This is a genomic window from Candidatus Omnitrophota bacterium (assembly GCA_025453395.1).
Lineage (GTDB): Bacteria > Omnitrophota > Gorgyraeia > Gygaellales > Profunditerraquicolaceae > JAlOQK01.
In genome coordinates this window covers 1-57,671 of sequence record JALOQK010000004.1, presented here as the reverse complement: position 1 = coordinate 57,671, position 57,671 = coordinate 1, and the positions used below count along the sequence as shown (strand labels likewise).

Sequence of the window (57,671 nt, the reverse complement as noted above, 5' to 3'; positions counted from 1 at the left end):
CGTTTGGGAATAAGCCGCCAGGCCCTCTGGAAACATATACAACAGCTTAAAGACGCCGGATATGATATACAAGCTGTGCCGCATTTGGGTTATACGCTTATATCTTGTCCGGACCGGCTTTTCCCTCAAGAAGTCAAGCACGGCCTGAATACCAAGACCATCGGCAGGAAAATATATTATTATGATTCGCTTTCTTCTACTATGGATGTGGCCATTAAGCTTGGTATGGATAACCATCCGGAGGGCGGGGTTGTTTTGGCGGAAGCGCAAAACAAGGGCCGCGGCCGCTTAGGAAGATCTTGGGCTTCCCCAAAATATAAAGGTATATGCGCCTCTGTTATTTTAAGGCCGAAGATCTTGCCTTCCAAGACTTCAATCTTGACCCTTCTTATTGGAGTAAGTATTTGTCAGGCTGTAGAAGAATTAACCGGGATTAGCGCTCAAATCAAATGGCCCAACGATATCTTTATAAAAAATAAGAAGTTGGCCGGGATATTAACAGAGTTAAGCGCGGAGGCAGACCTGGTGCATTTTTTGGTTGTAGGTTTTGGCATTAATGTTAATGATACTCCGGCTAATGTTGCGGATGCTATTTGCCTTAAAAGCTGCACAAATACTGCTGTTGAGCGCGTGCTTCTTTTACAGGAATGTCTGCGCAAGATCGAGTGCAATTATCTTTTGTTCCAAAAAGGCGATTTTAAGAGTATTATTGACAAATGGCGCGATATTAATATTACCTTAGGCAAGAGGGTCAAGGTCTGTTTAAAAGGAAAACAGATCCAGGGCCAGGCCTTGGACATTGACGATGATGGGGGGCTATTGGTCAGAAGAGACTCCGGCATAACAGAAAAGATCATGGCCGGGGATATTATCCATTGCCGATAATGTAAACTCTAATCTATAATTTGGTTGACAATCCTGCGCGAGAGGTTTTATAATGCTTTTGCGGAGGATTTTTTTATGCGCAAGTTTGTGTTTTTTGTATTATCCTGCTTATTTTTATCTAGCATTGAAGCCTTGGCCTGGGATAAAATAACAGTAGTTAAGAAAACTTATCCCTCTGTAAGCTTTGAAGATAAGGTTAATCCAGGAAATAGCGGTTTATATTTTCCTGTTTCTTTGGAATCTTCATTAAGAAGCCAAGAGGCAGTGGATTTACGCACCCGTTCAGGATTTGGCATTCAACAGGATCTTTGTTTAGATGGGGCCAGTTATCAACAGACAGCGGTTTTGTTAGATGGAGTAAAGATCAATGACCCGCAGACCGCGCATTATAATTTGGATATTCCGCTTACTATATTTGATCTGGAGAAAACCGGAATTTATAAACAGGGAGGCGCTTCTTTATACGGGGCCGGCTCATTAGCGGGTGCAGTTGATTTTAGGCTTAAAAAACCAACTGGCAATAATTTTGAGACGGAAAATGCCTTTGGAGAACACGCCCTATTTATTAACGCTTTATCCGCATCGTTCTTGAATAAAGACGGCCTTGGGGTTAGAAGTTCTTTTGAGCAGAAGATCTCCAAGTCAGATCCTGCCAATACGGATTTTGAATCCCATATCGCATCTTTTTATTTGTCAAAAGAAGAAGGGGATTTTTCTTTTAACCAATTTCTTGGGTTTCAGGAGAAAAATTTTGGGGCAAGCACATTTTATTCTAATCTTTTTCCGGAAGAGGAAGAACATACCCGGACTTTGCTTTTAAAGAGTTCTTTAAATAAAAAGGCTCAACCGGGAGAATGGGCTTTCAATTTCTATTGGCGCAGGCACGATGATAAGTTTATTCTTTCGCGCCATGAAAGCGGCAACACCAATTGGCATACAACTTATTTATATGGCCTGGATTCTTCATGCCGCTATAAGCTTGGGTTTATAGATTCAACTTCAGCGGTTTATTTTTCCCGTGAACAGATCGACTCCACCAATTTAGGCATACACAACCGCAACAGCCAGGCTTTTTCTCAAAAAGCCAATTTAAGCCTTGGGACATTTTTTTTAAGTCTGGCGGCAAGAGCGGATTATTATCAAACAAGCGCTTTTAAGAATTCTTATAATCTTAGTATCTGGTACCCTTTGATTGAGGAGAGGCTTAAAATTAATTATGTTTTTGACCGTTCTGTGCGCATGCCCAGTTTCACTGAACTTTATTATAATGATTCTGCTAACAAGGGGAATTCTTCTTTAAAAGAGGAAAAGGCAGATAACTTTTCTTTTAACCTTGATTATTCGGGGCAGAATTTTTCTTCCCGCTTCGGTATTTTCTTAAGAAAGGTGCACAGCCTCATAGATTGGGTTAGACAAAACTCTTCGCTACCCTGGCAGGCGGATAATTTAGGAAGAGTGGATTTCCGGGGGGCGAATTTTTTATTTTTAAAGGGGCCTTTTGAGTTATCTTATAATTATATATTGCCGGACAAGAAACAAAACGGCTACCTGTCCAAGTATGCCTTGGATGTTTTACGGCATCAGGCGATATTAAAATTCACCCAGAATATTTTTTCCTGCGATTGGGCTTTTGAGTTAAGTTACAATAGAAGGTATTATTCTGAAGGCTATTTCTTAGGCAATTTCACGTTATCTAAGACTTTTCGTTTAGAGCAAAAAGAAGTCGTTCCCTTCTTGAAAGTGGATAATTTCAGCGATACCCAGTATACGCAAATATCCGATGTCAAACAGCCCGGCAGGTGGATTTGGGCCGGGATAAAGCTTAAGTGGTAGTAAAAATATGGTATAATAACTTCTATGCGTAAGAAAATATTTTATTTAATTATTCTGATGATGTTGTGCTGTGGTTTGTTTGCTTTTATTAATGACGCCTATTCGGGAGAGGAAATAACCTATAAAGTGGAAATGGGGATAATGTCTTTAGGCCGTTGTGTATTAAAGCATCTTAGAGCAGAAGAAGTAAACGGCATAAAGGCAAATGTCCTTTTGTTCCAGACGGATTTAGTGAATTTCCATGACACAGAGCGCATTTATCTGGACCAAGAAAGCTCTCTTCCGGTACGGGTGACAAGAAAGATCAGCGGTTTTAGCGATGAACAGATAACCGAAGACTACAATCAAAAAGATTTTACGGTAACTATTTCCAAGAAAACCAAGGATCAGGTTACTACTTCTGTTTTAAAAAGAACCGCTCCTGTGCATAACCCTATAGCGCTGCCGTTTTATTTAAGGAGCATAAAAGAATTAAGCCCTGCTTGGCAGTTCACCGCCTGCTTGCCTTTGATGGATTTTACCTTGAAGCTTACCGGGATTGAAAAGATAAGAGTCCCTGCTGGGACTTTCCAGGCATACCGCTTTGAAAGTGTTCCCCGCAAGATTAAGATTTGGATTACTACTGATAAGCTTCGTATCCCGGTTAAAATTGTAGGTTCCGGGGTATTCGGGTACACTATGCTTATGCTATCCTATAAAGATAGCCGCGAGAAATAAAAAGAAGATTTGCTTTGAAGCGTGATTTGCGTTATAATCGCCGGAAAATATAGAAAGGTATGAAGTGTCCACGAAAATGAAGAATAAATTTGATAGTTTCGCTCAGGAAATAAAACAATTAAAGAAGAAAAGAAACGCGGTTATCCTGGCACACAATTATCAGTTGCCTGAGGTGCAGGATATAGCAGATTTTCATGGAGATTCGCTGGAGCTGGCGCGCAAGGCCAGTAAAACCCAGGCCGATGTGATTGTTTTTTGCGGCGTGTATTTTATGGCAGAAACTGCCTCAATACTATGCCCGAAGAAAACTATCCTTATGCCGGATACACAGGCTGCCTGCCCTATGGCCAATATGATTACCGCCCAAGACATAAGAGGCTTGCGCGCTAAATACCCGGAGGCGGTTGTTGTAGGATATGTGAATACCCCGGCTCAAGTAAAAGCAGAATTGGATATTTGTTGTACTTCTACCAACGCCGCGGCAGTGGTAAATCACTTTAAGGATAAGAAAATAATCTTTGTCCCGGATAAATATTTGGCAGAGCACACATCTAAGGTTTCCGGGAAGAAGCTTATTTCCTGGAATGGTTTTTGCCCCACCCATGTGCGAATCCGTCCGGAGGATATTAAAAGGGAAAAGAAATTTCATCCCTTTGCCAAGGTGATCGCTCATCCTGAATGCCTGCCGGAAGTATTGGCTTTGTCAGATGCGGTTTTATCTACCAGCAAAATGTGCTCTTTTGCCAAGGAAACAGAGGCCAAAGAAATCATCGTGGCCACGGAAGTGGGGATGGTTTACCGGCTTAAAAAAGATAACCCCGATAAAGAATTTTATCCGGCAACCGAAGCAGCAGTTTGCCCGAATATGAAACGCACTACCCAGGAAAAAGTTATTTGGGCGCTTAAAGAAATGAGAGAAGAAGTGCGTGTTCCTGAAGACATCCGCGCGCGTTCATTAAAGGCGATTAATTTAATGCTTCAAATCGTCTGATGAATATTCCGGTTATTTACCATGATAAATGGTTTCTTGTGGTAGATAAGCCAAGCGGGCTTTTGACCGTACCTACTGCCAAGAAAGAATCCCGTACCCTAAGTGGCATCCTGAATCAGGAATTCCCCGATCCTAATTCCCATCTTTATCCATGTCATCGCCTTGACCGTGATACATCAGGGCTTATTATTTACGCCCACGGGAAACTGGCTAGAGAGAAAATGGAAGAATTATTCCGCGCGCGTAAGTTAAAGAAAACTTATATTGCCTTTGCCCAGGGAGATTTCAAGACTGCCCAAGGCGTTATAGATAGGCCGATAGAAGGCTTAAGAAGCATTACTGAATATAAAGTCCTGGAGAAAAGCGGAATTTTTAACCTGGTGCAAGTTTATCCAGCTACCGGCAGGACTAACCAAATCCGTATTCATTTTAAGGCAATCGGATGCCCGATATTAGGGGATACTAAATTTTATTTTCGCCGTGATTTCAAAATAAAAGCCAAACGTTTATGCCTGCACGCTTATAGCATAGAGTTTATTCATCCGTTTAATAATGAAAAAATATCTTTAACTTGCGATTTGCCGGATCCAATGCAAAAGATGCTGGATAAGTTATGTTAAACTACATTATTTTAGGCATTATTCAGGGGTTGACCGAATTCTTGCCGGTGAGTAGTTCCGCGCACCTTGTTATTTTCGGAAAAATCCTGGGGTTAAAAGATTCCGGGCTTCTGCTGTCGGTTGTTTTGCATATGGGAACTTTGCTTTCGCTTCTTGTGTTTTTATTTAAAGATATTTTAGGGGTATTCAAGGATAAGAAATTAATCATTTTTATATTTATCGTTACTTTAGTTACTGGAGTTATTGGGATAGGGCTGAAAGATTTTATAGAGAAACTTTTCTCCTGCGTCTGGGCTTCCAGCTTATCTTTATTAGTTACAGGATTAATCTTATTATCTACTAAGGCAATAAAACATTCTTTTAGCAAGGGGATTAATTTTAAAGATGGGATTATTTTGGGTTTAACCCAGGGTATCGCGGTTATCCCGGGGATCTCGCGTTCCGGCATAACAATTTCCACGCTTTTATTCCGGGGTTTTTCTCCGGTTGACGCCTTTAAAGTTTCATTTCTGGCATCCCTGCCGGCTATTTTCGGGGCAGGGCTTCTGGAATTTAAAGATATAAATGCCAGATTTCAAGATCAGGCGCTGCCGTTATTCATTGGTTTTATTTTCAGTTTTATCTTTGGCTTAAGCGCTCTTTACATTGTGAAGAAGCTTTTACGTGTTTGCCGGTTTTATTATTTCGGGTATTATTGTATAATAATGGGGATGTTTGCGTTACTATTTGTGAGGTAAAAACATGAGCATAGTGGTTTTAGGCACAGTAGCTTTAGATACAGTGGAAACTCCTTTTGGCAAAAGATTAGAGATGTTAGGCGGCTCGGCAACGCACTTTTCCATGTCCGCGCGCCTTTTTACCAAAGTCAACCTTGTCGCGGTTGTGGGAGAGGATTTTCCCCAAAAGCACATCGGTTTCTTAAAACAAAAAGGCCTTATTTTAGATTCTCTGCTTAAGCAAAAAGGCAAGACCTTCCGTTGGGACGGAGAATACAAGGGAGATCTTAATTCTGCTATTACCAAAGACACAAAACTGGGGGTATTAGCTGCTTTTTCGCCGCGCCTAAGCCAGAAGCAAAGGAATATAAAATATTTATTCCTTGCCAATGTTGACCCGGATATACAAAACAGCCTTCTTGAGAGTATGCCAAATTTACGCCTGGTCGGCCTGGATAGCATGAATTACTGGATCCATACTAAAAGAGATTCTCTTCTAAAGGTTTTGAAGAAAGTAGATATCTATGTGGCTAATGACCAGGAGGCAAAAGACCTTTCCGGAGAAAGCAACCTTATTAGAGCAGCTAAATCCTTGCGCCGGATGGGCCCGAAGTTTATTTTAATTAAAAAAGGCGAGCATGGCGTGTTTTTCTACAGTGATAATTTTATTTTCGCGCTTCCGGCTTTTCCAATAGATAAAGTTATAGACCCCACTGGAGCCGGGGATACCTTTGCCGGAGGTTTTATGGGGTATTTAGCAAAGTTCGGCAATATGTCGCCTGTCAACATTAGGAAAGCCTTGGCTTATGCTACGGTAGCGGCATCTTTTAATGTGGAAGATTTTGGGCCTGGCCGGACAAGTAAGTTGTCCATTAAGGATTTAAATAAGAGGCTTGCGGAATTTAAGAAGTTTTGTAGATTGTAATTAAAAAATAAAAATTAAAAATTTAAAATTAAAGATTATAAACCAAGAAACAGAAAACAAAATAATAGAAAAAAGGAATAAGGTTAAAATAAACCATGCTTTAAAGTTAAGGGACATCCTATAGGTTTCAAAATTATGAATTTCTGTATTGTATTTAGTATTTATGCTTTTAGTTTTTTAAAGTTTTTTGTTTTTATTATCTAATTTTGCATTTTTAATTTTTAATTCTAAATTTAAGAGTATCTAAAGGAGGAACCATGTTAGAAGATAAAATACTGAAAGATTACCAGCAGGCAATGAAAGACAGGGATTCTTTGAAGACATCTGTTTTAAGTTTCTTGCGCGCGGAAATGATCAACGCTGCTTTGAACAAAAAGAAAGACAAACTTGATGATAACGATGCTATAGCGGTGATCCGCAAGCAGATCAAGGCGCGTCAGGAATCTATTGAGCAGTTCACAAAAGGTAACCGCGCGGACTTAGCAGGCAAAGAAGAAAAAGAGTTAGTTCTTTTAAAGGCTTATCTCCCGGCAGAGTTATCCGAAGAACAGATCAAGAAGATCATCTCGGAGGTTATTTCTTCGGTTGGCGCCCAAGGAATAAGGGATATGGGTAAGGTAATCAAAGAAGTTGGTGTAATTATCGCCGGCAAGGCAGATCCTAAAGTGGTAAGCGATTTGGTGAAACAGCGTTTAACTTAAAAGCAATTAAAGCCATGAGTTTCAAGCGGTTTATTTTCTTAAGTATCTTTGCTTTTGCGGTAATTCATACGGCAAAAGCTGAAGCTGAATTATCCGCCGCTAGTATCTATAAGAATTCTCTGGATTCTGTGGTTTTGATCGGGACACTGACCAGCAAAAGTACTACCTTTGGAAGTGGTTTCTTGGCAACAAGAGACGGAATATTGATTACGAATCTGCATGTAGTAAATAACGCGAAAAAGGTAGTAGTGAAATTAAAAGGTAAAGAATACGCCAATGTTAAACTTTTGGCTTATGATGAAATAAAAGATATCGCGATCTTAAAGATCAGGGGCAATAATTTTAAGGCCTTGCCATTGGCAGACAGTAGTAGTGTTAAAATCGGGGACAGGGTTTTTGCCTTAGGTAACCCTTTGGGCCTTGAGGATACTTTTTCCGACGGCATGGTAAGTTCGGTGCGCAAAGTCAATGAAGGTTTTAAGGTCTTTCAAATAACAACCCCTGTTTCAAATGGAAGCAGCGGTGGCCCACTTTTTAACACTAAGGGACAGGTTATCGGCATTACTACTGCTTCGCGCTTAGACGGGCAGAACATAAATTTTGCCTTGCCGATCAATTACGCCAGGAAACTTTTTAAGCAAGATGCTAGGGCGCTCACCCAGCCCGAGAGATATTTTTCTTACACCGTTAAATCAAAAGACACGCTTTATAAGATCGCGAAAGATTTTGCTGTATCAGTTGCGCGTATTAAGGAAGAGAATAATTTAGATAGCGATGTAATTATATTGGGACAAGTGTTGAAGATACCGAAAACCCATTACCCATTACTTATGTCTGATTAAAAATAATGGAGGATTTGATGAACAAGTGGATTTTGTGTTTAGGTGTTTTGTTTATAAGCGGATGCGTAACAGCCGATAAATATGCTGAATTAGAAACTACAAGCCAGCAAAAAAATCAGCAAGTAGAGGCGTTAAAGAATGAAAACGCCAGCCTCAAAGACCAGATTGTCCAGTTGAACCAGATTTTATCACAGTCGCGGCAGGAAAAAGTGCGCATGCCGACAGCCGGCGAGATTCAAACTGCGCTGATCAAGGCAGGCTTTTATAAAGGGCCAGTTGACAACCAAATCGGTTCAAAGACTAAAGATGCGCTTCGTAAATTCCAGCAGGCCAATGGCATCGCTCCTGACGGGGTCTGCGGCTCGCGCACTTGGGAAAAGTTGATCAAATATCTGGATAAAAAGCCATAAATCTTTAGAAAATTAGCTTGACAGTAAAAAGCTATACCTATATAATGTCATTCACTTTAATAGGGGGAAGGGGTTCCTCTTTTTTAAAGGTCTACTTCGTGATAAATTTCACAGAGTGGCAATAACAGGAGAAAAGATGGATAGAGCAGAAGTCAACAGTGAAATTGCCAGCTTGGTAAGTAAATGGAAAGACAAGCCGGGCAATTTAATCATGATTTTGCATGAATTACAGAATCACTACGAGTATGTCCCGCGTGAAGCCGCTTTACAGCTTTCTAAGATATTAGATGTTCCTTTAGCTAGAATTTATGAGGTGATAACCTTTTATAATTTCTTTAAGCTTAAGCCTCCGGGTAAGCATAAAATTGCCGTATGCCTGGGAACTGCCTGTTATTTAAAAGGCGCCCCCCAGATCGTTGATGAAATAAAAAGTATTCTTGATATAGTTGAAGGCGGCACTACCAAGGATGGAATGTTCCAGCTTGATATTGTGCGTTGTTTAGGCTGCTGCGGGCTTTCACCGGTTATGACCATAGATGGGAAAGTCTACGGTAAATTAAAGAAAAACGAGATCATGGATATTTTATCCAAATATGGGAAGCAGGTGTAGGAATATGGCGAACAAATTAACCAAAGATGCTTTTGAAGAAATGGCCAAAGGATTAAAGGCTAAGAAAAAGCCATCTAAGTGGATTAAAATCGGCACTAGCACCTGTGGGTTGGCTGCCGGAGCCGAAGAAGTTTATAATGCTATGGTTGAAGAGATCAAGAAAAAAGGCCTGGATGTAGAAGTGAAAAAATGCGGATGCTTGGGGATGTGCTGCGTTGAGCCATTGGTTGAGGTGCACGTAGATGGGCTTCCGGATGTGGTTTATGGGAAAGTGGATAAGGAAGGCGCGGCAAAGATCGTGGAGAAGCATATCTGCGGAGGGCTTTTAGTCAAAGACCATATTTACGAGTTAAATTTAAAAAGGTAACTTTAATGGAAAAGAAAATAGTGTTCTTAAAAGATACAAATTCTGGCGCAGCCGATCGCACGCGCGATTTCTACACTTCTTTCGTGAATCAGGCGCGCGAAGCCGGTATTGAGAATGATGTGCAGATAGTCAGGGTAGCGGACATCGGGGTGTATGGCAAGGGCATAGTGGTAAAGATATTCCCCGGAGAGATTGTTTACGCTAATATTAAGGAAGAGGACATAAAGAAGATCATTGAAAAAACCCTCAAAGACGGCCAGTTGATCCAGGAATTAGACCACCCTGTTAGCTCTAAGCAGTTAAGGATAGTGCTTCGCAACTGCGGTTTGATAGACCCGGAAAGTATTGAAGATTACATTGCTAATGATGGCTATGCCGCCCTTTCTAAGGTTTTGTCATCTATGTCCGCGGAAGCCGTGATCGAAGAAATGAAGAAAAGCGGTTTACGCGGCAGAGGCGGAGCAGGGTATCCTACTTGGATGAAGTGGTTGGCTACAAGAAAGCCTGAAGCGGACCAGAAATATATTATTTGTAACGGGGATGAAGGGGATCCAGGCGCGTATATGGACAGAAGTGTGCTTGAGGGGGATCCTCATTCAGTTATAGAAGGCATGATCATTGCCGGTTTTGCTATCGGCGCGACTAAAGGTTATTTTTATGTTCGCGCAGAGTATCCTTTGGCCATAGAGAGGATCCAAAAAGCCATAAAGCAGGCCTGTGATTGGGGATTCCTGGGGGAAAATATCTTAGGAAGTAAATTTTCTTTTAATGTGGATATCCGTTTAGGCGCCGGAGCGTTTGTCTGCGGAGAGGAAACAGCGTTGATTGCCTCTATAGAAGGAAGGCGCGGGACGCCTTGCCCCAGGCCGCCGTATCCATCGGTTAAAGGTTTGTGGGGCAAGCCCACAGCAATAAATAATGTGGAGACTTTAGCTAACATTGCCTATATTATTCTAAACGGCGGGGATAATTTCGCCAAGATCGGCACAGATAAATCTAAAGGGACAAAGGTTTTCGCGATTACCGGAAAAGTTAAGAATTCGGGCCTTGTGGAAGTTCCTATGGGCACGACTTTGAAGGAAATTGTTTTTGATATCTGTGGAGGTTTAGGCGCCCAGTATCCCATAAAGGCAGTGCAGACAGGCGGGCCTTCGGGCGGGGTTATCCCGCAGGAATACCTCGATACCGCGGTAGATTATGAGAATCTGCAGAAATTAGGCTCGATCATGGGTTCAGGCGGCATGATTGTTATGGATAAAAGCGATTGTATGGTAGATATCGCTAAATTTTATTTAGGTTTTTGCGTGGATGAATCCTGTGGCAAATGCGCGCCTTGCCGTATCGGAGGCTTTCAGATGCTTGATATATTAAACCGTATCTGCGAGGGGCATGGGAAACTTGAAGACATAAGCAAGCTTAAGAAGATTTCACAGGCTATGCAAAAAGCTTCGTTGTGTGGGCTGGGGCAAACTGCTTCTAACCCGATTGTTTCCACGATAAAATATTTTGAAACCGAATACAAGGAACATATTATTAATAAGCGCTGCCTGTCGCATAAATGCAAAACCCTTATTACCTATAGTATTATTCAGGATAAATGTAAGCGTTGCCGCGTCTGTGTGGCTAATTGCCCGGTTAACGCGATTGCCGGAGACAGGGAAAAAGGTTTTTATATTGAATTAGATAAATGCATAAAATGCGAGAAGTGTTTTGAGGTATGCAAATTTCAGGCAATTTCCAAGGATTAATAAATGGTAAAAGCAAAGATAAATGGCATAGAAGTTGAAGTAAAAGAAGGCACAAGCATCCTTGATGCCGCAAAGAAGGTATATATAAAAATACCAACTCTTTGTAAGCATCCGGATTTAATCGCTTCGGCTGCCTGCGGTATTTGCATTGTCAGGATCAAAGGATCAGCCAAGATGCTTCGTGCCTGCTGCACGCCCTTAGAAGATAAAATGGATATTATTACTCATGACCCGGAGATAGTATCGATTAGAAGAACGGTATTAGAATTGATCCTCTCTAAGCATCCCAATGATTGTTTAAAATGCGGCAGGAATAATAATTGTGAATTACAAAAATTAGCTGCTGACTTTGGTATTCGCGAAGAGGAATTCGGCAATTATCTGAAGGATTTGCCAGCAGATGATTCTACTGGAACAATAATGCTTGAACCGCAGAAATGCGTTCTTTGCGGCAGATGCGTGCAGGTCTGTCAAGATGTGCAGGATGTTTGGGCCTTGTCTTTTCTTGATAGAGGGTTTAATACAAGAATTTCTCCCGCGGGGGATATAAAACTTGCTGATTCGCCTTGTGTGCGCTGCGGCCAGTGCTCGGCGCATTGCCCGACTGGGGCTATAGTGGAAAAAGATGAAACTGCCAGAGCCTGGGAGGCGCTGCAAAACCCGCAAAAGTATTGCGTGGTGCAAATTGCCCCGGCGGTAAGAGTTGCCATAGGAGAAGCCTTTGGCCTTCCCATAGGGACAAATTTGACCGGTAAATTATACGCGCTTTTACGCCGCTTAGGCTTTAGGGCAGTTTTTGATACTAATTTCAGTGCCGATGTGACGATCATGGAGGAAAGCGCGGAATTTGTGGAGAGATTTACCAATCGCCCGGAGAATCTGCCGCTTATTACCACTTGCTGCCCTTCATGGGTGGATTTTATGGAGAAATTCCATTCGGATATGGTTGATAATTTCTCTTCGGCAAAATCACCTCAAGAAATGTTAGGGGTTTTAGCCAAGACTTATTATGCCGAACAAAACAAGATTCAGCGCAAAGATATGTTTATGGTTTCTATCATGCCTTGTACTGCCAAGAAATATGAGATCCAGCGCTGCGATGAAATGTTTGCTTCCGGATGCCAGGACGTGGATGTAGTTTTAACTACCCGTGAATTAGCCCGTATGATCAAGCAGGCAGGGATAGATTTTGTGAATCTGCCTGATGAGGCGCCGGATCATATCTTAGGTGATTACACTGGAGCAGGAGTAATTTTCGGGGCAACTGGCGGAGTTATGGAGGCGGCGTTACGCACCGCTTATAATTTAATTACCGGGTCTAATTTAGGGAAAGTGGACCTAGAAGAAACTCGCGGCTTAAAAGGGGTAAAAGAGGCGCAAATAAAAATAAAAGATATTACTGTGCGTATTGCCGTAGCCCATGGCTTAAGCAACGTGGAGTATGTTTTAAATAAAGTAAGAGAAGCCAAGAAAAACAAACAAGAGCTGCCGTATCACTTTATTGAAGTTATGGCTTGTCCCGGTGGGTGCGTGGGCGGCGGCGGGCAGCCTTATGGAGTTACCGATGAGTTAAGAATTAAGAGGGCCGCTGGCTTGTATCAAGATGACCGCGATAGACAGTTTCGTTGTTCTCACGATAATCCTTATGTAAAGAAATTATACGCGCAATTCCTGGAGAAGCCATTAAGCCAGAAGGCGCATCAACTTTTACACACACATTATCGTGCGCGGCCGATTTACATAAAATAATCGTTTCCGATTTGTTCTAACTCTTAAACTTATTATTATTCTTGCCCCCGCCCTAAACTCATTACCCAGCCCCATTGCTGATCCTTACCAATTATGTTCGCTAGTTTATAAAATTCCGTAGTAAAATATTATATTTTAAGGTATAATCTTACTACTTGGTTTACTCTATATAAAAAATCAATATAATATGACTGTTTCTTATTCCGGCTTTGATAAGCGCAAACATAAAAGATTTAGAATACAGCTTGTCGTTACTTATCGTAGAGAGGCGGTCCTTGATGTTGTCATCCGGCATGGCGATAAAAACGAAAAGGGGTTACTTTTAGATATAAGCGAAGGCGGGATATCGTTGCTTAGCCACATGGATATTTCTGTGGGGTCAATACTCTATGTGCAATTTTCATTCGCCCAAGTAAAAGATTTTGGCCTTGATTTAACAGGCGATATAAAATTAAGGGGCCAGGTGCGTTATTGCACTGTGGAAAAAGATAATATGTATAAATTGGGAGTGTGTTTTGTGGATGTAAAGGATAAGGCGCGCAAAGATATTGAATCTTTCTTGTTTTTTGCACAAGGAGGCAAAAATGGATAAGACCGTATCTGACTATATGCAGAAAAACATTGTTAATATAGACGCTCAATCCAGCCTCTTGGAAGCTATAAATGCTATGCGCCGTCACGCGGTAAGTTCGCTTTTAATCCAAGAAGGCGGCAATACCGTAGGAATATTTACTGAAAGAGATTTGTTGACCCGTGTGGATTTTATCGCAACCGGTGGCGTTTCTTCAATTAAGCTAAAAGACATTATGACCACAGGCCTTAAAACCGCCAATCACGATGAATCATATGTTAGCGTCATGGAGTTGATGCAAAAATATGGCGTACGCCATATGCCGGTAGTTAAAGACGGCTCTATCGTGGGGATAGTATCGCTTAGGGATCTTTTAAACCATTATTATGAGAATATTGAGCATCTTTTAGCTGAAACCGTAGCCGCTTTGTCATCGGCGGTGGAAAAAAGAGACCCTTATACTGCCGGGCATCAGCAGAGAGTGGCACAATTAGCTTATCAGTTGGCCAAGGAACTGGGTTTGAATGAAAAAGAGGTAAGCGGTGTAAGTATGGCCGCGGTCATCCACGATATCGGGAAAGTCTATGTTCCCTCGGAAATATTAAACAAGCCCGGGACCTTAAGTGAAGCGGAATTCACGCTTATTAAAATCCATCCGCAGGTCGGTTATGATATTTTAAAACCCATAGAATTCCCCTGGCCGATAGCGGATATTGTTTTGCAGCATCATGAGCGCATCAATGGTTCTGGTTATCCTTCGGGGTTGACAGCTGATAAAATCCTTTTTGAATCCAAGATTATCGCCGTGGCTGATGTTGTAGAGGCCATGGCATCTCACAGGCCTTACAGGCCGGCGTTAGGCATAGAGAAAGCCCTGGAGGAAATAAATAGCAGAAAAGGCATTTTTTATGATATGGCAGTAGCGGAGGCCTGCATAAAGTTATTTACGGAGAAGAAGTTTGCTTTCAACGTAAAAATATATTAACAGGGGTGAGTCGTGGGTTAATCACTACTCATACTCATTTCTCATTCTATTAATAATGACTCCCTCCGGATTATCCGTTCATTTTCCTTAAGAAAATAAAAATAATATGTTTGACGCGTTTAAGATAAAAGATTTTCGTGTTTATTGGCTGGGCATGCTTGTTTCTTTTACCGGCTCATGGGTGCAGACGGTTGCTCAGAGTTGGCTAGTTTTTGACTTAACCGGTTCTGCCTGGCTTTTAGGGGTAGTAGCTTTCTTGGGGACAGCCCCTATTTTGGTTTTTTCTCTTTTTGCCGGAGTATTTGCCGATAGGCTCAATAAGAAAAATATCCTTATTTTAACCCAGACTATTTTTATGGCCTTAGCGTTTACTTTGGCATTCTTAGTGCAAGAGAAATTGGTTACTGTGCAGGCAATAATGATGATTGCTTTCTTAAATGGCATAGTTATGGCTTTTGATTCTCCCACGCGCCAGTCAATCGTGGTGGAATTAGTCGGGAAGAGGCACTTGCTTAATGCTATAGCGCTAAATTCAGCAGCTTTTAATTCTGCGCGGGTCTTAGGCCCGGCGCTGGGAGGTATTTTTATTGCCAGCCTTGGCATGGCAGGATGTTTTTACATAAATGGTTTTAGTTTCTTAGCGGTGCTTGCCGCTTTAATGGTGATTAAATTAAGCCCGTATAAACGCGCTGGCATGAAAGATTTTCTTGGTGATTTGCGCGAAGGTTTGCGCTTTGTGCGCAATAATCCCGGGATTAAAGTTTTGATGCTGATGGTTGGGACAATAAGCGTGTTCGGGCTTTCATATGTGGTACTTTTGCCGGTTTTAGCAAAGGATTTTTTTGGTTTGGGGCCTTCAGGCTTAGGGATGATGATGTCCGCAAGCGGAGCGGGGGCATTGTTATCTGCGGTAAGCTTAGCCAGTGTAGGTGATTTCAGAAATAAGGAAAAGTTTCTTTTTATAAACGCTTTTATTTTTTCTTTGGGTTTGATACTTTTTTCTTTGTGCAAGGTGTATATTCTTTCGCTTGTTCTTTTATCTTTAATCGGCTATAGTGCGGTAAGCGTTACCAGCATTATTAATACTATTTTGCAGAGTTCTGCCCCGGATGAATTTCGCTCCCGGGTAATCAGCATTTTTATGCTTACCTTTTCCGGAGGAATGCCTTTGGGCAGTTTATTCGCGGGGTGGGTGGCGCAAATTATAGGCGCGTCACAGGCCTTCTTAGCAGCCGGATCTTTGTGTTTAATATTTTTTTATTTGCTTTTCGCAAAAGGTAGTATTACAATAATCAATAACCACCAAAGGAGGTGAAAAGATGCAAAAGGTATTATATTTAATGTTAATAGCGTTTTTGGCAATCGGTTTATCAAGCTGTAGTAAAAAGCCGCAGGATTTGGAAGAATTGCAAGAGCCTTTATCCGTAGAGTCCATGGATTCTTTAAAGACTCAGACTTCCGTAGTAGTGGATAATAAATCTATGCCGCAAACTACCCCGCAAGCCAATGTTTCCGTTGGGCAGCAGGCTGCCCCGGCCGGGATACAGGCGACAAGCCTTCCTCCGGTGGGCCCCTATAAACCCAGCAATCAAGAGATTCAGGCAGCTCTTAAGAATGCCGGTTTCTATACTGGAAATATTGATGGTAAGCTTGGGCCTATGAGCAAGAAGGCGATAGAAGCGTTCCAGAAGGCCAACAATCTTAAGGCAGACGGCAAAGTAGGGCCAAAGACTTGGGAGGTTTTGAGCACGTATTTAAATCCTCCGGAACAGCAGGTTCCGCAGAAAAAAGCGCGTTGATACTCCAGTTTATTTTAAACGGCCGATAAAGGCAAAAGGGTTAGCGATAAACCGTTTGTTTTATTGGCCGTTTTTTTGTTGAGTTTTTAAATCGTTCAATGTTATAATAGGAATACTATGCTTAAATTTCCAGAAGGGTTTCTTTGGGGAGCGTCTTGTTCTTCTTATCAGGTAGAGGGCAATAATAATAATTCTGATTGGCGGGAATGGGAAATTAAATCCGGGAAACAAAGATCCGGGGATGCCTGCAAGCATTACCAGCTTTACGAAAAAGATTTTGAAATTGCCCGGTCCCTAAACCACAACGCCCATCGCCTGTCTCTAGAGTGGGCGCGTATTCAGCCGACTGCTGATGAATTTTCCTCTGAAGAAATCAAGCATTACGCTCAAGTTTTAGATGCGTTAAAAAAGCGCGGTATTAAGCCCGTGGTGACCTTGCATCATTTTACCAACCCGCTATGGTTTGCCGCTATTGGAGGATGGCTGTGCCCCAAGAGCGCAGAATATTTTGCCAAATATGTCCATTATGTCGTAGAGCATCTTGGCGAAAAGGTGTGTTATTGGGTTACCATTAATGAGCCGCTTGTCTATTCCTACCATTCTTTTGCTGTGGGGGCTTGGCCTCCCCAGGAAAAATCTTTTTCCAAGGCAAGGCAAGTCGAAAATAATTTTGCGCTTGCTCATCAAATGGCATACCGGGTAATACACGATTTCTACAAGAAAAATAATCTGCCATCTGCCATGGTAAGCATTGCCCATAATATCCAGGCCTTTGTGCCTTGCCCCGGGAAGATGATTAACGCGGTAGCCAGTTTTATAAGGGATAAATATTATAATTACAGTTTTTTGAATAGACTATTCCGCGCTAAAACACTTGATTATATCGGGATTAATTATTACACCCGGCAATTAGTGGAGATGAAGGGTTGGCTTTTTAGGAATTTAGTGCTTGATGTCTGCACCCAAAATCACAGCCGGTTGCCCAAAAATTATATGGGTTGGGATATTTATCCGCAAGGTTTGCTTAGCCTATTATGCGGGATGAAAAAATATAACCTGCCGATTGTGATACTTGAGAATGGCGTTTGCCTAGAAGATGATACTTTGCGCTGGGAATTTATCCGTTCCCATTTAGAGCAGGTGCTTGAAGCTATAAAACAGGGGGCAAAAGTCAAAGGTTATTTCTATTGGTCTCTTTTGGATAATTTTGAATGGGATAAAGGCTTTGCTCCGCGTTTTGGGCTTGTGAAAGTGGATTATAATACTTTTGAAAGGGAAATAAGGCCCAGCGCTTTAAAATACGCTTTGGTTTGTAAGGAGAATTGTTTATCCCGGCGCCCCGATTGAGCGAAGTAAGCTTCGGAGGTTGGGATTTCGCCGCAGAAGAGTAAAAAGATTGGCTGGCTATATGGATCAAATCGATAAAGATAAAATAATAAAAGACATTCCTTTGTTTTCCGCGCTTAGCCCCGAAGATCTAAAGAGTATTCGGGATTCTTGCCAAATCGTGGAATATAAAAAGGGCCAGGTTATTTATGCCCAACAAGCTCCTGTATCCTGCTTTTATTGTATTATTTTAGGCAGGGTGGTTATTTTTACTTATGACGAGCACGGTGATGAAATACAGCTTGAGCATTTACACAGGGGTAAGTATTTCGGGATTATTTCTTTGTTAACCGGTGAGCCGCATTCTGTAACCGCCAGGGCCCTTAATGATTGTTTGATCTTAGAGATTAAGAAGGATGATTTTGACCAGCTTCTTAAGAAGCTGCCCGGTTTGGCGATAGATTTAAGCCGGACCCTGTCGCGGCGGCTTAAGAATAAAGATTTGCATCCCAAGACTGTATTTGAAAGCACGGTCATCTCGATTTTTAGCTCTTATTCGCAGTCCGGGAAAAGCATTTACGCCCTTAATCTGGCTTTGGGCTTAAGCAAACAGGTGCATAAACCGCTTATTATTTTGGATATTTGTTCAGACCAGCGCAGGCATAGTTTAGCTTCGCGGTTGGATTTAAAAGAACAATATCAGATTTTTGATCTTTGTTCAAGCAGCCAGTATCATAATATAAAAGATGCTATTGTGCGGACCAACTTCGGCATTGATATAGCGTTTTTTCATTACCAGCCGCAGCAGGAGCAATGTGTTGGCAAGTTAGTAGATGTTATGAATTTCTTGGTCAATGATTACAATTATGTAGTGCTTGATTTGCCGTCGATTATGGATGATTTTGTTTTCAGGGTATTGAACCAGTCGGATGCGCTGCACCTTTTAACCAGCCCCGACCCGGTAGATTTAAAAAAGACCCGTAATTTGATCGACCATCTAAGGGAAAAATTTGAATTTCCAGAAGATAAAATAAAAGTAGTGATCAATGAATATAAGCTGGCTAAGATTGCGTACCTTGAGCAGGCTGAACTTTTAGAGCACAATATTTTTGCCACTTTGCCGCGCATAGGTTTTAGCGCTTCAGAGCGCTTAATTTTAGATGCTGCTTCATCTGAATATTCTCAAGCTGTGCGCAGGATCTGCCGTCAGGTGGGAGAAACGCAGGTAGGCTTGGCTTTAGGAGTAGGGGTGGCGTATGGTTTCTGCCATGTCGGGGTCCTGAAGGTGATTGAAGAAGAGAATATACCAATAGACGTTATCTCCGGGGCAAGCATGGGGGCGGTAATCGCCGGGTTATGGGCAATGGGAAAGTCAAGCCAAGAGATCCTTCAGGCAACCGAAGATTTTAAGGATCCGCGTTATATCTGGGAGATAATTGATTTAACTCTTCCGTTAGTTGCTTTTGTCAAAGGGAAAAAGCTTTACGCTTTCCTGAAAAAACATTTTGGCAATAAGACTTTTTATGATCTACGCCTTCCTTTAAAGATAGTAGCCAGCGATGTGAAAAGAAAGCAGCCTAAGGTTATTGAAAAAGGCCTTTTGGCAGACGCGATCATGGCCAGCTGCTCTATGCCCGGGATTTTTCGCCCCTTTCTTTTTAAAGGCGAGGTGCTTTTTGACGGAGGCCTTATCCATCCGGTTCCCACAGAGCCATTGTTTAGCGCGGGGGTAAAAAAGATCATCGCGGTTAATGTTACTCCGTCAAAAGAGGATTTGGCATCTTCCGCAGCAATTGATAAGCCGGTTAAGAGAAGCTGGTTTAATCTGGGTCAGTATTACAAAGACAGAATGAAGATGAATATTTTTAACGCTGTGTTTAGCAGTATAGAGTTTATGCAGTCTGAATTAGCCCAGAGGGAAGGCAAGCTTGCGGATATAATCCTTCATCCGGACACAAAAGGTTTGCATTGGATGGAGCTTTCACGCGCGCAGGATTTTGTGAAAAGGGGAGAAGAGGAGGCACGCAGGAATTTGGATAAAATATTACAATTGGTGAATGAATAACAGGTAAGGATGAGTAATCAGTGGTGAGTAGTGAGTATAGGATGAGGGTGGGGGTGAGGATAAATGTCTCATTCCAATTCCCACCCCAACCCCACTGCTCATGCTCATTACCCATTCTAATTAGAAAGGAGCATAGAAATATGAAAAGCAATAATTTATGCGTATTTGGTTTAGTTATGGCGGTAATTTTATTATCCGGATGCGCGAAGGTAAAAGAAGCGGCAAAGGGATTCGCGGGAATATCCACAGAACAGCTGGAGCAATCAAGAGGCAATGCCATAAAAAATACCGTGGCCTATGATTATGATACTACTTTAAAAGAAGTGCAGTCCGCGCTTAACAAGGCAAAGGCCTATATCTATGCCCAAGATCCCAAAAAGCAGATGATTGCGATTTATTTATCTGAAACTGATACTACGCCTGTGGGGATATTCTTAACCAAAAACGGGCAATCTACCGTAATTGAAGTGGTCTCTCCCAGCACCTTTGCTAAAGAATCCATAGCTTCAGCTTTATCAAAGTCATTTGAAGAAAAGGCGCGCAGTGAACGCGCCATAGAGGTCAGCTTATCGGATATCCAGGCCAAAGCAAATGATAAGGGTATTACTATTGCTTTATCTACCAGCGATATAAGCGGTTTAGGGTTTATTGCCTGCGAGGCAACCATCAAATTTGACCCGGCGGCAATTAAGATTACTTCAGTGAATAATTCCGGAAGCATTGTTTCTGCATGGGGTAATCCAGTTTATAATATTACTGATGGACAAGTAAAAGTAGCCTCTTATGGAGTAAATAGCGCGTCTGGTCAGGGAGTGTTATTTAATCTTGCCGCGGAAATAGCCCCGGATGCCAAGCCAGGGACAAGCACGCTAGAGATAGTATCGTTTAAGTTTAACGACGGTAAAACAAAGACAACGCTTAAAAATGGAACAGTGACAATAATCCAATTAAACTCATCCCAACCCTAATTCTAAACTCACTACCAATGACTCACGGCACATCCTTATCGTGATAACAAGGAGCTATGATGCAGAAAAAAAGTAAGACTACCGTGAAAGATTTTATAAATATTTGCCACAAAGTTGCTAAAGAAAAAGGCTGGTGGGATACGCCCAGAAATGATGGAGAATTGGTGGCCTTGATGCATTCGGAGCTTTCTGAAGCGCTGGAGGCTATGCGCCATCTTTCGCAGGAAGGAAATAATGTTGCCGAGGAGCTGGCGGATTGTTGTATCCGCATTTTTGATTATTGCGGGGCGCGCGATATTAATCTAGAGGAAGCGCTTCTTAAAAAAATAGAATACAATAAAAAGCGCCCTTATCGGCACGGAAAAAAGTTTTAATTTATGCAGCAAAAAAGGCAAAGGGATAGTTGGGGTTCGCGCTTAGGGATCATTATGGCGGTGGCAGGCTCTGCCATCGGCTTAGGTAATTTTTTGCGTTTTCCTGCCAAGGCTGCCTCAAACGGCGGCGGCGCGTTTATGATCCCTTATTTTATTGCGCTGTTTTTGCTGGGTATTCCGCTTATGTGGATTGAATGGACCTTGGGGCGTTATGGCGGAGGGTTCGGCCACGGCACTGCTCCGGGCATCTTTCACAGCGTATGGCAGAAAAACCGCTTTATTAAATATTTCGGGATTATCGGAATTTTCGGCCCCTTGGTTATCTTTATATATTATACCTATATAGAGGCATGGACATTGGGCTATAGCTTCTTCGCTTTTGCCGGTAAATACACGGCTATCCACGATCAATCCCTGATGCAGAGTTTCTTGCGAGGTTTTCAAGGTATAGAACTAAACCAGTTTTTTAGCGGCGTATGGACAGCATACCTGTTTTTTCTTATTACTTTTACTATTAATATCGGAGTTATTTACTACGGGATAAAAGGCGGCATTGAGAAGCTTTGTAAGATCGCCATGCCGCTTTTATTTTTCTTTGGGATCATTTTATTGATCAGGGTTTTTAGTTTAGGCGCTCCTGACCCGTCTTACCCGGATTGGAATGTTTTAAATGGTTTAGGTTTTTTATGGAATCCGGATTTATCCGCGCTTAAAAGTGCTAAGGTTTGGCTTGAGGCCGCGGGGCAGGTGTTTTTTACTTTAAGTGTTGGCATCGGAGTAATCTTGACCTATGCCAGCTATCTTAAGAAAGGCGATGATGTAGTTTTGTCGGGGCTTACTGCCGCAAGTACTAATGAATTAGCCGAAGTTATTTTAGGCGGAAGCATTATTATTCCAGCAGCTTTTGTTTTCTTTGGGCCGCAACAAATAGAGGCTATTGCTAATTCCGGAGTATTCAATCTGGGGTTTGTTACCATGCCCCTTGTGTTAAATAAATTACCCTTGGCGCAAGTCTTAGGGTTTTTGTGGTTTTTCCTCTTATTTTTGGCCGGCATTACTTCTTCGGTATCTCTGGCTCAGCCGGCAGTCGCTTTCTTAGAGGATGAATTTGATATCTCAAGAAAAAAAGCTGTAGCCATATTCGGCGTTGTTTCATTTGTTCTTTGCCAGCCGGCGATTTTCTTCTTAGGCAACGGCGTGGTGGATGAGCTTGATTTCTGGGGCGGGACTTTCTTTTTGGTCTTGTTCGCCGCCATTGAAACTATTCTTTTTGGATGGGTATTTGGCATTGATAAGGCATGGGAAGAAATACACCATGGGGCAGATATGCGCTTGCCTAAGATATATAAATTTATCATAAAGTTTGTTACCCCGGGTTTTCTTCTTTTTATACTGGGGATGTGGATGTACCAACAGTGGTTTGATGTCATATTCATGAAAAATATCCCGCAGGGCAATAAGATGTTTATTCTATTTACCAGATTCGGGTTAATTCTTATCTTTATTATTTTGGGAATTCTGGTAAAATTAGCTTGGGATAAAAAGAAGCGCTTAGCAAGGCATACAGGATGAAGTTTACGGGTTGGGTTTTCTTATTTTTATCTTGGGGCGTAATTATTTTTCTTTCGCTATTTTGCTTCATTCGGGTATTTTCAAGAAAGGAAATCAAATGAGGAGAATATTAGTAACTTTACTTTTAGCTGTAGGTTTGTGCGCTAATCTTATGGGTTGCGCTCCTCTTGTGGTTGGCGCTGGCATCGGCTTGTTGGGTGGTTACGCGGCAAGTAAGGATACAATTTGTGCTGATACAGACAAAGATTTTAGCGCGCTTTGGGATACTGCTTTGCAGATAGCTCGTATCCGCGGCACGATTAAAGATGATAACTACGATAAAGGCACTATTAAGCTTATAACATTTGATTCCAGTATTGTTTGGATTAAAATATCGCGTATTACTAAGGCTGCCAGTAAGATTTGTGTTTCGGCGAGGAAGTTTAAATTGCCCAATTTTAATCTGGCGCAGGATATCTTTGTCAAGATCATGGAACAGGCTGGCCTGCCTGCCGGCAGGCAAGAGTGGCATTAGGGAATAAAAAATATTGACAAGTTGCTTCAGGTTGCTATAATTAAATTGTAGATAACAAGTTTTAGAGAGGTGTAAGGGTATTGGATCGCATGGACCGTAAAGCTTGGAAGACAATAACTTGAAATAAAGCTTTACGGTTTTTTTGTTGTATGCCAGTAGCAATGGTTGCATGCTGGTGAACAAGGAAAGGAGAACGGCAACACATGGTTAAAGGTAAAGTGAAGTGGTTTAGTAATCAAAAGGGGTATGGTTTTGTCACGCGTGAGGATGGAAAAGACGTTTTTCTGCATTATAGCGCCATACAGGGTGACGGCTACAAGACGCTCAATGAGGGCGATGAGGTTGAATTTGAGGTCACTCAAGGGCCCAAAGGTGAACAGGCCACCAACGTAAAAAAGATATAATTTCTTTCTAAAAACAAAACAAACCCTGCTTGCAGGGGCTGCCCCTCAAGCAGGGTTTTTTAATTTTCATACTTGATATTTAGTTTGTTTGTGGTAAAATCCAGAAGCAAAGAAGGTAATAGCGAAAGACGGTTTTTTAACAATTATCCCGCGATAGCGGGATACGATGGTCATTGGTGAGCGGCGCCGATTCTGCTTCGCTCTTAGACTAGAAAATAATATGGTAGAGCTTCGCAGGAATCCGTATACAGAAAGTTTATAGCCGAGATAGCTCAGTGGTAGAGCGCGGCCCTGAAAAGGCCGGCGTGGGGGGTCCGATTCCCTCTCTCGGCATATAAAATTACCCAGGCATACTGCCTGGGTAATTTTTATCCCGAAGCGCATAGCTGCAGGGACATTCTTTTTAGAAAGGCAAATCAGACAAGCGAAAATAATTCTCGAACGTTTAGGGGGGGGTAATATATTCAAATTAAACCTCTGGAAAATATCCAGAGGTTTTTGTTTTAGGGCGTATGAGATGTGGCCTTGGTTTTTCTTTGACTTATCCTCTGTAATTGCTTATAATGTGAAAGATTAATTGCTGGCGTAGCTCAGTTGGTAGAGCAGGACTTTCGTAAAGTCAAGGTCGGAGGTTCAACTCCTCTCGCCAGCTCTTTTTACATGAAAAACTATGGCAGGTTTTACTAAAATACTAAAGAACCGTAATTTCTTCTTGCTTTGGATCGGCCAAATTATTTCTCAATTTGGGGAGAGGTTAGGCCAGATGGCCTTGATCGGCTTTGTCTATTCGCGCGCTCCCGGCTCATCCATGCAGATTGCCAAGGTACTTTCCTTTACGATCATCCCGGTATTTTTAGTCGGGCCCTTGGCAGGAGTGTATGTTGACCGCTGGGATAGAAGAAAGACGATGTACGTATCAGACCTTATCCGGTCGCTACTTGTGTTGACCATTGCTTTATTTTTTCTAGCCGCAGATAAAATCATACCCGTATATATAATTATTTTTCTTATGTTTTCCTTGAGCCGCTTCTTTGTTCCGGCGAAGTTGGCCATTGTCCCGGATTTGGTGCAAGAGAAGGACTTGTTGATCGCTAATTCCTTAATTAATACTACCGGCATGATCGCCGCTATCTTAGGTTTTGGCTTAAGCGGGATTTTGGTAGAGTGGTTTGGCGCTAAAAGCGGTTTTTATCTTAACAGTTTGAGTTTTTTTGCTTCGGCAGCCCTTATTTTCTTTATTATTCCGCGGCACAGCTCTAAATTTGATATCCGGAGAATCGGCAAAGAAATAGTAGAGGTGATCCAGAAATCAGTGGTGCAGGAAATTAAAGAGGGGTTTGGTTATTTCTTTACCCAAAAGGCGATTTTCTTTACCGCGTGGATCAATTTTTTTCTTTGGGCGGCATTGGGCGCGGTTTATGCGGTGATCATCGTTTTTGTGCAGACAACCTTAGGCACTGCCACTAAAGATTTGGGTATTTTAGCGATGTTCTTAGGTATTGGCCTATTCTTGGGAGCGCTTGTCTATGGCAGGTTTGGCCAGAAAATCTCGCATCAGAAGATAATATTTGCATCGCTAGTCACAAGTGGTATAATGCTGGTGCTTTTCGTGGGGATACTTAAAAGGTATCCCTTTTCTTTGGTGGCTGCCGGCCTTGCTTTGTGTTTAGGCATAGTGGTTGCTCCGATTATTATCGCTTCAAATACCATTATCCATAACGCAAGCGAACGGCAAATGCGCGGAAAAGTCTTCAGCTCTCTTGAGATCGTTATGCATTTGGGGTTTCTGTTGGCCATGTTTTTGAGCAGTTTCTTGGCAGAGCGCATGCCCAAAGAAGTAATTCTTACTTCTGTAGGGGTGATAGTCGGTGTTTTAGGGGCCTCAAGTTTTATTTACCATTGCGCACACCATGATCAAGTTAGAAGAATATAAACATCTTACAGAGAATAAAGCAATAGAGAAACTGCAAGCGCCTCTTAAGGCCTACCTGCCCTTAATCCAGCATTTAGGTAAGGTCTGTGTGCCGATTGTGAATATTGGTGATTCTGTGTCTGTGGGGCAGAAGATAGCCGATGCCCAATCTGCTGTATCAAGCCCTATCCATTCTTCTATTTCCGGTAGAGTTTCTGCTATTTTAGACTGGCCGCATCCTGTTTTAGGAAGATGCAAGGCGATTGTGATAGATAGTGATACAGAAGAAGTAAAAAGTGAAAAGTCAAAAGTAAGAAGTCAGGAAGAAATAGAAAAATTAACCCCGGATCAAATACGCGGCATAGTGCAAGAGGCGGGCATTGTGGGCATGGGAGGGGCGGCATTTCCAACTTATATAAAACTAAATCCCTCCAAGCCGGTAGATACTTTAATTATTAACGCCGCTGAATGCGAGCCGTTCTTGACCGGCGACTACCGTTTGATGGTAGAGAAAACCGAAGAAATATTAAAAGGCGTTTTTGTTATCGCAAGATGTTTGGGGGTAAAAGATATATTTATTGCCATAGAAGATAATAAACCGGAGGCGATAGAAAAGCTTAAAGCTAAAAGCGAAAAACTAAAAGTCAAGGTGTTAAAAACATCTTATCCGCAGGGCGGGGAGAAGCAGTTGGTTAAAAGCGTCTTGGGCCGTCAAGTCCCCTCGGGAAAACTGCCGCTTGATATCGGAGTTGTGGTGCAGAATATAAGTACAAGCTTTGCTGTTTATGAAGCGGTTTATCAGAATAAAAGCTTGTATGAGCGGGTGGTCACTGTGTCAGGAAGCTGTTTAGAGAACCCCAAGAATCTTTTAGTGCGTTTAGGCACACCCATAAAAGAATTAATTGATGCCTGCGGGGTTTTAAAAGAGGAACCGGCAAAGATTATTATCGGCGGGCCGATGATGGGCCTTGCTCAATATACAGATCAGGTTCCGGTAATTAAATCTACCACCGGGGTGGTTTTATTCAGCGCTAAAGAAGCAAAATCTATTCTTCCGCAAGTTTGCATTCGTTGCGGCAGTTGTGTGAGGTGTTGCCCTATGGGATTGGTGCCAAGTTTGCTTAACGCGCTATCCGAAAAAGGATTATGGGAGCAGGCTAAGGAAAATAGCGTTATGGATTGTATTGAATGCGGTTGCTGCAGTTATGTTTGTCCGGCAAACCGCAATATAATACAGGCAATAAAGAGGGCTAAGGCGGAAATTTCCCGCAAGTGAGATTATGAAACAGACAATTCGTTATGGTTTGGTGCTTTTTATCGTATGTTCAGTTGCCTCCGGGCTTTTGGCAGGGGTTAATGCTATGACTAAAGATAAAATAGCCCGGCAATTAAAGCTTGAGGAAGAGGCAAGCCTTAAAGAAGTTATGCCTATGGCTGCGCGTTTTCAAGCTGTTGATAAGGCAGGGTATTATCAGGCCTATGATCAAAAAGACAATCTAATCGGAGTGTGTTTCAAGGCTCAGGGGAAAGGCTACTCAAGCGTTATTGAGGTGATGGTGGGGATGTTTAATGACGGAACAATAAACGCTATTAAAGTATTAAGCCTTAATGAGACTCCCGGATTAGGCTCTAAGGTAGCCGAAGATGATTTTATCAGCCGTTTCAGATCTTGTAAGGATTTAAATCAAGTGCAGGCAATTAGCGGCGCGACCATTTCTTCGCGCGCGGTTATCGAAGCGGTTAAAATTAAATCGCAGCAGATCAAGGAGCTTATGAAAAATGGGCGCTAATCTACAAGTCAATACTGCTCCGCATCTATATAAAAAAGAATCTGTTGCCCAGATCATGTGGTTTGTGATTTTAAGCCTTATTCCAGCTGGCGCAGCTGGGGTGTATATTTTTGGTATGCCGGCTTTTTGGGTTATTCTAACTTGTGTAATAACCGCTGTAGTAACTGAAGCCTTGGTGCAGGTTATGATGAAAAAGAAAGTTACCATCTGCGACGGCAGCGCTTTTATGACCGGGTTGTTATTGGCATATAATTTGCCTTCCAGCGCTCCTATGTGGCTTGTTATCGCGGGTTCAGTTTTTTCTATAGCCATCGGCAAGCAGATTTTTGGCGGTTTGGGGCAGAATATTTTTAACCCTGCTTTAGCCGGCAGGGCTTTTTTAATGGCTTCGTGGCCGCAGCACATGACAAGCTTTCCTAATCCCTTTGGGATAGACGCGGTAACTTCTCCCACGCCATTAACACTTCTTAAGGAGGGAAAAGGAATCGGAGCAGTTTCTTATCTTGACCTATTTTTAGGCAATCACGGCGGTTGTATTGGAGAAGTTTGTATTCTGGCTTTGCTTGCAGGCGCGTTATTTCTTCTTATCAGGGGGTACATCGGAATAGAGATACCCTTTACCTATATTGCCACAGTAGCGTTATTTACTTTTATTTTTTCTCCTCAAGGATTCTTTAAGGGGGACTGGTTGTTTCATATTTTATCCGGCGGGTTAATATTGGGCGCGTTTTTTATGGCCACAGATTATGTGACTTCTCCTCTTTCGCGAACTGGGCAGATTGTCTTTGGTATTGGCTGCGGGATTTTAACCGCTGTTATCCGGCTTTGGGGAGGCTATCCAGAGGGCGCATCGTATGCTATTTTAATGATGAATGCGGCAGTGCCGGTTATTGATAGATACACCAAACCTAGAGTTTACGGGAAATAGGTTAGCGAAAAACGTAAAGCGTAAAGCGCAAAACTAAAGCGTAAGACTGAAAGCGAAAAAAAGCAAATAAAATTAAAAATTTTGAATTTTGAATTATGGTTTTTAGCTTTTAGTTTTACACTTTACGCTCACTTCTATTATGAGAAATCTACTTAAAGAGTTCCTAAAAGGTATCATCAAGGAAAATCCGACCTTTGTTTTAGTCTTAGGTTTGTGCCCGACATTGGCAGTGTCAGTATCTATTTCTAATGCCATAGGAATGGGCATTGCCGCGACATTTGTCTTATTGGGGTCAAATATAATCATTTCTTTGGTCAAGAACTCAATTCCCGACGGGATACGCATTCCCTGCTACATTGTGATCATCGCCACCTTTGTTACTATAGCCGAAATGATGATGAAGGCCTATAGCCCGGAATTAGACCGTTCTTTAGGCATATATGTACCTTTGATAGTGGTTAACTGTATTGTCTTGGGCCGTGCCGAAGCCTATGCCTGTAAAAACAATGCTTTATCTTCTTTTTTTGACGCTTTGGGTATGGGTGCTGGTTTTACCTTAGCGCTTGTTTTGATTTCCGCCCTCAGGGAATTCTTAGGCACAGGCAAACTTTTAGGCTATGAATTGATCAATGGTTTTCATCCGGTGGCATTCTTTAGTTTTCCTCCGGGGGCATTATTGGTAATAGGAGTTCTCTTAGGGTTTTTTAATTGGTGGGCAGCGAGGAAAAAATGCACTTAAGCCAGCTTTTGACCATATTTATTTCCGCGGTATTTATCCAGAATGTTATTCTTTCGCGCTTCTTAGGGCTTTGCTCTTTTATCGCTATTTCCAAACAGACCAAGCCTGCTGTGGCGATGAGCGGCGCGGTTATGTTCGTTACGGTTATGTCTTCTATAATCACATGGGCGGTTTACCGGTTTTTATTAATGCCTTTTCACCTGGAATACCTGCGCACGATTTCTTTTATTCTGGTTATTGCTACTTTTGTGCAGTTAGTGGAAATGGCTATCCGTAAGATAAGCCCGGCAATGTACAGGGCTTTCGGGATATATCTGCCGTTAATTACAGTTAACTGCGCGGTGTTGGGGGTGGCGGTATTAAACAGCGATATGTTCTTTAAGAACGGCCAGCCTGTGCCGGGAAGTTTTATCTATGCGCTTTTCCAGGGCATTTGCGTGGGGTTAGGCTATACCTTGGCAATGTTCTTAATGTCAGGCATCAGGGAAAGACTGGAATATTGTGACGTGCCAAAGGCAATGAAGGAATTTCCTCTGGGGTTTATTATCGCCAGTTTAATGAGCTTAAGTTTTATGGGATTTAATGGGTTTAAATTCTGATAAAAAGTCAAAAGTGAAAATAACCAATCACCAAGTTTACAATAACCAAATAATAATCAAACACCAATATCCAAGAACCAAATTTGTTTGGTCAATTGGTTATTGATTATTGGGGCTTGTTTGGTGTTTGTGATTTGGTGTTTGGTTATTTAATGAGGTATTTATTATGGAAATACTAGTGCCTATTTTGATCTTAGGCGGATTGGGGCTTTTGTTTGGCGTGGGTTTGTCATTAGCTTCTAAGAAATTAAAAGTAGAGGTAGACCCGCGTTTAGAAAAAATACAAAGCCTTTTGCCGGGCAGCAACTGTGGCGCCTGCGGCATGGCAGGGTGTTTTGGATTGGCCGAAGCTTTGATAGAGGGTAAGGCATCGGTTAATGCCTGCCGGGTCAGCTCTCCAAATGCCAAAGAACAGATCGCCAAAGTCTTAGGCCAGAAATTAGAGGAGCAAACTCCCAAGGTAGCCTGTTTGCATTGTAATGGCGGCAATAAAGTTAAGAATAAATTTAAATACCAAGGCCTTCAGGATTGTATCGCCGCAAGCAATGTGTTAGGCGGTTATAAAGAATGCGTCTTTGGGTGTTTAGGTTTAGGCACTTGCGTGAGGGTGTGCCCTTTTGATGCCATAAAAATGTCTAGCGATGGGCTTCCTGTAGTGGATAAAGGCAAATGCCGCGCTTGTAATAAATGTGTTTTAGTTTGTCCTAAGAAACTTTTTAGTTTGATCCCCCAAACGCATAGTATTTATGTTGCCTGCAGCTGTACCGACGCTGGTAAAGATACCCGCGCCGCCTGCCCTGTGGGCTGTATCGCCTGCCGCAAGTGCGAACAGGTCTGTCCGGCGCAGGCAATCAAGGTAATTGATAATTTAGCGCGTATTGACTATAATAAATGTATCTCTTGCGGCAAGTGCCTTTTGGCGTGCCCGATGAAGACAATAAGGAAGAGGTAACAGATGAAGAACATCGCGGTATTTGCTTCCGGACGCGGAAGTAATTTTCAGGCGATTATTGATGCGGTTAAGAATAAAAGAATAAAGGCGAATTTGTCTTTATTGGTAAGTGATAACCCCCAAGCAGCTGCTTTAGAAAAAGCAAGAAAATCTTCAATTAAAATATTTTTGGCAAGAAGAGAAGATTTCTTAAGCAGGGAATCTTTTGAAAAAGAAATTATCCGCGCAGTTAAAAGAAATAAAATAGATTTAATCGTTTTAGCCGGTTTTATGCGAGTTTTAAGCCCAGGTTTTGTTAAACAATTTAAGAACCGGATAATTAATATCCACCCGGCGCTTTTGCCTTCTTTTAAAGGCGCGCACGGGATTAAGGATGCCTTTGATTACGGGGTTAAGAAAACTGGGGTTACGGTGCATTTTGTTGACGAGAAAACCGACCACGGCCCGATCATCTTGCAGCAAGAAGTAGGGATTTCTCACCGAGATACACTAAAAAGTCTTGAAGAGAAGATCCATAAGGTTGAACATAAGCTTTATCCTGAGGCAGTAAGATTATACTTGTCCGGCAGGATTAAGGTTTGTGGCAGGAAAACAAGAATTACCTAGCGTTGATCCTATCTGCTATTTCAGAATCCCGCAAAAGTGTTTTTTCGCTGGTGATCAAATTCTCCAGCTCTATCCCGCTTATATTTTGATGTCCGTATATCTCTAAGACAAAAAGCGCGGTATCCATGATTTCTTTATCTATATCTGGGTTATCTGAAAGTGTTTTCTCCTTTTCAAATTTCAGCCGAACACGCTGGTTTATCTGAAGGCGGATGAATTCCTTCATAGTAATGTCCTCGCAATTTAAATGCGTTCCGGATAAGTCATTATTTATTTCCTGCCCAAAGATTATATCGTCGCAGGACCTATGGCGGAATTCTTCGCCGGAGATAATATTGTAGAATGCTTTTTTTAAATCCGGGATGTAGGTGGTAGTTTTTATTTCAAAGCCATTTTTCACATCCGCTATGACCATACAAAGAAACAAGGGCGGTGATTCTTCAGAACGGTCAATGTTAAAAAGGACATCATACGTTCCCATGCGCACGTTTCCGATCTTGTCTTTGGCATCTTCACTGAAATCCGCGCTATTAGCAATTTCCTTGGGCTTGACCTTTTGTATTTTATAGGCTAGTTGCAATAAATCCTGGTCAAACTGGGCGGATATTTGGTCGGCCTTGAATATTTCTTTGTGCACAGATGGCGTTTTAGCTTCTACGACAATATTCTCAAGCGGCAAGTATATCCAGAGGGTTTTTCCTTTTAGTATAGCCTTTAAATTGATTTGGTATTTATTCTTTGCGATATCACAAATGGCTTGGGGGATTTGGCTGGTTTTATAAAAGGAAGTTTTTGGGATATCGCCGCAGGAAGATAAAATAAAGGCCAGGCTAAGAAGAGCGGCTCTTGCCAAATTCTTTGAATATTGCTTCAATTTCGTCATAATTAAGTTCTTCTTTGGCAACTAATTCTTGGGAGAGCCGTTCAAGAAGCGGCTCTTCTTTGCGCAGGAGTTCTTCGGTTTCTTTAAGGCAGGTAGAAAGGATTTCTTGCACATCATTATCTAATTGGTATTTCATTTGTTCTGAAATATAAGAGGTGAATTGAGAGTCAATAACATGAAAATTCCCAATTAACCCTGATTTTCCCATGCCCCAACGCCAAACCATATTATGCGCGATGTAATACGCCTGTTGAAAATCCATATCCACCCCGGCGGTAGTACCACCCATTTTTATTTTTTCTGCGGCATACGCGCCAAGCGCGGTTTTTATCCTGCCCAAAAGCTTATTTCTGTCGTGAATAAAAGTTTCTTCTTTTTCCGGGGTCCAGGTTACCCCTCCTGTATGGCCGCGCGGGGTAATTGTAACTTTAAAAACATCCTGTGTTGGTACAAGTAAGTATGTGACAATGGCGTGTCCAGCCTCATGATAGGCGGTCTGCAGCCTTTCTTTATCCGGCATTTTAATTCTTCTTTTAACTCCTAAGGCGATGCGCTCTCTGGCCTCGTCAATTTCTTTCATGGTAATATAGGATTTTTTATTACGTACCGCGATAAGCGCGGATTCACGCACAATGTTGTATATGTCCGCCGGGCTTTGGCCTACGGTGATGCGCGCCAGGCGGTCAACCTTGACATCGTTTACGTCGTATTTGACTTGCTTTAGGTAATAATTAAAAAGCTTTTCGCGGTCCTCAAGATTGGGTTTATCTACATGGATTTTTCTGTCAAATCTCCCCGGGCGAAGAAGCGCCGGATCAAGAAAATTCTCTGGAGCGTTTGTGGCGCCTATAATAACAATGTTGGTATCTTTTTCTTTCAGGCCATCCATTTCCACAAGAAGCTGATTGACAGTAGTGTTGGCTTCAGTCTGTCCGCCAAAGCCCTTGTCAACAGAGCGCTGGGCGCCTACAGCGTCAATCTCATCAATAAAAATAATGCAGCCGCCTTCAAATTCCGCTAACTGCCGGGCTTGTTTAAAAAGACTCCTGATGCGTCCTGCTCCTACACCTACAAACATCTCCACAAATTCCGAACCTGACATAGAGATAAAGGGAAGTTTAGCTTCTGTGGCAATAGCTTTGGCAAGATAAGTTTTCCCGCAACCGGGCGGGCCCATCATTAGTATTCCGCGAAGTATCTTTCCACCGATGCGCTGTAATTGCACGCGGTCAGTGATCAATTTTACTACTTCTAAAGCTTCTTGCTTGGCTTCGTCCATACCAATAACATCATCCCAAGTTATTCCTATGGTGTTTCCCGCAATTGATTTTTTACGTGTTTGAGAGAAGTTGCTCGCGCCTTTCTTAAAGAACATCCAGTAATACATATAGGTAAAAGTTACTGCCTGGACTAATCCCATGATCAGCCACATATACATCTGTAGCGGCAACACTGCTAATTGCGATTGTTTTAGATAAGATTCGGATTCATTCCAAGCGCCCAGGCCATGGCCAACGATTAAGACAAGTGATATCCCCAGCACGACTATCGCCGCCCAAACAAGCACTTTTACCCAATGTATGCTTATAAAAATTTTAAATTTCTTCATACTCATGCAAGCAAGATATCATAAGGCTTTCTGGTAGTCAATAGAAATCAGTTTTCAGCTTTCAGCTATCAGCCATCAGTCTTCAGCTAAAAACTAAATACTAAACGAAACTAACCTTTAGTCTTATTTTTTGTTTTAGTTTTGGTTTTAGTTTTGCTGAAAGCTGACGGCTGATGACTGACGGCTGGTAGCTGATTTTCCTTGACCGGCGCCACAGGCTGTGTATAATGATTTTCTACATTAGGAGGTAATACGATGGCAAAAATTAAAGAAGTCAAAGCAAGAGAGATCCTTGATTCCCGCGGCAATCCCACAGTAGAAGTAGATATAATCCTTGATAACGGCGTGTTGGGCCGCGCGGCAGTTCCGTCAGGCGCTTCCACAGGCGATAATGAAGCTTTGGAATTGCGCGATGGCGACAAGGCGCGTTATATGGGCAAGGGGACACTGAAGGCCGTGGATAATGTAAATAACATAATTACCTCTAAAATAAAGGGTTTGGAGCCTAATTTTAAAGCAATAGATAAACTTACCATTGCCTTAGACGGCACTTTTAATAAAGGAAAGCTTGGTGCCAACGCTATTTTAGGTGTTTCTATGGCAGTCGCCCGCGCTGCCGCGGCAGAAGCCAAGAAACCATTATATAAATTTATTGGAGGCGATAAAGCTAACATTCTTCCGGTGCCTTTGATGAACATTCTAAATGGCGGGCTGCACGCGGACAATAACCTTGATATCCAGGAATTTATGATCATGCCTATTGGAGCGCCGGTTTTTAAAAAAGCCTTACAGCAGGCAACCGAGGTTTTTCATAGCCTAAAAGCTATCCTTAAATCCAAAAAATTGTCCACTTCCGTCGGTGATGAAGGCGGTTTTGCTCCCAACCTGAAATCCAATGAAGAGGCCCTGGAATTAATTATCGCTGCAATTGAAAAAGCAGGGTACAAGCCGGGGAGAGATATTTGCTTGGCCCTTGATTGCGCGGCCAGTTCTTTTTGTGAAGCCGATCAATATAACTTTGAAGCCGGTAAGAAAACAGCGGCAGATTTAATTGCCATTTATGATAAGTGGCTTGGTAAATATCCCATACTTTCTATCGAGGATGGATTGGGGGAACATGATACTAATGGCTGGATAGAGATGACTAAGCAGTTGGGTAAAAAAATTCAGCTTGTGGGAGATGACAATTTTGTCACTAACCCACAGATTTTCAAAAAAGGTATTGCACAAAACATAGGTAATGCTATATTAGTTAAGGTAAATCAAATCGGTTCTCTTTCTGAAACTCTGGAAGTTGTAGATATTGCCAAGGCCAATAAGTATGGCGCGATCATCTCGCATCGTTCAGGCGAGACAGAAGATGTAACTATCGCGCATCTTGCGGTAGCAACCGGCGTGGGGCAGATCAAGACCGGTTCTTTATCACGCACAGACCGTATTTGTAAATACAACGAACTTTTAAGGATTGAAGAGGAATTGGGCGCGTCTGCGGTATACGCCGGCACTTTACGCCGTTAAAAAATGTTCAAGAACGCCTTTTGGCTGTTTGGTTTGGCGGTTTTGCTTTTTGTGATTTTCTTGCCCGGTTATAGCCGGATGCAGGATTTGCGCCAGAGAAATAGAGATTTGCATTCTAAGATTCGCCGTTTGCAGATAGAGAATACTATTCTGGAAAAAGACGCGCGCAAGGCACAAGATGACCCTTTTTACAAAGAAAAGGTAGCCCGGGAAAGAATGGGGATTGTGCGCAAGGGTGAAGTCCCGGTAAAGGTCGTGCCGCAAGAGCAGTAAAAATATTTCGCGGGGTGGAGCAGCCTGGTAGCTCGCAAGGCTCAATGGACACAAAGCTCAAATCTGATATTGCGGAATCCGCCGTAACAACTGAACTTCTAAAAAGAGGGTTTAGGCTGTTACGGCCAGTAGGAGATCGATTCGCATATGATTTAGGAATCGAAATCCTGGGGCGGCTTATACGTGTTCAAGTCAAAGCAGCTTGGTTTGATGCGAAATCAAAATGTTATGTTGTTGATTCGCGTAGAACTAAGACAAATCGACGCAGAATGCTAAGACACCGTTACAATGCCGATGATTTTGATTTCGCAATTCTATACCTCGCTGATTTACATGTGTTTTACGTAATGCCTGTGTCTGTTTTCTCACGCTATGGCAGTACCATTACCCTAGTAGAAACAGATAAGAGGCAGCGTAAACCGCAATCAGCTAAGTATAAAGAAAGATGGGATTTGTTGTCCGATGGGCTCCTTAGCCAGTAACGGCTAAAGGATAGTCTGTCAAATTCGGTGAAGCCTTTTAAATGGTAATACCGAGCCAAGTCCCCCGCCGTTTTGCTTCGCAAAACGAAGCAGCGGGGGGAAGGTGTAGAGACTATACGGCAGACCCCCATTTGGGGGAAGATATAGTCCAGACTACGAACCCCGACGTAAAAACGTCGGGGGCAGTGAAAACTGTAGTAGTATGCATAACCTTGAGGTCAGAGGTTCAAATCCTCTCCCCGCAATAGTTCGACGCGCAAAAACCCCCTTTCGTTTTGAGATGGGGGTTTTTGCTTGCTCACTACAGGTAAACGGCTAACCACTTCAAAGCTTTTTCTGGGGCGTTTTTCACAAAACGCCCCCTTGTGTTTTATGATATTTTTGATATAATAAAGACTCTCTTTCTTGCCTAAAGGAGGTCGTATGATAGAGCGTTATAGTCTGCCGGAAATCTCTTGTGTATGGTCTGATGAATTTAAATTTAAGACCATGCTAGGTATAGAAATTCTTACCTTGGAAGCTTTGTCAAAACAAGGCAAAGTCCCATCCCAGGCTGTATCCAGAATTAGAAAAAAAGCCAAATTTACCCTCAAAGAAATCCGTAAGATAGAAGAGAAAACCCAACATGATATCGTTGCTTTTGTTGCCTGTGTATCTAAATATATCGGGAACGATGCTAAATATTTTCACTTTGGCCTGACCTCTTCGGATCTCTTAGATACTGTTTTGGGCGTGCAATTAAAGGCTGCTTCGGGAATTATTCTTAAAGACTTAGAAAAACTTTCAGGAATTCTCGCGCAAAAAGCCTTGAAATATAAGGACATGGTTTGTATCGGCCGCACGCATGGAGTGCACGCGGAACCAGTGACCTTGGGCCTGAAATTTGCCCTTTGGTATGATGAAAACAGGCGTAATATTGAAAGATTAAAAAATGCCAAAGAGGAAATTTCCGTTGGTAAAATATCAGGCGCTGTGGGCACTTATGCTAATGTCGGGCCGGAAATTGAAGCGTATATCTGCAAGAAACTAGGTTTAAGGCCAGCGAATATCTCTACCCAGATTATCCAGCGCGATATCTACGCCCAGTATTTAGCGGCCCTGGCGGTTATTGGCGCCAGCCTTGAAAAGTTTGCTTTGGAAATAAGGCATTTGCAAAGGACCGAGGTCAGGGAATTGGAAGAGCCGTTTGGTAAGGGGCAAAAAGGTTCATCGGCTATGCCGCACAAAAGAAATCCGGTTATTTGCGAGAGGATTTGCGGATTAGCTAGGGTTTTGCGCGCGAATGCAATGGTAGGCATGGAAAACGTTGCCCTCTGGCATGAGCGTGATATCAGCCACTCTTCGGCGGAACGCGTGATTATGCCGGATTCTACCATTGCCCTGGATTATATGCTGAATAAATTCATCTATGTTATGGATGGGCTTTTGGTTTATCCGGAAAATATGCTTTTGAACCTTGCCAAGACCAAGGGATTATTGTTTTCCCAGCGGGTGCTTTTGAAGCTTATGGATAAAGGTTTACCCCGGATGCAGGCTTATGATGTTGTGCAGCGCTGTGCCATGCGCGCATGGAAAGAGGCAATAGATTTTAAGAATGCGCTTCTTGAAGATAGACAAGGCAGGAAATACCTCGACAAGAAACAGCTGGACATAATTTTTGAAGTGGATTATTACCTGCGCAATGTGAATAAGATTTTCCGCAAAGTAGGCCTCTCATAAATATATTATTCTGGAGTAATGATGTCTTGGAAAATTATCGTTAAAGACGCTGTTGGCATTTTTGATGCTGTGGGAAACAGCGTCAAAAAAGATATACTTGACCTGGGGATTGAACAAATCCAATCCGTAAGTTTCGCGCAAGGTTACCATATCCATGGTAACTTGAAGCAGGAAGAAGTAAGAAGAATTTGCGAAGAGCTTTTGGTGGACATGGTAGCCCAAGAGTATTCGATCAACCAAAAGTTTACCTTGCAGGGTAAAGTCAAAGAATTAGAAATTGCCTATAATCCGGGCGTGATGGACCCTTGTGAAGAATCCATCCTTAAAGGCATACGCGATTTAGGCATTGATTCCGTGACAAGCGTTACTACTTCTAAAATATATCTTTTAGAGGGCGATATTTCCGACGAGAAGATTAAATTTATTGCCGATAAGCTTCTTTACAATAAGCTTATTCAGCACATTGTCGGCCCGAATACCCGGGATACAAGAAAAGAAACTATTTCCTATCAATTTAAGCTTCATAATATAGATTTGTTATTCCTGGCCGATGATAAACTTCTTCAGATAAGCAAAGATGGGCAGTTATTTCTTAATTTGGAAGAGATGCTCCAGATCAGGAAATATTTTGCAAAAAACAAACGCAATCCTACTGACTGTGAGCTTGAGACTATTGCCCAGACCTGGTCAGAGCATTGCGCGCATAAGACATTCCGGGGAAGAATAGAGTATATAGAAAAAATCCCAAATTCCAAAATAAAAAAATACAAAATAAACAATCTTCTAAAATCCACCATTGCTAAAGTTACCAAGGAGCTAAAAAAACCGTGGTGTGTGTCGGTGTTCCATGATAATGCCGGGGTAATTAAATTTGACGATAAATACAATGTTTGTTTTAAGGTAGAAACGCATAATCACCCTTCGGCATTAGAGCCTTTTGGCGGAGCAAACACCGGTATAGGAGGGGTTATCCGTGACCCCCTAGGCACGGGCCTGGGGGCAAAACCTATTTTAAATACAGATGTTTTTTGTTTCGCGCCTCCTGACTATCCGGCAAGCAGGCTCCCCAAAGGCACGCTTCATCCTAAAAGAGTAATGAAGGGTGTTGTCTCCGGTGTGCGCGATTATGGTAATAAAATGGGGATCCCTACGGTAAACGGCGCGATACATTTTCATGATAAATTCGTGGGCAACCCCCTTGTTTATTGCGGCACAGCCGGGATCATGCCCAAGGAAAAAAGTTTCAAGAAAGTCCACAAGGCAGATTTGATCGTGGTTGTGGGTGGAAAAACCGGCAGGGACGGCATTCACGGAGCGACTTTCTCTTCGGGAGAACTCACCCATGAATCTGAAACTATTTCAAGCTCTGCGGTACAGATAGGAAATCCCATTCAGGAAAAAAAGATGGTGGATACGATTTTGAAGGCGCGCGATCTGAATTTATATAATGCTATCACTGATTGCGGAGCAGGGGGGTTGTCAAGCGCAGTGGGCGAGATGGGAGAGGAATTAGGGGCTAGGGTTTATCTGGAGAAAGTCCCGCTTAAATATACCGGATTATCTTATACTGAAATCTGGATTTCCGAGTCGCAGGAGAGGATGGTTTTAGCGGTTTCTCCCAAGAACGCCAGTAAATTAATGCAGGTATTTTCTGATGAATGCGTTGAGGCTGTGGTAATCGGAGAGTTTCCCGGCACAGGAAGATTAGAGCTTTTTTATAAGGATAATAAAGTTTGCGATCTGGATATGCAATTCCTGCATCATGGTTTGCCGCAGACCGAGAAAAAGGCAGTCTATATACAGGCTAAACACAAAGAGCCGAAATTCGCCTGCCCCAAAGATTTAGGAAACAGCTTGTTGAAGCTTCTTTCCAGTTACGATATTTGTTCCAAAGAATGGGTGATCCGGCAGTATGACCATGAGGTGCAGGGAGGTTCTATTTTAAAACCAATGTCCGGCGTATTAAACGACGGGCCATCAGACGCAAGCGTGGTGCGTCCGTTACTTGATTCCCAAAAGGGCTTAATTGTTTCCTGCGGAATAAATTTCCGTTTTGGGCTTATTGACCCGTATTGGATGGCGGCTTCTTGTATTGATGAGGCGTTGCGCCAGGTAATTTCTTCCGGAGGAAGCCTCAAACAGACCGCGATATTAGATAATTTTTGTTGGGGGAATCCGGATAAGCCGGACAGGCTGGGCGGATTGGTAAGGTCTGCATTCGGCTGTTATGATATTGCCAAAGGTTTTGGAGTTCCTTTTATTTCCGGTAAAGACAGTCTTTATAATGAGTACAGCCAGCATGGTAAATCCATGGCCATACCCGGGACACTTCTAATTTCGGCGATAAGCGTGATGGAGGATGTTTCAAAAACAGTTTCCATGTATGCCAAGAATATCGGGGATCTTATTTATATTGTCGGCGATACTTATGATGAATTAGGCGGTTCGCATTACTACGGGCATAATGGGGCACTGGGAAATAATGTGCCGCGCGTAAATATAAAGAAAGCCCTGAAAATCTTCAATGCCTTAAGCAAAGTTTCATCTTCGGGGATAATAGAGGCAATGCATGATTGTTCGGAAGGCGGTTTGGCAGTGGCTTCTGCGGAGATGGCCTTTGCCGGGGGATTAGGCATGGAGTTGTTTTTAGGCGAGGTCCCTTATCAGGGAAAAGAAAAACGCGATGATTTTATTCTTTTCTCCGAATCAAATTCGCGTTTTATCGTTGAGGTAAAAAGAGAAAATCAACAGGCCTTTGAAAAAGCGATGCATGGTGTTTCTTGCGGGCTTATCGGATGCGTCGCCGCGAGAGATTTCAAGGCCTATTCTATAGATAAAAAAGTCTGCTTACGAGAAAATATCCAAGCCTTAAAAGAGGCCTGGCAAAAACCCTTGAGGTGGTAAAAAAATGGCAAGAATAAAAAACATTAAAGACGATTTTACTAAAGAAGATACGTGGCGCCTTTTCAGGATTATGGCAGAGTTTGTAGATGGGTTTGAGGTATTATCTAAAGTAGAAAACGCGGTTTCTGTTTTTGGGGGAAGCCGTATCCAGCGCGGGAGTAAATACTATGATTTAGCCGAGGAGACATCTTTCCAGCTTGCCAAGGCAGGTTATGCGGTAATTACTGGAAGCGGCCCCGGGATTATGGAGGCAGGCAATAAAGGCGCTCGCCGCGCTAAGGGCCACTCCATCGGATTAAATATCCAGATACCCATGGAGCAGAAGCCCAATCGCTATGTGGATACGCTTTTAAATTTCCATTATTTCTTTGTGAGAAAAGTTATGTTTGTCAAATACGCTAAGGCCTTTGTAATCATGCCCGGAGGTTTTGGCACGCTGGACGAATTATTTGAGTCGCTTAATTTAATCCAAACATCCCGTATAGGGCACTTTCCGGTTATTTTAATGGGTAAAGAGTATTGGAAAGGTATGATAGAATGGCTTCACGCAACCGTTGAGAAACACGGAGCCATTGCCAAGGGGGATATGAATATCTTAAAGATTGAAGACGACCCCAAGAAAGTAGTTGGCATAATCAAGAGTTTTTATCATAACCACAAAGTTGATTAGGATGAAAAAAGTTTTGACCTGTGTTTTACGCACCGCCGGCACTAACTGCGACAAGGAAACTGCTTTTGCTTTTAAAAAGGCAGGCGCCTCTGTGGAATTAGTGCATATAAATCAGTTTGCCTGCGGGAAAGTAAAATTAGGCAAGTATAAAATATTGGCTTTGCCCGGAGGTTTTAGTTACGGCGATGATGTGGCCGCCGGGAAAATCTTAGCTAACGAATTGAAATATAAATTAAGAGACAGCCTGCGGGAATTTGTGCGGCAAAATAAACTTGTTATCGGCATCTGTAATGGATTTCAGGTCTTGGTGAAAGCCGGGCTTTTACCGGGGAACAAAGAATTTAAGCAGGAGGTAAGTCTTATTCTAAACGACTCAGGAAAATTTGAAGATCGCTGGGTGTATTTAAAAAGTAAAAAGGAAAAAGTAAAAAGTCAAAAGTGCGTGTGGACAAAAGACCTCCCAGAAGTGATTTATTTGCCTGTAGCGCACGCAGAGGGGAAGTTTGTGGTAAAAAGTCCTTCGCTGCTGAAGCGTTTAAAAGAAAATGGGCAAATTGTTCTTCGGTATTCCGATTCTTATGGTAATTTAACCGGTTATCCGGATAACCCGAATGGTTCACAGGATCATATCGCAGGTATTTGCGATGAATCCGGGTGCGTGTTTGGTTTGATGCCGCATCCGGAAAGGCATATAGATTTTCTCCAGCATCCTAACCACAAAAAATCCGGCAATAAAAGCAAATTCGCAGAAGGCATGCAGATATTTGTTAACGCTGTAGGTCATGCAAGAAAGGTATAATCACTATGAGCGGAATATTCGGTATTGTCTCCAAGAATAGCTGCCAGGATGATCTTTTTTACGCTACGGATTATCACTCGCATTTAGGCACGCAATTTGCCGGTTTGGCATTTTGGTCGGATGGATTAGTGCGTAAAATTCACGATATCCGCGGCACGCAATTTAAGGCCAAATTCTATGAAGACTACAAAAATATGCCTGGCACAAAGGGAATTGGCGTAATAAGCGCGCACGATGAACAGCCGATATGTATTCATTCTAAATTTGGGCCTTTTGCCATTGTTACCAATGGTTTTATTGAGAATGCTGATAGCTTGGTGGATGAACTTTATAAGGATGGCCGGTCTTTTAGCGAAGTTACCGAAGGAAATGTTAATTCCACTGAATTAGTGGCAAAACTTATTATCCGGGGCAAGGACCTGGTTTCCGGGATAGAGGAGATGTTTTCTAAGATTCAAGGCTCCTGTTCGCTTTTGATTTTAACTGAAAAAGGAATTTATGCCGCGCGCGACCGGCAGGGCTACAGCCCTTTGACCGTAGGAAGCAAGAATGGTTCTTGGGCGATTACTACTGAGACTTCGGCATTTTATAATCTGGGATTTAAAATAGAAAAACCCCTTGCGCCCGGAGAAATAATTTTTATAGATGAAAACGGATTGGGATCTTGTTCCAAAGGCAACAAAAAGTGCCAGATTTGTTCTTTCTTGTGGGTGTATACCGGTTTTCCCGCCTCTTCTTATGACGGGCTTAATGTGGAGATGTCCCGGGAAAGATGCGGCGCGTGTTTAGCTAAAAATGACGATGTCAAAGCAGATATGGTCGCTGGTATCCCGGACTCGGGCACTGCCCACGCGATTGGCTATGCTATGGAATCTGGGCTTGCTTTTCGCCGCCCTCTTGTTAAATATACGCCCGGATTTGACAGAAGCTATACTCCTGCTTTGCAGGAAAGGCGGGATTTAGTTGCCCGGATGAAATTAATCCCTATTCCGGAGATTATTAAGGGAAAAAGCATTGTTTTTTGCGATGATTCTATCGTCCGGGGCACACAGCTGAGAAATTACACTGTCCAGAAATTAATGGATTGCGGAATAAGAGAGGTTCATTTTCGTATAGCCTGCCCGCCGCTGATGTTTCCTTGTAAATTTAATTATTCTACGCGCACACTTAATGAATTGGCCGCCCGCCGGGCAATCAAGGCCATTGAAGGAAAAGACATAGAAGACGTAAGCTTGTATATTGATGAGAAAAGCCCTAAATACAAAAAGATGGTGGATTGGATTGCCAAAGATTTGAAAGTCACAAGCCTTAAATTTCAGAAACTTTCGGATATGGTCAAGGCAATCGGATTGTCAGAAGATAAGCTTTGTATGTATTGCTGGCGCGGGAAATAAAAGGAGTCTGTTATGAATAACTTGAGCCTATCGCAAGATGCCCCCAAAGAGTATTGTGGTTTATTCGGGATTTACGGCCATAAGGACGCCAGCTGGTTGACGTATCTGGGGCTGTATTCTTTGCAGCACAGGGGACAAGAGGCATGCGGCATAGTCTCAAACCATGATGGAGTATTAAGCGTCCATAAAGGCACTGGATTGGTCAACGATGTTTTTAACCAGGATATCTTATCTAAGTTAAAAGGCAATATTTCAGTCGGCCACGTGCGTTATTCTACTACCGGCTCCAGTACGATCAAGAACGCCCAGCCGCTTTTAATTGACTGTTCTAAGGGTTCGGTTTGTATTGCCCATAATGGAAACCTGGTGAATTCGCTATCGCTTCGCAAATTCCTGGAAGACAGCGGCTCTATTTTCCAGACTACGACTGATTCGGAATTAATCGTGCACTTGATGGCAAAGGCAAAAGCGCCGGATTTCAAACAAAGCCTGATTTATGCCTTGCAAAGAATAAAAGGCGCTTACGCCCTGGTGATGATGGATAAGCATAATCTTATTGGGGTGCGCGATCCTTTTGGATTTCGGCCTCTTGTTTTGGGGAAATTAAATAATTCCTGGGTTTTAGCTTCAGAGACTTGCGCTTTTGATTTAGTCGGCGCCAAACTTATCCGGGAAGTAGAACCGGGGGAGATTGTTATTATTAATAAAAGCGGCGTGCACTCCATAAAATTCCACGGGCCTTCCTGTTCAGAAAGAAAATCTTTTTGCAGTTTTGAGCATGTTTATTTTTCTAGGCCCGACTCTATTGTCTTTTCGGATACCGTGCATTTAGTCAGGAAGAAATTAGGCGAACAACTTGCCTTTGAGCATCCTGCAGACGCTGACTTTGTGGTGCCGGTGCCGGATTCTGGTTTCTCCGCGGCAATGGGTTATTCTCAAGGGTCAGGCATTCCGCTTGAGATGGGGATTATCCGCAATCATTATGTGGGTAGGACCTTTATTCAGCCTGCCCAAGACTCTAGGGATTTAGGGGTAAAAGTAAAGTTTAATCTCTTAAGAAGTGTCCTTAGGGGCAAGCGCATCGTTGTGGTGGATGATTCTATTGTGCGCGGGACAACTTCTAAGATCCGTGTGCGTAATTTGCGTCAGGCAGGAGTAAAAGAAGTGCATTTGCGTATTTCTTGTCCGGCGCATAGATTTCCCTGTTTCTATGGCATAGATTTTCATAGCGCCAAAGAGCTTATTGCCAATAAGTATAAAACTACCGAGCGCATCAGAAAATATCTTGAGGTGGACAGCCTTGGCTATTTGAGCCTTGAGGGGATGTTGTCATGTTTTGGCTGCTCCAAGGATAATTATTGCACTGCTTGTTGGGATGGAAGATATCCGATTGCGGCAGAGAAAAGGCACAGCAAATTCTCGCTTGAGAAGCGTTGTTGCGGGCAGGGAGTATAAAATTAAAATTCAAAATGAAAAATGAAAAATTAAGAAAAAACAAAACATTGCGGAGTGTTTATATGAACAGTATGACTTATAAAAAATCAGGCGTGGATATAAAAAGCGCGAGCGTTTTCAAGAACAAAATTAGAACTTTGGTGCGCGGGTCTTTTCGTCCAGAAGTCTTAAAGGATATCGGAGGATTTGGCAGCTTTTTTTCCATGCCCTCTGGTTATAAAGAGCCAGTGTTAGTTGCTTCGACTGACGGAGTAGGAACAAAATTAAAGATTGCTTCTTTAGTTGGTAAGCATGATACTGTGGGTATAGACTTGGTAGCCATGAATGTGAATGATATTCTTTGCGCAGGCGCCCAGCCTTTGTTTTTCCTGGATTATATTGCCTGTGGAAAACTAAATCCAGATGTGCTTTGCGATGTAGTTAAAGGGATAAATGCTGGCTGTGTCCAGTCAGGATGTTCTCTTGTGGGCGGAGAAACCGCAGAGATGCCCGGGATGTATGCAAATGACGAATATGATTTAGCTGGTTTTTGTACTGGAGTTGTAGAAAAGAAGAAGATTGTTGATGGTTCGCGCATTCGCGCTGGGGATGTGGTTATTGGTTTGGAATCTTCTGGGATTCATTCCAATGGCTATTCTTTAGTGCGTAAGGTTTTATCCGCTAAGCAGCTCTTGAGCATGAGTAAAGAATTGCTTATTCCAACCAGAATTTATGTAAAACAAGTGTTAAATTTACTGCGTCATCACGCGGTTAATGGCATAAGCCACATTACAGGTGGCGCGTTTTATGATAAGATCGCGCGTATCTTGCCCAGCGATATATCTGTGCGTATTAATAAGCACTCCTGGAAAGCGCCAGAGTTATTTCGTTTTATCCAGAATAAGGGCGGAATAGATGATAAGGAAATGTACCATACCTTGAATATGGGCATTGGCATGGTTTTGATTGTTGCGCCTGATGCTGTGGATAAGGTGCAGAAATTTATGACTACTGAAGGGGTAAAGAATTTTGTGATCGGTGAAGCTGTGCGCGGGAATAAAACGGTTGAAGTAATTTAAAGTACCCGGTGTTTATCGTACCTTGGCAAAAATGATTGCCAAGTATGCCCCTTTGTGGGGCAATTTGCGCCGGTGTTCATTAACTGTTAACACCCGGCGCTTATTGGATTTGCGCCGGTGTTCATTAACTATGAAGGAGGAAAGAATGGGTGGATTAATGGGTTTGATTATCGGGGCGGTAATTTTTATTTTTCTTATTGGGATTCGCATTGTGCGTCCCACGCACAGAGGATTGATTGAGAGATTTGGAAAATACAATAGGTTTGCGAATATGGGATTTAACTGGATTATTCCGGGTGTTGAGAATATCTATCAGGTAAATATTACCGAGCAGATGGTAGATGCCGAGCCGCAGGAAATTATTACCAATGATAATTTAAATGCCAAGGTGGACGCGCAGGTTTATTTTAAGGTTAAGCCATCTGAACAGGATGTGAAAAGCGCAATTTATAATGTTTTCAACTATCAATATCAGATTGTGAATTTAGCGCGCACTACTTTAAGAAATATTATTGGTACTCTTACCTTGAAATCTGCCAACAGCGAACGCGGCAAGATTAATGCCGAGCTTCATAAGACGCTTATGGAAGAAACTGGAAATTGGGGTATTGAGATTGTCAGGACCGAGCTAAAAGAAATTGACCCGCCTAAGGATGTTCAGGAAACCATGAACAAGGTAGTCAAAGCCGAGAATGAAAAAATCGCGGCTATTGACTTTGCCACTGCTACGGAAACTGCGGCCGACGGGCAAAAGAGGGCTGAGATCAAAAAAGCTGAAGGCGTAAGACAGGCAAGGATATTGCAGGCGGAAGGCGAAGCCGAAGCTATAAAGTTGGTGAATGAGGCGGCAGAGAGATATTTTGTGGGCAATGCCCAGGTTTTGCGCAAATTAGAGGCAGTGGAACATTCCCTGCAAAACAATGCCAAGATTATTGTTCCCGCGGGTTCGGAACTTGTGAATGTTGTGGGTGACTTAGCCGGTGTTCTTCCGATTAAGAAAGAGACGAAGGAAGAGAATAAGAAATAAATTGCTCTTTTGAATTTAGCTTTCTGGCTTTTGCTTCCGGCGCTCAAAAATTTTTGCCGTGCGCTACGGTTTACTTCGTCGCTCCGGCTCCGACTTATCCTTTCGGGCAATCCTGCGCTCCTCGTAAATCCTTGCGCACTTTTGCCAAAAATTTTCTAATGCGCCTTCAGCAAAAGCCATCAAGCTTATGATTTGGGGTTGGGTTTAGTTGAGGTTGCGTTGCGCGCTCCCAAATCCCTCAGCAAAGAATAAAGGGGACGCCTGCCTGCCGTAGGCAGGTTCTATTTAATTTTAGCGCAGTGGATTGGCTGGGATTTCTACAAGTTGTTTTAAAATTGTGACTTGTGACCTTTGTGTGTTAGTTTTGTCTGAGATTTGGTGTTGACAGTGTTACCCATTAGTATTACAATTGTAATATAGGAGTATTACAAGTATGGATGTCACCAATATCTTTAAGTCTAAAACCCGCCAAGACTTGTTTAGGCTCTTCTTTACTAACCCGGATAATCGGTATTATTTAAGAGAGCTTGAGCGTATTCTTGATATTCCCGTGAGTATGATCCGTAAGGAGCTCTTGCGCTTGGAAAAAGACGGTGTTTTTGCGTCAAATAGAAAAGGTAATCTTGTTTATTACTACCCGGATAGAAAATACCCTTTATTTGAGGAAATAAAAAGCATAGTTTTTAAGACGGTAGGTGTCAAAGGGCTTTTGGAAAGCGCGATTAAAAAGATTAAAGGCGTTGAAACCGCTTTTATTTACGGTTCATTTGCCAAAAACGAAGAAAATGCCAATAGCGATATAGATTTACTTGTCGTAGGCGAAACAAACGAAGATGAATTAATCACGCAAATAAGAAAAATAGAGAAGATTACAAAAAGAGAAATTAACTATACTATTTATTCTAAGCAGGAGTTTTCCCGCGAGAGTAGGAAAAGTGGCAGCTTTCTTAATGAGGTGTTAAAGGCCAAGCTTATTTATTTGAAAGGCAATATTGATGCCTGAGTTGCTATTGAGAAATCTTTTGGAACAAGGTAAAGGGGAAAATAGGGGATGGTTCTATTTATTTTTAGCGGGGATTTTATATAGCGTAAAGTGTAAAGCAAAAAGCTCCTGCCTGCCGGCAGGCAGGTAAAACCATAATTCAAAATTTAAAATTTTTAATTTTACGCTATAGTTTTACATTTTCCGCTTTTAGTTTTACGTTTTCAGATAACGAGATAATTAATTATGCGTATTTTAGTTGTAGGTTCAGGTGGCAGGGAGCACGCATTAGTTTGGAAGATTAAACAGTCCAAATTAGTGGATAAGATATTTTGCGCGCCCGGTAACGCCGGGATCGCCCAAGATGCCCAGTGTGTGGATATCAAGCCCGAGAATATATCTTCTCTTTTGGAATTTGCCAGAAAAGAAAGAATAGATTTAACTGTTGTCGGGCCAGAAGTCCCTTTAGCCTTTGGCATTGTGGATGAATTTGATAAGTATCATATAAAGATCTTTGGGCCCAATAGGCTTGCCGCGCAGATGGAAGCAAGTAAGATATTTTCCAAAGAGTTGATGAAGAAATATAAAGTCCCGACCGCGGATTTTAGAGTTTTTGATAATGCCGGCGAAGCCAAGAAATATATCGCAAAAAAAGGCGCTCCTTGTGTAATAAAAGCTGATGGCTTGGCCGCGGGAAAAGGTGTTGTAGTTGCAAAGTCAGTTGATGAAGCAAACAATGCTGTGGATTTAATGTTGCGAGATTTGGCCTTTGGTGAAGCAGGAAGCAAGATTATTATTGAAGATTGTTTAGAGGGGCAAGAGGCGTCTATATTAGTTTTGACTGATTCTAAGGAAGTAATTGCCTTAGATAGCGCCCAGGATCATAAAAGAATTTTTGACGATGATAAAGGCCCTAACACTGGCGGCATGGGCGCGTATTCTCCGGCGCCAGTTGTGACCAAGGAATTATTCAAAGAGATTTTAGAAAAAATAGTTTACCGCACCATTGATGGTTTAGTAAAAGAAGGGATAATTTATAAAGGCGTTCTTTACGCAGGGGTTATGATTACTAAAGACGGGCCTAAGGCCTTGGAATTTAACGCGCGTTTTGGTGATCCGGAAACTCAAGTAATATTGCCGCGTTTAAAATCAGATCTAGTAGAGGTGATGCTTGCTGTTTGCGAGGGAAAACTTTCGCGTGTACACAATTTAGAATGGGATGATAGAGCTTGCGTTACTGTGGTTTTGGCTTCTGGAGGCTATCCGGGAGATTATAAAAAGGGAAATGAAATTTTTGGCTTGGAAGAAACTTCCAAGAAGGATGATGTTATCATTTTTCACTCTGGTACGAATAGCTCGCAGAAAAAATACATCACCAGCGGCGGGCGCGTCCTAGGAGTTACTGCATTGGGCAAGACGATTAAAGAGGCCATTGCCACTTCTTATCAAGCAGTGGGTAAAATAAGTTTTGATGGCATGCATTATAGAAAAGATATAGGAAGAAGAGCTTTATAGTTAGCGTAAAACTATAGCGTAAAATTAAAAATTTTAAGTTTTGAATTATAGTTTTTCGTTTTTAGCTTTACACTTTACACTAAGGGAGGTGCTTATGATTAGTATTATTATGGGCAGTCAATCGGATTTAGAAACCGTGCAGGAAGCAATCAATGTTTTAAAGGATTTCAAAATAAAATTTGAAGTTAAGGTTTTATCCGCGCACAGAACGCCCAAGGAATTAGCTTCTTACGTAGAGAAAGCTCCTTATCGGGGAACGCAGGTTTTTATTGCTGCTGCAGGAGGCGCTGCCGCTTTAGCCGGAGTAATTGCCGCGCATACGGTATTGCCGGTTATCGGTATTCCTATGGAAAGCCAAAGCCTAAAAGGCATGGATTCATTGCTTTCCACTGTGCAGATGCCCGCAGGTATCCCGGTTGCTTCTATGGCTATTGGAAAAGCAGGCGCAAAGAATGCGGCTCTTTTTGCCTTGGCAATTCTGGCAGTATCGGACAAGAAAATACGCGATGCGCTTGTGCAGTATCGCACTGACATGCGCGCGAAAATCAAAAATACCAAAATCAAGGTGTAAGTTTGGGTAAAATCATTAAAATTGATCCGCAGCAGCCCGATGAAAAGCTTATTAAAGAAGCCGCGCAAATTATTAAAAATGGCGGTTTAGTAATCATTCCCACGGAAACAGTGTACGGGATAGCTGTTGATAGCTCAAACCGGAAAGCGGTAGAGCGGCTTTCTTGTGTTAAACAAAGGCCCGAAGACAAGAGTTATTCTTTGCATATTGCTGCCAAGGATAAAGTTACCCAATATGCCAAAGACATTTCTATTGGGACTTGGAAACTTGTATCAAAGTTTTGGCCGGGGGCGCTTACAATAGTTTTTAAGGCTAAAGACGGTTCTACTGTCGGCATGCGCATGCCGGATGATGAGATCGCCTTAAAAGTAATATCTTATTGTTCTTGCCCGGTTATCTGTCCGTCGGCAAATATCTCTGGGGAGCCGCCTGCTGTTAGCGCGCAAGAGATATCGGCTTCTTTGGTAGAAAAAGTGGATTTGGTCCTTGATGCCGGAAGGGTGCGCTTAGGTAAAGAATCTACAGTAATTGATGTAACTCAAAATAAATTTAAGCTCTTACGGCAAGGGTTTATCACAAAAGAAGAGATTGAGAAAGAATTCTCTATGAAAACTGTGCTTTTTATCTGTACTGGTAATTCCTGCCGTTCAGTTATGGCTGAAGCTTTCTTAGTTGACAGGCTAAAGAAGAAAAATCGTACTGATGTAGAGGTTCTATCCGCCGGGATCATGTTGTTAGAGGGCTCCGGGGCTTCATCTTTGACTAAAGAAGTGATGAGCCAAAACGGTATAGATGTTTCCGCGCATCGCTCCAAAAGGATCACCCCGGAATTATTAAGAAAGTCGGATATTATACTTGTTATGGAGAAGATGCATGAAGAGCGCGTTTTGGCCATGGCGCCGGATGTAAAAAGTAGAGTGTTTTTATTGAAAGAATTTGCTAAAATAGAGGATGAGGGGGATCTTAATATTGAAGATCCCATGGGCTCATCAGGAGATCTTTATCTGGCTACCTCTGAAACCATAAAGCAGGCAGTAGAAAGGATAGTTGATATTATATGAAAAAGATAATTATTGGTTCTGACCATGGAGGTTTTGCCTTAAAAGAATCGCTTAAGCCCTATCTTATTAAATCCGGGTACAAAGTTAAAGACGTGGGGGCCTATTCAGAAGAAAGTTGTGATTATCCTAGCACTGCTTCAGCTGTGGCTAGAGAAGTATCTTCGGGTAGATTGAAGCAGGGAATTTTAATTTGTAAAAGCGGTATTGGCAATTCTATTGTGGCCAACAAATTCCCCAGAGTGCGCGCGGCGTTGGCTTATAATTTAGAAGCAGCGAAATTAAGCCGCCAGCACAACGATAGCAATATTTTGGTTATGGGGTCATTATTTGTTAAGCCGGCACTTGCCAAAAAAATGGCCAGAGTTTGGTTAGATACCGCTTTTGAAGGCGGCAGGCATAAACGCAGAGTAGATTTAATCAATAAAATAGAGAAGGGTATGAAAATATGAAAGGTTTTACGCATTTAAAACAGGCTGATCCGGATATTTACGCGGTAATTAAAAACGAGCTAAAGCGGCAGGAAGAGAATTTGGAGATGATTGCTTCCGAGAATTTTACTTCGTTAGCGGTCATGGAAACACAAGCTTCGGTATTGACTAATAAATACGCTGAAGGTTACTCGGGGGCGCGTTGGTATGGAGGTTGCGGAAACGTGGACACCGCCGAGGATTTGGCGATTTCCCGGGCAAAAGAGCTTTTTGGCGCAGAATACGTTAATGTTCAGCCGCATTCAGGAACTCAAGCCAACATGGCAGTTTATATGGCAGCTTTAAAACCCAAAGACACTATTCTGGCTTTGGATTTAGCCTGCGGGGGGCATCTTTCGCATGGGCATGCGCACAATTTCTCCGGGATGTTTTATAATATTGCCACTTATGGGGTGGACAGAAAAACCGAAATGTTGGATTATGATAATATTATGCAGCTTGCCAAGAAGCATAAGCCTAAACTGGTTTTAGCAGGCGCTTCGGCATATCCCAGAGAATTGGATTTTAAGAAATTTAGAAGCATAGCTGATGCGGTTGGCGCGTATCTAATGGTAGATATGGCGCATATTGCCGGATTAGTTGCCGCAGGCGTGCATCCTTCGCCGGTTGCTTACGCAGATTTTATTACCTCTACTACGCATAAAACTTTGCGCGGCCCCAGAGGCGGTTTTATCCTTTCTAAAAAAGAATTCGCCAAAAAACTTAATTCCCGGGTTTTCCCCGGGCTGCAGGGTGGGCCATTGATGCATGTAATTGCCGCCAAGGCTGTGGCTTTTAAAGAGGCTCTCTTGCCGGAATTTAAGGCCTATCAAAAACAAGTCGTATTAAACAGCCGGGAACTGGCTGCAAGTTTAGAGAAACTAAAGTTTAGGATTGTTGCCGGAGGGACAGATACGCATCTGATGCTTGTAGATTTAAACACCAAGAATATTACAGGTTCTGATGCGTCAGGTGTTTTAGAAGAGGCAAATATTACCGTAAATAAAAACCTTATTCCTTATGATCAGAAAAGCCCAGCAGTAACAAGCGGTATCCGCTTGGGAACTCCATCTTTGACCACCCGCAAGATGAAGCAGGAAGAAATGCGCCTTATCGCCGGGTTGATCAATAGCGTTATTGAAAATAAAGATGACAAAGAAACGATTAAGAAAATAAGAGGCCAAGTTTTAGAGCTTGCTAAGAGATTTCCTTTATACCCACAGTTAGGTTAAACTATGAAAAACAAAAAAGACATCTTAAAAAGTTCCCGCAGACAAATTATTAGCAGGCGTCCAACTTGGGATGAATATTTTATGGAAGTAGCTTTTCTTGTGTCCAAACGCGCGACTTGTTTTAGGCGTAACGTCGGAGCGGTTTTAGTAAAAGACAAGAAAATTCTTGCTACCGGTTATAATGGCGCGCCTTCAGGCTTAGCACATTGCAGCGATATAGGATGTATCAGAGAGAAGTTAAAGGTTCCGTCGGGGCAAAGACACGAACTCTGCCGGGGTTTACATGCCGAGCAGAATGTTATATTGCAGGCGGCTTTGCACGGGGTAAGCACCAAAGACAGCATGCTTTATATTACCAATCAGCCCTGTTCTATTTGCGCTAAGATGTTGATCAACGCCGGGATCAAAGAAATTGTCATTGCCGGCGAGTATCCGGATGAAATGTCGGCAGGGTTTTTAAAAGAGGCCAAGATTAAAGTAAGGAAAATCAAATAGTATTTTAAGCTATCAGCTATCAGCCTTCAGCTATCAGCTGAAAGCTGACGACTGAAAGCTGACGACTGAAAGCTGACTATGAAGTGTCCATTTTGCGGTTACAAAGAAGACAAGGTAGTTGATTCCCGCGCGACGCAGGAAGAATCTGCGATAAGAAGAAGGCGGGAATGTTTGAGTTGCGCTAAAAGATTCACTACCTATGAATACATAGAAGAATTAGCAATAATGGTAGTAAAAAAAGACGGCCGCAGGCAAGGTTTTGACCGGCAGAAGATCTTGTCCGGAATCATGCGCGCCTGCGAGAAAAGGCCGGTCGGTGTTGAGCGCATGGAAGAGATTGTTACCTGGATTGAGCGCAATATCCAGAAAAAATTTGAGCGCGAGATTCCGGTTACGCGTATCGGCGAAATGGTTATGGAAAAATTAAAAGAAATAGACGATGTTGCCTATGTCAGGTTTGCTTCTGTGTATCGGCAGTTTAAAGACGTGGAGCAATTTATGGTTGAATTAAATGATATTCTAAAGAAAGAAAAAAAACCTATTAAGAAGCTCAAATCCAAAGGTCGATAGCTGACAGCTGACAGCTGACAGCTGATAGCTGATATAAGGAGCTATACATGATAGAGATGGAATTGAATAAAATAGTTATAGATGAGAAAAGGCATGATCAGCTTATTGTTTTAAAAGAGAAAAACGGCGAGCGGCTTTTGCCCATTGTCATCGGCCTTGCTGAAGCATCGGCAATTAAGTTAAAGATAAGCGGTTTTAACCCTCCTCGGCCATTGACCCATGATCTATTGCATTTGGCGCTTGGAGAATTGCAGGCGCGCCTTGATAGGGTGATAATTGATAAGCTTGAAGAAGACACATTCCACGCGAAACTTGTCATCCACACTTCTTCTGGAGAGACCAAGACCATTGATGCCAGGCCCTCCGATAGTATTGCCTTGGCAGTAAGAGCCCACGCTTCAATATTCGTGGAAGACGAAGTGATCAAGCAATCCGAAATATTTAATAAGAATAAAAATATATAGGCAGTATCTAATATGAAAAAATTAAGTCCGCAGGAAAAAGGCTTATTAGAAAATATTTTTGTATTTTCCCAAGAGAAAAATGTTCAATTGTACCTAGTGGGAGGTTTTTTGCGCGACCTTCTTTTAAACCGCAGCAAAATAAATCCGGATATAGATTTTTGTTTATCTAAAGATGCGATTTCTTTTGGAAAAGCGCTTTCCCGAAAGATTAATTCCGATTTTGTAGTTTTAGACCAGCAACACGATTGTTGCCGCCTTTTAAAACAAGTAGAGGGTAAAACCTATACCATCGATATCTCTTCTTTCCGGGGGATTACCTTAGAAGACGACTTAAGATTGCGTGATTTTGCGATCAATGCCATGGCCATAGAGTTGAATCAGAAATTCTTAACTGGAAAGTTGGATTTTATTGATCCTTGGAATGGCCAAAGGGATATCGAGACTAAGGTCATCCGGCATTTAGCCAAGAACACTTTTCAAGACGATCCCTTAAGGATATTGAGGGCGTTTTCTTTTTCTGCCATGCTTGATTTTAAGATTTCCCCGGATACCCTTAAGAAAATCCGTAAAGAGAGAAACAAATTGTCTGCTGTTTCATTTGAGCGCATCCGGGAAGAATTATTTAAAATATTAGAAACTCAAGATACATATTCTTATATCCGGATGATGGATAAAAATGGGGTGCTTAAAGCTTTTTTGCCGGAAATGGATGTAATGCGCAAAATAAGCCAAGGCCCCTATCATCATCTGGATGTTTGGGAGCATACATTAGAGGCCTTGAAGCAATTTGATAAATTAGTTAAAGTTAATAAGAATAGTGATATTAAAGAATATTGGGATAAGGAAATTTCATCCGGACATAAACGCCTTGCACTAATTAAACTTGCGATACTTCTTCATGATATTGGCAAGCCCAAGGCCAAGCGTAAAAAAGGAAGAAAGCTTTATTTCCATGGCCATGAATGGATTGGTTCACGCCTGACAAGGGAAATTTCGCGCAAGATGAAATTGTCTAATAATGAAGAAGTTTTTTTGAATAAACTTGTTTTCTTGCATCTAAGGCCCGGGTATTTGGCCGACAATAAAACATTAACTGACCGGGCGGCCTTTAGGTTCTTTCGTGATATAGGAAACGATGCCCCGGGGCTATTGACTCTTTCTTTAGCGGACCAGCGTGCCACCCGCGGCAGGTTAACCACAAAACAGTCGCGGTCTTCTCATGAAAAACTCTGCGCTTTTTTGATCAAAGAATATTTCCGCAAGGCAAAAGAGGTCAAACTGCCTAAACTTGTTAATGGTAATGATATCATGCGCGCTTTTAACATAAAGCCTTCAGAATTAGTGGGAAAAATCCTCAAAGAAATAGAAGAAGCGCAAGCTATTGGCAAGATAAAAGATAAACAAGAGGCTTTAGATTTTGGGGCAAAGGTCTTAAAGAAGTGTCAGAAAAAAAAGAATTAATAATTGGCCTTGTTAAAAACGCGGTTAAAGATTTTGCCGTTCCTTCAGTCACGGAATTTGCCCGCTTTCATGATCCGTATTTAGTGCTTGTTTCCTGTATTTTAAGCCTGCGCACCAAAGATAAAGTTACCGTGGAGAGGGCCAATGCGCTCTTTGCTAAAGCAAAAAGCCCGCAAGAGATGTTAGGGATCTCTTCTGAGCGCATCGCGAAAATAATTTATCCCGTAGGGTTTTATCATACCAAGGCAGAAGTAATCCGGAATTTAAGTAAAATAATTATCCGGGATTATAAAAGCAAGGTTCCGGACACAAGAGAAGATTTATTAAAGATCAAAGGAATTGGACCTAAGACAGCGGCTCTTGTTTTAGGTTTAGGTTTTAATATTCCGGCAATTTGCGTGGATACGCATGTGCATCGCGTTTCTAATCGCCTGGGCTGGGTTGTTACCAAGCGCCCAGAAGATACCGAAGGCGCTTTAGAAAAAATAATCCCTAAAAAATACTGGATTGGCCTTAATACTTGGTTTGTTGCTTTTGGCCAGCATATCTGTATGCCGGTTTCTCCTTATTGTAGTAATTGTCCAATAGAAAAACATTGCTTAAAAAAAGGCGTTTTAAAAAGCCGATAAGGAAATAGGATGAGTGGTGAGTAATGGGCTATGGGTATAGGGTGGGAGTGGGGGTGAGTCCTCATTTCTCATTCTTATTATTTAATCAGACGATAACAGGAGGAGAATATGAATGTTTCTAAGCCAAAATTCCTGGATAAGCTTGATCAAAAAATGCAGGAGATTGAACCGGGTTCTGTGCGTTATCATGTGCTTGAAACAGCCAGGAACTTTAAGGTTTCCTGGGTGGAGTTGGGCCGTTCGCTTTATAGTGTTTGGAAAGATAAGCTTTATAAACAATGGGGATACAGCGAATTTGAATTTTATACTGCCAAAGAAGTGGGGGTAAGAAAAGAAACCGCGGTAAAACTTTTAAAGTCTTATTATTTTCTTGAGAAGGAAGAGCCTGCTTATTTAGAGCAAGGTTCTTCAACCGTGCAAAAGGCAGCAAAAATTCCAAGTTTTGAAGCGGTGAACCTCTTGCGTTTAGCCAAAAATAAGAAAGATATAGAAGAGGGCGATTACGCGAAATTAAAAGAAAGCGTGTTTGAAAAAGGAAAAGATGTTCGTCAGCTAAAAAATGATTTAGGTTTGTTGGTTCGGGAGCGCAAGGAATTAGGCCCCGAAGAAGCGGAGAAAGTAAAGAAGGTTACGACAGTTAAAAGATTAATCGGCACCTTGAAGTCACTTAAGCAGGAAGCAGAAATCTCAAAGCTGTTGCCGTATGCCTTGATACAGGAAACCGCAAAGTTGATCACGAAGTTGGAGCAGGAAATTAGTTAAGGGTCAAGAGGATAATAAAGCGCAGAGTGTAAAGGTAAAAACGCCTGCCTGCCGGCAAGGCAGGCAAAACTATAGCTTAAAACTTAGAATTTTGAATTTTAAATTATGGCTTTTCGCTTTGCGCTTTTAGTTTTTTGCTGATAGCTGATAGCTGAAGGCTGAAAGCTGGAAACAAAGTTTTTCCCTGCCCCCGTCAAGGTTCATCTAGTAAAAATCTCCTGAAAATAAGATTCTTATCTTGTAAACCATTGATATGCAATAACTTATAATTTAGAAAGCGTTTTCCAAGAAATTCCCCGGAGCATTGAATATAGGGTATATTAGATCTATACTATATATATAAGATTATTTTGCTCTTTATGTAGTATATATACTTATGTAAAAGGCAAACCTTGAGTAATCAAGAGACTCCGCCACAACACGTAGGCGGACCTCCGCGATTTGTTTTGCGAA

General features: G+C 42.2%; 57 protein-coding genes, 2 tRNA genes and 1 pseudogene (1 of these 60 running past the window's edge). 58 read left to right on the top strand and 2 right to left on the bottom strand.

What is annotated here, in order from left to right:
* From MUF05_05275 to purN, 35 genes and pseudogenes are all read left to right on the top strand, one after another.
* Positions 1-885, top strand: the 3' portion of a protein-coding gene (locus tag MUF05_05275; GenBank protein ID MCU0666483.1) for a biotin--[acetyl-CoA-carboxylase] ligase. The gene continues 75 nt to the left of window position 1, outside the view; 885 of the gene's 960 nt are visible here — the last part of the coding sequence; its start codon lies off the left edge, out of view; its stop codon occupies positions 883-885.
* 75 nt (positions 886-960) lie between these two features.
* On the top strand, positions 961-2,718 hold the full coding sequence (locus tag MUF05_05270; GenBank protein MCU0666482.1) for a TonB-dependent receptor plug domain-containing protein: 1,758 nt from the start codon (positions 961-963) through the stop codon (positions 2,716-2,718).
* Between the two features lie 24 nt (positions 2,719-2,742).
* Positions 2,743-3,435: a DUF3108 domain-containing protein gene (locus MUF05_05265; GenBank protein MCU0666481.1), complete on the top strand. Its 693-nt coding sequence runs from the start codon at positions 2,743-2,745 to the stop codon at positions 3,433-3,435.
* 76 nt (positions 3,436-3,511) lie between these two features.
* A complete protein-coding gene (gene nadA / locus MUF05_05260; protein ID MCU0666480.1) occupies positions 3,512-4,426 on the top strand; it encodes a quinolinate synthase NadA in 915 nt (304 codons plus the stop codon).
* The gene (locus tag MUF05_05255) at positions 4,426-5,046 is read left to right on the top strand and encodes an RluA family pseudouridine synthase (GenBank protein ID MCU0666479.1); all 621 of its coding nucleotides are present in this window, start codon (positions 4,426-4,428) and stop codon (positions 5,044-5,046) included. Before nadA ends, MUF05_05255 begins: the two co-directional genes overlap by 1 nt.
* Entirely contained in the window at positions 5,040-5,783 is a 744-nt protein-coding gene (locus MUF05_05250; GenBank protein MCU0666478.1) for an undecaprenyl-diphosphate phosphatase, read from the top strand. The genes MUF05_05255 and MUF05_05250 overlap by 7 nt, the downstream gene beginning before the upstream one ends.
* 4 nt (positions 5,784-5,787) lie before the next feature.
* Positions 5,788-6,687 carry a PfkB family carbohydrate kinase gene (locus MUF05_05245; GenBank protein ID MCU0666477.1) on the top strand — a complete coding sequence of 300 codons (900 nt, stop codon included), beginning with the start codon at positions 5,788-5,790 and terminating at the stop codon, positions 6,685-6,687.
* A 257-nt stretch (positions 6,688-6,944) separates the two neighbouring features.
* Positions 6,945-7,388, top strand: coding sequence for a GatB/YqeY domain-containing protein (locus MUF05_05240; protein ID MCU0666476.1), 444 nt, complete (start codon positions 6,945-6,947; stop codon positions 7,386-7,388).
* Between the two features lie 14 nt (positions 7,389-7,402).
* Positions 7,403-8,230, top strand: coding sequence for a trypsin-like peptidase domain-containing protein (locus tag MUF05_05235; GenBank protein MCU0666475.1), 828 nt, complete (start codon positions 7,403-7,405; stop codon positions 8,228-8,230).
* Positions 8,231-8,247: 17 nt separating this feature from the next.
* Positions 8,248-8,640 carry a peptidoglycan-binding protein gene (locus MUF05_05230; protein MCU0666474.1) on the top strand — a complete coding sequence of 131 codons (393 nt, stop codon included), beginning with the start codon at positions 8,248-8,250 and terminating at the stop codon, positions 8,638-8,640.
* Positions 8,641-8,776: 136 nt separating this feature from the next.
* Entirely contained in the window at positions 8,777-9,250 is a 474-nt protein-coding gene (locus MUF05_05225) for an NAD(P)H-dependent oxidoreductase subunit E (GenBank protein MCU0666473.1), read from the top strand.
* A 4-nt stretch (positions 9,251-9,254) separates the two neighbouring features.
* Complete coding sequence (locus MUF05_05220) at positions 9,255-9,617, top strand: (2Fe-2S) ferredoxin domain-containing protein (protein MCU0666472.1); 363 nt, start codon at positions 9,255-9,257, stop codon at positions 9,615-9,617.
* Between the two features lie 305 nt (positions 9,618-9,922).
* Positions 9,923-11,365 (top strand): annotated as a pseudogene (locus MUF05_05215) (4Fe-4S binding protein).
* A 3-nt stretch (positions 11,366-11,368) separates the two neighbouring features.
* Entirely contained in the window at positions 11,369-13,114 is a 1,746-nt protein-coding gene (locus MUF05_05210) for an NADH-dependent [FeFe] hydrogenase, group A6 (protein ID MCU0666471.1), read from the top strand.
* Between the two features lie 187 nt (positions 13,115-13,301).
* Entirely contained in the window at positions 13,302-13,706 is a 405-nt protein-coding gene (locus MUF05_05205; protein ID MCU0666470.1) for a PilZ domain-containing protein, read from the top strand.
* Positions 13,699-14,670 carry a CBS domain-containing protein gene (locus tag MUF05_05200; protein ID MCU0666469.1) on the top strand — a complete coding sequence of 324 codons (972 nt, stop codon included), beginning with the start codon at positions 13,699-13,701 and terminating at the stop codon, positions 14,668-14,670. The genes MUF05_05205 and MUF05_05200 overlap by 8 nt, the downstream gene beginning before the upstream one ends.
* 106 nt (positions 14,671-14,776) lie before the next feature.
* Complete coding sequence (locus tag MUF05_05195) at positions 14,777-15,985, top strand: MFS transporter (protein MCU0666468.1); 1,209 nt, start codon at positions 14,777-14,779, stop codon at positions 15,983-15,985.
* Positions 15,986-15,989: 4 nt separating this feature from the next.
* Entirely contained in the window at positions 15,990-16,469 is a 480-nt protein-coding gene (locus MUF05_05190) for a peptidoglycan-binding protein (protein MCU0666467.1), read from the top strand.
* A gap of 117 nt (positions 16,470-16,586) precedes the next feature.
* Positions 16,587-17,816, top strand: coding sequence for a glycoside hydrolase family 1 protein (locus tag MUF05_05185; GenBank protein MCU0666466.1), 1,230 nt, complete (start codon positions 16,587-16,589; stop codon positions 17,814-17,816).
* Positions 17,817-17,877: 61 nt separating this feature from the next.
* On the top strand, positions 17,878-19,860 hold the full coding sequence (locus MUF05_05180; protein ID MCU0666465.1) for a cyclic nucleotide-binding domain-containing protein: 1,983 nt from the start codon (positions 17,878-17,880) through the stop codon (positions 19,858-19,860).
* 140 nt (positions 19,861-20,000) lie between these two features.
* Positions 20,001-20,828, top strand: a complete 828-nt coding sequence (locus MUF05_05175; protein MCU0666464.1) for a cohesin domain-containing protein — start codon at positions 20,001-20,003, stop codon at positions 20,826-20,828.
* A 56-nt stretch (positions 20,829-20,884) separates the two neighbouring features.
* The gene (locus tag MUF05_05170; GenBank protein MCU0666463.1) at positions 20,885-21,202 is read left to right on the top strand and encodes a hypothetical protein; all 318 of its coding nucleotides are present in this window, start codon (positions 20,885-20,887) and stop codon (positions 21,200-21,202) included.
* A gap of 3 nt (positions 21,203-21,205) precedes the next feature.
* On the top strand, positions 21,206-22,774 hold the full coding sequence (locus MUF05_05165) for a sodium-dependent transporter (protein MCU0666462.1): 1,569 nt from the start codon (positions 21,206-21,208) through the stop codon (positions 22,772-22,774).
* 97 nt (positions 22,775-22,871) lie between these two features.
* Positions 22,872-23,288 (top strand): DUF3568 domain-containing protein, encoded by a 417-nt coding sequence (locus MUF05_05160; protein ID MCU0666461.1) that lies wholly within the window; start codon positions 22,872-22,874, stop codon positions 23,286-23,288.
* Between the two features lie 203 nt (positions 23,289-23,491).
* Entirely contained in the window at positions 23,492-23,692 is a 201-nt protein-coding gene (locus MUF05_05155; protein ID MCU0666460.1) for a cold shock domain-containing protein, read from the top strand.
* A 261-nt stretch (positions 23,693-23,953) separates the two neighbouring features.
* Positions 23,954-24,025, top strand: a tRNA-Phe gene (locus MUF05_05150).
* A 246-nt stretch (positions 24,026-24,271) separates the two neighbouring features.
* A tRNA-Thr gene (locus MUF05_05145) sits at positions 24,272-24,344 on the top strand.
* An 18-nt stretch (positions 24,345-24,362) separates the two neighbouring features.
* Positions 24,363-25,625 (top strand): MFS transporter, encoded by a 1,263-nt coding sequence (locus tag MUF05_05140; protein MCU0666459.1) that lies wholly within the window; start codon positions 24,363-24,365, stop codon positions 25,623-25,625.
* Positions 25,603-26,880, top strand: a complete 1,278-nt coding sequence (gene rsxC / locus MUF05_05135; GenBank protein MCU0666458.1) for an electron transport complex subunit RsxC — start codon at positions 25,603-25,605, stop codon at positions 26,878-26,880. Before MUF05_05140 ends, rsxC begins: the two co-directional genes overlap by 23 nt.
* A 4-nt stretch (positions 26,881-26,884) precedes the next feature.
* Entirely contained in the window at positions 26,885-27,394 is a 510-nt protein-coding gene (locus tag MUF05_05130; protein ID MCU0666457.1) for an FMN-binding protein, read from the top strand.
* Entirely contained in the window at positions 27,384-28,322 is a 939-nt protein-coding gene (locus tag MUF05_05125) for an RnfABCDGE type electron transport complex subunit D (protein ID MCU0666456.1), read from the top strand. The genes MUF05_05130 and MUF05_05125 overlap by 11 nt, the downstream gene beginning before the upstream one ends.
* Positions 28,323-28,461: 139 nt before the next feature.
* Positions 28,462-29,061: an electron transport complex subunit E gene (locus MUF05_05120; protein ID MCU0666455.1), complete on the top strand. Its 600-nt coding sequence runs from the start codon at positions 28,462-28,464 to the stop codon at positions 29,059-29,061.
* Complete coding sequence (locus MUF05_05115) at positions 29,052-29,660, top strand: RnfABCDGE type electron transport complex subunit A (GenBank protein ID MCU0666454.1); 609 nt, start codon at positions 29,052-29,054, stop codon at positions 29,658-29,660. The genes MUF05_05120 and MUF05_05115 overlap by 10 nt, the downstream gene beginning before the upstream one ends.
* 166 nt (positions 29,661-29,826) lie before the next feature.
* Entirely contained in the window at positions 29,827-30,612 is a 786-nt protein-coding gene (locus MUF05_05110) for an RnfABCDGE type electron transport complex subunit B (GenBank protein MCU0666453.1), read from the top strand.
* 3 nt (positions 30,613-30,615) lie between these two features.
* Positions 30,616-31,218 (top strand): phosphoribosylglycinamide formyltransferase, encoded by a 603-nt coding sequence (gene purN / locus MUF05_05105; protein ID MCU0666452.1) that lies wholly within the window; start codon positions 30,616-30,618, stop codon positions 31,216-31,218.
* Here purN and MUF05_05100 read toward each other — a convergent pair.
* Both MUF05_05100 and MUF05_05095 read right to left on the bottom strand, forming a co-directional pair.
* On the bottom strand, positions 31,211-32,101 hold the full coding sequence (locus MUF05_05100) for a hypothetical protein (protein MCU0666451.1): 891 nt from the start codon (positions 32,099-32,101) through the stop codon (positions 31,211-31,213). The two genes, purN and MUF05_05100, sit on opposite strands and share 8 nt — an antisense overlap.
* On the bottom strand, positions 32,049-33,710 hold the full coding sequence (locus MUF05_05095) for an AAA family ATPase (protein ID MCU0666450.1): 1,662 nt from the start codon (positions 33,708-33,710) through the stop codon (positions 32,049-32,051). The genes MUF05_05100 and MUF05_05095 overlap by 53 nt, the downstream gene beginning before the upstream one ends.
* A 255-nt stretch (positions 33,711-33,965) precedes the next feature.
* On the opposite strand from MUF05_05095, the gene eno reads away from it, so the two are divergent.
* From eno to MUF05_04980, 23 genes are all read left to right on the top strand, one after another.
* On the top strand, positions 33,966-35,228 hold the full coding sequence (eno, locus tag MUF05_05090) for a phosphopyruvate hydratase (protein MCU0666449.1): 1,263 nt from the start codon (positions 33,966-33,968) through the stop codon (positions 35,226-35,228).
* Positions 35,229-35,231: 3 nt separating this feature from the next.
* The gene (locus MUF05_05085) at positions 35,232-35,501 is read left to right on the top strand and encodes a septum formation initiator family protein (GenBank protein ID MCU0666448.1); all 270 of its coding nucleotides are present in this window, start codon (positions 35,232-35,234) and stop codon (positions 35,499-35,501) included.
* Positions 35,502-35,545: 44 nt separating this feature from the next.
* The gene (locus MUF05_05080) at positions 35,546-35,983 is read left to right on the top strand and encodes a group I intron-associated PD-(D/E)XK endonuclease (GenBank protein MCU0666447.1); all 438 of its coding nucleotides are present in this window, start codon (positions 35,546-35,548) and stop codon (positions 35,981-35,983) included.
* A gap of 423 nt (positions 35,984-36,406) precedes the next feature.
* Positions 36,407-37,702, top strand: a complete 1,296-nt coding sequence (gene purB, locus MUF05_05075) for an adenylosuccinate lyase (protein MCU0666446.1) — start codon at positions 36,407-36,409, stop codon at positions 37,700-37,702.
* A gap of 18 nt (positions 37,703-37,720) precedes the next feature.
* Positions 37,721-40,606, top strand: a complete 2,886-nt coding sequence (purL, locus tag MUF05_05070; protein MCU0666445.1) for a phosphoribosylformylglycinamidine synthase subunit PurL — start codon at positions 37,721-37,723, stop codon at positions 40,604-40,606.
* A gap of 4 nt (positions 40,607-40,610) precedes the next feature.
* Complete coding sequence (locus MUF05_05065; protein MCU0666444.1) at positions 40,611-41,276, top strand: TIGR00730 family Rossman fold protein; 666 nt, start codon at positions 40,611-40,613, stop codon at positions 41,274-41,276.
* Between the two features lies 1 nt (position 41,277).
* Positions 41,278-42,075, top strand: a complete 798-nt coding sequence (gene purQ, locus MUF05_05060) for a phosphoribosylformylglycinamidine synthase I (GenBank protein MCU0666443.1) — start codon at positions 41,278-41,280, stop codon at positions 42,073-42,075.
* A gap of 5 nt (positions 42,076-42,080) precedes the next feature.
* On the top strand, positions 42,081-43,469 hold the full coding sequence (locus tag MUF05_05055) for an amidophosphoribosyltransferase (GenBank protein ID MCU0666442.1): 1,389 nt from the start codon (positions 42,081-42,083) through the stop codon (positions 43,467-43,469).
* A gap of 12 nt (positions 43,470-43,481) precedes the next feature.
* Complete coding sequence (purF, locus tag MUF05_05050; GenBank protein MCU0666441.1) at positions 43,482-44,924, top strand: amidophosphoribosyltransferase; 1,443 nt, start codon at positions 43,482-43,484, stop codon at positions 44,922-44,924.
* A 62-nt stretch (positions 44,925-44,986) separates the two neighbouring features.
* Positions 44,987-45,982: a phosphoribosylformylglycinamidine cyclo-ligase gene (gene purM / locus MUF05_05045; protein MCU0666440.1), complete on the top strand. Its 996-nt coding sequence runs from the start codon at positions 44,987-44,989 to the stop codon at positions 45,980-45,982.
* A gap of 145 nt (positions 45,983-46,127) precedes the next feature.
* On the top strand, positions 46,128-47,009 hold the full coding sequence (locus tag MUF05_05040) for an SPFH/Band 7/PHB domain protein (protein ID MCU0666439.1): 882 nt from the start codon (positions 46,128-46,130) through the stop codon (positions 47,007-47,009).
* Positions 47,010-47,442: 433 nt separating this feature from the next.
* On the top strand, positions 47,443-48,012 hold the full coding sequence (locus tag MUF05_05035; protein ID MCU0666438.1) for a nucleotidyltransferase domain-containing protein: 570 nt from the start codon (positions 47,443-47,445) through the stop codon (positions 48,010-48,012).
* Between the two features lie 225 nt (positions 48,013-48,237).
* Positions 48,238-49,506 (top strand): phosphoribosylamine--glycine ligase, encoded by a 1,269-nt coding sequence (purD, locus tag MUF05_05030; GenBank protein MCU0666437.1) that lies wholly within the window; start codon positions 48,238-48,240, stop codon positions 49,504-49,506.
* Between the two features lie 94 nt (positions 49,507-49,600).
* A complete protein-coding gene (gene purE, locus MUF05_05025) occupies positions 49,601-50,077 on the top strand; it encodes a 5-(carboxyamino)imidazole ribonucleotide mutase (GenBank protein ID MCU0666436.1) in 477 nt (158 codons plus the stop codon).
* Positions 50,078-50,079: 2 nt separating this feature from the next.
* The gene (locus MUF05_05020) at positions 50,080-51,138 is read left to right on the top strand and encodes an L-threonylcarbamoyladenylate synthase (protein MCU0666435.1); all 1,059 of its coding nucleotides are present in this window, start codon (positions 50,080-50,082) and stop codon (positions 51,136-51,138) included.
* The gene (gene rpiB, locus MUF05_05015) at positions 51,135-51,587 is read left to right on the top strand and encodes a ribose 5-phosphate isomerase B (GenBank protein ID MCU0666434.1); all 453 of its coding nucleotides are present in this window, start codon (positions 51,135-51,137) and stop codon (positions 51,585-51,587) included. Before MUF05_05020 ends, rpiB begins: the two co-directional genes overlap by 4 nt.
* Positions 51,584-52,837, top strand: a complete 1,254-nt coding sequence (locus MUF05_05010; protein MCU0666433.1) for a serine hydroxymethyltransferase — start codon at positions 51,584-51,586, stop codon at positions 52,835-52,837. The genes rpiB and MUF05_05010 overlap by 4 nt, the downstream gene beginning before the upstream one ends.
* A 3-nt stretch (positions 52,838-52,840) precedes the next feature.
* Complete coding sequence (locus tag MUF05_05005; GenBank protein MCU0666432.1) at positions 52,841-53,332, top strand: cytidine/deoxycytidylate deaminase family protein; 492 nt, start codon at positions 52,841-52,843, stop codon at positions 53,330-53,332.
* A 78-nt stretch (positions 53,333-53,410) separates the two neighbouring features.
* Positions 53,411-53,902 (top strand): transcriptional regulator NrdR, encoded by a 492-nt coding sequence (gene nrdR, locus MUF05_05000; GenBank protein MCU0666431.1) that lies wholly within the window; start codon positions 53,411-53,413, stop codon positions 53,900-53,902.
* A 47-nt stretch (positions 53,903-53,949) separates the two neighbouring features.
* Positions 53,950-54,366: a bifunctional nuclease family protein gene (locus MUF05_04995; GenBank protein MCU0666430.1), complete on the top strand. Its 417-nt coding sequence runs from the start codon at positions 53,950-53,952 to the stop codon at positions 54,364-54,366.
* Between the two features lie 12 nt (positions 54,367-54,378).
* Positions 54,379-55,827, top strand: coding sequence for an HD domain-containing protein (locus MUF05_04990; protein MCU0666429.1), 1,449 nt, complete (start codon positions 54,379-54,381; stop codon positions 55,825-55,827).
* Entirely contained in the window at positions 55,806-56,456 is a 651-nt protein-coding gene (locus MUF05_04985; protein MCU0666428.1) for an endonuclease III, read from the top strand. Before MUF05_04990 ends, MUF05_04985 begins: the two co-directional genes overlap by 22 nt.
* Before the next feature lie 108 nt (positions 56,457-56,564).
* A complete protein-coding gene (locus tag MUF05_04980; GenBank protein MCU0666427.1) occupies positions 56,565-57,218 on the top strand; it encodes a hypothetical protein in 654 nt (217 codons plus the stop codon).
* Positions 57,219-57,671: the final 453 nt, after the last annotated feature.

What these genes read in the sequence shown, in the direction of transcription:
- nadA (MCU0666480.1), top strand. Translation starts at nt 3,512, where the DNA reads ATGAAGAATAAATTTGATAGTTTCGCTCAGGAAATAAAACAATTAAAG.
- purM (MCU0666440.1), top strand. Translation starts at nt 44,987, where the DNA reads ATGAACAGTATGACTTATAAAAAATCAGGCGTGGATATAAAAAGCGCG.
- MUF05_05160 (MCU0666461.1), top strand. Translation starts at nt 22,872, where the DNA reads ATGAGGAGAATATTAGTAACTTTACTTTTAGCTGTAGGTTTGTGCGCT.
- purE (MCU0666436.1), top strand. Translation starts at nt 49,601, where the DNA reads ATGATTAGTATTATTATGGGCAGTCAATCGGATTTAGAAACCGTGCAG.
- purL (MCU0666445.1), top strand. Translation starts at nt 37,721, where the DNA reads ATGATGTCTTGGAAAATTATCGTTAAAGACGCTGTTGGCATTTTTGAT.
- purF (MCU0666441.1), top strand. Translation starts at nt 43,482, where the DNA reads ATGAATAACTTGAGCCTATCGCAAGATGCCCCCAAAGAGTATTGTGGT.
- MUF05_05155 (MCU0666460.1), top strand. Translation starts at nt 23,492, where the DNA reads ATGGTTAAAGGTAAAGTGAAGTGGTTTAGTAATCAAAAGGGGTATGGT.
- MUF05_05225 (MCU0666473.1), top strand. Translation starts at nt 8,777, where the DNA reads ATGGATAGAGCAGAAGTCAACAGTGAAATTGCCAGCTTGGTAAGTAAA.
- MUF05_05110 (MCU0666453.1), top strand. Translation starts at nt 29,827, where the DNA reads ATGGAAATACTAGTGCCTATTTTGATCTTAGGCGGATTGGGGCTTTTG.
- purB (MCU0666446.1), top strand. Translation starts at nt 36,407, where the DNA reads ATGATAGAGCGTTATAGTCTGCCGGAAATCTCTTGTGTATGGTCTGAT.
- MUF05_05080 (MCU0666447.1), top strand. Translation starts at nt 35,546, where the DNA reads ATGGACACAAAGCTCAAATCTGATATTGCGGAATCCGCCGTAACAACT.
- MUF05_05245 (MCU0666477.1), top strand. Translation starts at nt 5,788, where the DNA reads ATGAGCATAGTGGTTTTAGGCACAGTAGCTTTAGATACAGTGGAAACT.
- MUF05_05180 (MCU0666465.1), top strand. Translation starts at nt 17,878, where the DNA reads ATGGATCAAATCGATAAAGATAAAATAATAAAAGACATTCCTTTGTTT.
- MUF05_05040 (MCU0666439.1), top strand. Translation starts at nt 46,128, where the DNA reads ATGGGTGGATTAATGGGTTTGATTATCGGGGCGGTAATTTTTATTTTT.
- MUF05_05230 (MCU0666474.1), top strand. Translation starts at nt 8,248, where the DNA reads ATGAACAAGTGGATTTTGTGTTTAGGTGTTTTGTTTATAAGCGGATGC.
- rpiB (MCU0666434.1), top strand. Translation starts at nt 51,135, where the DNA reads ATGAAAAAGATAATTATTGGTTCTGACCATGGAGGTTTTGCCTTAAAA.
- MUF05_05095 (MCU0666450.1), bottom strand. Translation starts at nt 33,710, where the DNA reads ATGAAGAAATTTAAAATTTTTATAAGCATACATTGGGTAAAAGTGCTT.
- MUF05_05100 (MCU0666451.1), bottom strand. Translation starts at nt 32,101, where the DNA reads ATGACGAAATTGAAGCAATATTCAAAGAATTTGGCAAGAGCCGCTCTT.
- MUF05_05010 (MCU0666433.1), top strand. Translation starts at nt 51,584, where the DNA reads ATGAAAGGTTTTACGCATTTAAAACAGGCTGATCCGGATATTTACGCG.
- MUF05_05170 (MCU0666463.1), top strand. Translation starts at nt 20,885, where the DNA reads ATGATGCAGAAAAAAAGTAAGACTACCGTGAAAGATTTTATAAATATT.
- MUF05_05200 (MCU0666469.1), top strand. Translation starts at nt 13,699, where the DNA reads ATGGATAAGACCGTATCTGACTATATGCAGAAAAACATTGTTAATATA.
- MUF05_05240 (MCU0666476.1), top strand. Translation starts at nt 6,945, where the DNA reads ATGTTAGAAGATAAAATACTGAAAGATTACCAGCAGGCAATGAAAGAC.
- MUF05_05220 (MCU0666472.1), top strand. Translation starts at nt 9,255, where the DNA reads ATGGCGAACAAATTAACCAAAGATGCTTTTGAAGAAATGGCCAAAGGA.
- MUF05_05185 (MCU0666466.1), top strand. Translation starts at nt 16,587, where the DNA reads ATGCTTAAATTTCCAGAAGGGTTTCTTTGGGGAGCGTCTTGTTCTTCT.
- MUF05_05175 (MCU0666464.1), top strand. Translation starts at nt 20,001, where the DNA reads ATGAAAAGCAATAATTTATGCGTATTTGGTTTAGTTATGGCGGTAATT.
- MUF05_05270 (MCU0666482.1), top strand. Translation starts at nt 961, where the DNA reads ATGCGCAAGTTTGTGTTTTTTGTATTATCCTGCTTATTTTTATCTAGC.
- MUF05_05205 (MCU0666470.1), top strand. Translation starts at nt 13,302, where the DNA reads ATGACTGTTTCTTATTCCGGCTTTGATAAGCGCAAACATAAAAGATTT.
- MUF05_05190 (MCU0666467.1), top strand. Translation starts at nt 15,990, where the DNA reads ATGCAAAAGGTATTATATTTAATGTTAATAGCGTTTTTGGCAATCGGT.
- MUF05_05165 (MCU0666462.1), top strand. Translation starts at nt 21,206, where the DNA reads ATGCAGCAAAAAAGGCAAAGGGATAGTTGGGGTTCGCGCTTAGGGATC.
- purN (MCU0666452.1), top strand. Translation starts at nt 30,616, where the DNA reads ATGAAGAACATCGCGGTATTTGCTTCCGGACGCGGAAGTAATTTTCAG.
- MUF05_05250 (MCU0666478.1), top strand. Translation starts at nt 5,040, where the DNA reads ATGTTAAACTACATTATTTTAGGCATTATTCAGGGGTTGACCGAATTC.
- rsxC (MCU0666458.1), top strand. Translation starts at nt 25,603, where the DNA reads ATGATCAAGTTAGAAGAATATAAACATCTTACAGAGAATAAAGCAATA.
- MUF05_05235 (MCU0666475.1), top strand. Translation starts at nt 7,403, where the DNA reads ATGAGTTTCAAGCGGTTTATTTTCTTAAGTATCTTTGCTTTTGCGGTA.
- MUF05_05125 (MCU0666456.1), top strand. Translation starts at nt 27,384, where the DNA reads ATGGGCGCTAATCTACAAGTCAATACTGCTCCGCATCTATATAAAAAA.
- MUF05_04990 (MCU0666429.1), top strand. Translation starts at nt 54,379, where the DNA reads ATGAAAAAATTAAGTCCGCAGGAAAAAGGCTTATTAGAAAATATTTTT.
- MUF05_04995 (MCU0666430.1), top strand. Translation starts at nt 53,950, where the DNA reads ATGATAGAGATGGAATTGAATAAAATAGTTATAGATGAGAAAAGGCAT.
- MUF05_05115 (MCU0666454.1), top strand. Translation starts at nt 29,052, where the DNA reads ATGCACTTAAGCCAGCTTTTGACCATATTTATTTCCGCGGTATTTATC.
- eno (MCU0666449.1), top strand. Translation starts at nt 33,966, where the DNA reads ATGGCAAAAATTAAAGAAGTCAAAGCAAGAGAGATCCTTGATTCCCGC.
- purQ (MCU0666443.1), top strand. Translation starts at nt 41,278, where the DNA reads ATGAAAAAAGTTTTGACCTGTGTTTTACGCACCGCCGGCACTAACTGC.
- MUF05_05210 (MCU0666471.1), top strand. Translation starts at nt 11,369, where the DNA reads ATGGTAAAAGCAAAGATAAATGGCATAGAAGTTGAAGTAAAAGAAGGC.
- MUF05_05005 (MCU0666432.1), top strand. Translation starts at nt 52,841, where the DNA reads ATGAAAAACAAAAAAGACATCTTAAAAAGTTCCCGCAGACAAATTATT.
- MUF05_05255 (MCU0666479.1), top strand. Translation starts at nt 4,426, where the DNA reads ATGAATATTCCGGTTATTTACCATGATAAATGGTTTCTTGTGGTAGAT.
- MUF05_05140 (MCU0666459.1), top strand. Translation starts at nt 24,363, where the DNA reads ATGGCAGGTTTTACTAAAATACTAAAGAACCGTAATTTCTTCTTGCTT.
- MUF05_05265 (MCU0666481.1), top strand. Translation starts at nt 2,743, where the DNA reads ATGCGTAAGAAAATATTTTATTTAATTATTCTGATGATGTTGTGCTGT.
- MUF05_04980 (MCU0666427.1), top strand. Translation starts at nt 56,565, where the DNA reads ATGAATGTTTCTAAGCCAAAATTCCTGGATAAGCTTGATCAAAAAATG.
- MUF05_05085 (MCU0666448.1), top strand. Translation starts at nt 35,232, where the DNA reads ATGTTCAAGAACGCCTTTTGGCTGTTTGGTTTGGCGGTTTTGCTTTTT.
- MUF05_05065 (MCU0666444.1), top strand. Translation starts at nt 40,611, where the DNA reads ATGGCAAGAATAAAAAACATTAAAGACGATTTTACTAAAGAAGATACG.
- MUF05_05055 (MCU0666442.1), top strand. Translation starts at nt 42,081, where the DNA reads ATGAGCGGAATATTCGGTATTGTCTCCAAGAATAGCTGCCAGGATGAT.
- MUF05_05195 (MCU0666468.1), top strand. Translation starts at nt 14,777, where the DNA reads ATGTTTGACGCGTTTAAGATAAAAGATTTTCGTGTTTATTGGCTGGGC.
- MUF05_05130 (MCU0666457.1), top strand. Translation starts at nt 26,885, where the DNA reads ATGAAACAGACAATTCGTTATGGTTTGGTGCTTTTTATCGTATGTTCA.
- purD (MCU0666437.1), top strand. Translation starts at nt 48,238, where the DNA reads ATGCGTATTTTAGTTGTAGGTTCAGGTGGCAGGGAGCACGCATTAGTT.
- nrdR (MCU0666431.1), top strand. Translation starts at nt 53,411, where the DNA reads ATGAAGTGTCCATTTTGCGGTTACAAAGAAGACAAGGTAGTTGATTCC.
- MUF05_05120 (MCU0666455.1), top strand. Translation starts at nt 28,462, where the DNA reads ATGAGAAATCTACTTAAAGAGTTCCTAAAAGGTATCATCAAGGAAAAT.
- MUF05_05035 (MCU0666438.1), top strand. Translation starts at nt 47,443, where the DNA reads ATGGATGTCACCAATATCTTTAAGTCTAAAACCCGCCAAGACTTGTTT.